This window comes from Bacteroides sp. HPS0048, from assembly GCF_964240755.1.
GTDB lineage: Bacteria > Bacteroidota > Bacteroidia > Bacteroidales > Bacteroidaceae > Bacteroides > Bacteroides nordii.
Genome location: NZ_CAXSVC010000008.1, coordinates 1 through 57671, shown reverse-complemented (window position 1 = coordinate 57671; position 57671 = coordinate 1). Strand labels below are relative to the sequence as shown.

Here is a 57671-nt window from a genome sequence, read left to right as displayed (position 1 = left end):
ACCAATAATTCGGGTGTATCCTGGTATCCGGATGTAGAAATGATGGAAGAAAATCTGGCCCGTGTAGTATACAATGGTGCTTATATCGGAACGAATACGGATGAAAATTTCCGTCGGGTATTAACCCATGAATTCGGGCATTTCCTGAACTTGGCTCATACTTTTGATGACAATGGTGGACGCTGGCCCGACGGCTGTAAAGCAAATAAGGCAGGACAACCTAATCCGGGTGACTGGGTAGATGACACGCCTAAAGCAGATGTGGCTCTGATGGGAGCAGCCGATCGGAATTGTGAGAATGAGTTGACGAACTGGACGAATTATATGAATTATTCCTATGTCCGTACGTCCATGTTCACAAAGGGGCAGGTAGACCGGATGCTCGATGCACTGGATCATCCGGCTCGTGTAGAGTTGTGGCAAAAAGAAACTGCCGATCAGGTCTTTTTTATAGAGGAAGCTACCAAACGCATCGCTCTGACCAGTCGTGGAGACATTCTGGAGGCACCTGCCAATGATGGAACTTTTGATGGTACATTTGAATTCACATTAATCAATGGAGTACTGGCTGATAAAGACTTTGTGTATGGTACTGATTTTGTCATTGATGGACTGCCGGAAGGACTGACTCCTAAGCTGCAGAAGAAAAGTAACACGGAACTTATTTTGTCTTTCCAGGGTAAGGCAGTAGTAAACGACCGGAACATAGAATTGGCTGTAATTTTCAAGAATGGAATGTTAGAGAGTGGTGAGTTATATGATTGTAAATTGCCGTTGATGTTAGAATGTCGTCCCGATTATGGTATTAAGTATGTAGATTGTGAGGATATCAATATTTCATCTGCCCATGGTTGGGAGGTTATTAAGTTGGATACAAAATATGAGAATTCTGTGTTTGGGTTGATGTGGAATACTAACCAGGGTAGTTATTACGGTAATCTGTATATCGAATCGTATGAGAAGAAGATGATGGGAGCCAGAACCAATCTGACTGTAGTCAACTATGGAGAAAAGATTGGTGATTCTTCTGATTGGACAACAGGTATTGGAGCTTATCCGAATTTGGGAACTTTAGTGTCTAAGGGGTATGCCGACTGGAAAGGAAAAATTGCATTTGTGGGTATTCAGTTTGAAGGAACTCTGGCTGGTGAGATATTATATGGCTGGCTGAGAATATCTGTAGCCGATGACGGTAATTCGTTTACCTTATTGGATTATGCCTTTAATGAAGCTCCGGGAAGTGCTATTATAGCCGGACAAAAGAGTGAGGATATGGGCAAATCGGAATTGATATTTGGTACTACTTCTGTGATGGAAAATGCAGAGTTGAATGACGGGACAATTACACAAACTATAAATATGGTTGTTATGGGAGATAATACATTCAACCGGACAGGTATCTTGACTGAGGGAACGGATTATACATTGACTGTACCCCAAGGTTTGGTTTCTCAATTGGAGGTTGTGTCAGAGAAGCAAGCTGTTTTATCTTTCAAAGGAAAGGCCGAAAGCCATGAAGCAAAGGATATGGATGTAACCGAATTAACATTGAAGCCAACCGTATTCAACCATTCGGATATTGAAAATTTATCAGCGCAATTGAGCTTTGATTTTCTGAATCCATATCAGGTTATAATTGGAGATCTCGGGATAGGTGCTGGAGAAGAATATGGAAACTGGACTTATTTTTATGCTCCCGAAGATTTGGATAACGGCTATGGTGCCTGGGAATTTGGTGTAAAACATTTGAAACTGGAAACCTACCTTAAACCAATGGTTTGTCTGGAAAATACAAGGAATATTGCACCTTTGACCGAAGGAACGGAGATTGGGGTTAAATCCAACTGGGTTACTCCCGGAGATTATCCCAATCAGCTGGATATTGCTACCAGCCAGTTTACCAGCTGGTATGGCCGTACTGCTTATGCTGGTTTTGCCTTTGAGTATTTAGGTAATACGTTGTATGGCTGGTTTGAAATAACAGTAAGTGCTGATGGAGGCTATTACGTAGTCAATCGGTTTGCTTACAATGAAAAGCCGGGTGAACCTATTTTTGCCGGTAAGACTGGTCCAAACGCTATTCATAATCCGGGCCTTCAGGCTGTCTCTTTGTCTCCCAATCCTGTAAGTGATCTGTTACATATAACAGCTCCGGAGCATACTCATATCTCTGTTTATGGTATCAACGGAACAAAAGTGTGGAGTGGCGTAATGACTACCGGACAAACAGATGTCTCAGTGTCGTATTGGGAAAAAGGTTTCTACTTTGTTCATTTGTCTAAGGACGGAGTGAATGTGGTACAAAAGATTATGGTAAAATAGAAAAGAAAAATAAAGAAAAGGCCAGCCGAGAATTAATCAGCTGGTTTTTTCTTTATTTTGAAGTATCTTGTTACAAGAACTATATTATCTCGATTCCCTGTTCTTTACAGAGTTGCAGTCCCAGGTCTTTTAATTTGAACTTCTGTATCTTTCCGCTACCTGTCATTGGAAATTCGTCGATAAAGAAGATGTATTTGGGGATTTTATAACGGGATATTTTATTTTTGCAGAAGTCTCTTACATCTGATTCGTGCATCTTTACTCCTTCGCGGAGAATGATAAAGGCTCCTACAGCTTCTCCGTATTTCTTAGAGGGAATTCCTGCCACCTGTACATCTTTTATACCGTCTAACTTATAGAGGAATTCTTCTATTTCGCGTGGATAGATGTTCTCTCCTCCACGGATAATCATGTCTTTAATACGCCCGGTGATGCGGTAGTTACCGTCTTCATCTTTAATACCAAGGTCGCCGGAGTGCAGGAAGTTATTTTTATCAATAACTTCGGCCGTAGCCTGAGGATTTTTATAATATCCTTTCATTGTGTTATAACCCCGGTTGCACATTTCACCTTGTACTCCTACCGGACATTCTTCTCCTGTTTCCGGATCAATTACTTTTACTTCGGTGAATTCAAAATCATGTCCCACTGTATTACAACGAACGTCAAACGAGTCATCAATTCGTGTAGCCGTCATACCGGGGGCTGCTTCTGTAAGTCCGTATACACTGGTTACCTTCATGTACATTTTCTCTTCCACCTGTTTCATTAGTTCTACCGGACAGAGAGAACCTGCCATAATTCCGGTACGGAGGCTGGACATATCGAACATGTCGAACATCGGGTGATTCAGTTCGGCAATGAACATAGTAGGAACTCCGTAAAGCGCCGTACAGCGTTCTTTATGAACAGATGCCAATACTACCAGTGGATCGAAACGTTCTACCATTACTTGTGTACAGCCATGGGTGAGGCAGTTCATTGTGGCCAGCACCACACCGAAACAGTGGAATAACGGCACACAGCAACATAATTTGTCATCTGCTGTGAATTTCATATGCTCACCGGTAAGGTAACCATTGTTGGCAATATTATAATGGGTAAGCATTACTCCTTTAGGAAATCCGGTGGTTCCTGATGTATACTGCATGTTTACTACATCATGGCAGTCTACCTGGCTTTTCAACTGATTCAGCTTTTCGTCCTCCACATTATTTCCCAGCAACAGAATTTCGGCAGTGTTATACATGCCCCTGTGTTTTTCCTGGCCTACATAAATCACATTTTTCATGTAGGGGAAACGTTCGCTTTTCAGATGTCCCCGTTCACAGGTTTTTAATTCAGGAAGCATGGTATAAGTCATCTGTACGAAGTCGCTGTCTTTCTCTCCATTGACGATACACAGCGTGTGCATATCGGAGTTCTGACAGAGATATTCCAATTCAGATTGCTTGTAATTGGTATTTACGGTTACGTAGACGGCACCTATCTTGGCACAAGCGTATAACAACGTAAGCCAGTCGGGTACATTGGCAGCCCAGATTCCTACGTGTGTGCCTCTTTCTACTCCGATGGCGATAAGACCTTTGGCCATATCGTCTACGCGACGGTCAAGTTGTTTCCATGTGAAACGCAGATTACGGTCGGAGTATACGATGTATTCTTTGTCGGGAGTTTCCTCAGCCCAATGCTCAAGCCATTGGCCGAGAGTTCGGTTGTATAATTGCATGATAAATGGTGATAAGTGTTGAGTGATAAGCGATTAGTGATTAGTGAGAAGAGATAAGTACGATGGATATGCAATACTTGTCACTTCTCACTAATCGCTAATCACTAAATAGGTGTATAGATTACGGCCAAAATTTTTGCTGCCTTTCCTTCATAAGCATGTACGTGGTGCGGGACAATGGAGTCATAGTAAATGCTGTCACCTTCTTCCAGCAAATAACTGGCTTTACCATAACTGATTTCCATGATACCTTCCATAACCATGATAAATTCTTCGCCTTCGTGAGAAGAGAGTACAAAGTCATTATCAGCAGTAGGAGCTACATCAATGATGAACGGTTCCATGTGGCGGTCGGCTTTGGACTTAGATAAAGAGTGATACTCCATATGCTTGCGCGAATGAATGGCATTGTTGGAGAAGCTGATGGAATCTTTGGCTTCTTCCTTACGGCATACCACAGGACCTGTTTCGTCCTGATCGTCAAGGAATGTCCCCAAGCGTACCCCCAATACACGTGCTATCTTGATCAGTGGTGCAAGTGACGGAAGGTCGATATTCCCTTCGATGCGTTCTACTTGTTCTACTGCCAGGCCGGAGCGCTGTGCTAATTCTTCTATCGTAATTGATTTATTTTCGCGGAGGGCTTTAATTTTTTCTCCGACAATCTTACTTGTATCCATATTGATAGTATTTATTGTCTATAAGGTTATAATTTAGAACTATTAAGTTGCAAAAATAGCAAATTCTTTATAGCATCGCAATTATAAGTGTAGAAAATGTCAATTTACTGCCTCCTCTTGCGGAGATAAACTTCAATCAATCGTTTGGTTACTGGCATATGCTTTCTGACTCGGTGAAGAGTATTGCACGACATGTACATGTCGTACAGTCCCAGATGTGCATGTCGTACAGTCCCAGATGCACATGTCATACTGCATGAGATGTACATGTCGTACAATGTTCTGTTACGACTTCTTTAAAGGCTGTCTACGGTATAGCGTACGAAGGGTTTAATGAAAGTTCGGGTAAGACAATAACTGAGGGAGGACTAAAAAAAGAAGTCGCTTCTTCTTTTCAGAGAAACGACTTCTTTTAATTTGTTTGTAACAAGCGGATTACTTACGCAATCCAAGAGTTTTGATGATAGCACGATATCTTTCGATATCTTTTGCTTTCAAATAGTCGAGTAAGCGACGACGCTTACCTACCAACATTGTCAAAGCTCTTTCAGTACTATAATCTTTTCTGTTGAGCTTCATATGCTCAGTCAGATGGGAGATACGGTATGAAAACAAAGCTATCTGAGCCTCAGCTGAGCCAGTATCAGAGTTAGACTTTCCGTATTTTCCGAAGATTTCTTGCTTTTTAGCAGCATCTAAATACATAATTCTTAGTTTTTTGTAATATATAAACTTTACTTTTGAGCGTGCAAAGATAGCCATTATCTTTATATCCCACAACGTTTTGCAGGAAAAAAAATCTCTATAGGTCTTTTTTCTAATCCAATTTTCGTACCTTTGCCGGCAAATATTAGGTATTATATGCAAAACATTAGGAACATTGCAATTATTGCCCATGTTGACCATGGGAAAACGACGTTAGTCGATAAGATGCTTTTGGCCGGAAATTTGTTCCGCGACAATCAGACAAACGGTGAACTAATTCTGGATAACAATGACCTGGAACGTGAACGAGGTATAACGATTCTCTCTAAAAACGTTTCTATCACTTATAACGGAACTAAGATTAACATTATTGATACTCCGGGGCACAGTGACTTCGGCGGCGAAGTAGAACGTGTGCTCAATATGGCCGACGGATGTATTCTGTTGGTAGATGCTTTTGAAGGCCCGATGCCTCAAACTCGTTTCGTATTGCAAAAAGCATTGGAGATCGGTTTGAAGCCTATTGTGGTTATTAATAAAGTAGACAAACCCAACTGTCGTCCGGATGAGGTACATGAAATGGTATTTGACCTGATGTTCAGCCTTGATGCTACAGAGGAGCAGCTTGATTTTCCAACTATCTATGGTTCGGCAAAGAATGGATGGATGAGTACCGATTGGCAGAAGCCTACAGATACTATTTTTCCGTTGTTGGATTGTATTATTGAGAATATCCCGGCTCCTACGCAATTGGACGGTACACCTCAGATGTTGATTACTTCATTGGACTATTCTTCTTATACAGGCCGTATCGCCGTAGGACGTGTACATCGTGGCGTGTTGAAGGAGGGTATGAATGTGTCATTGGCAAAAAGAGATGGCAGCTTTGTAAAATCAAAGATTAAAGAGGTGCATGTATTTGAAGGACTGGGTCGTGTGAAAACGACAGAAGTAGAGTCCGGAGATATTTGTGCTTTGGTAGGTATTGATGGTTTTGAGATCGGTGATACGATCTGTGATTATGAAAATCCGGAAGCATTGCCGCCAATCGCTATTGACGAACCTACTATGAGTATGTTGTTTACTATCAACGATTCTCCTTTTTATGGTAAAGACGGTAAGTTTGTAACTTCACGTCATATACATGATCGGTTGACGAAGGAACTCGATAAAAATCTTGCCCTTCGCATTCGTAAGAGTGAAGAGGATGGTAAGTGGGTTGTTTCCGGTCGTGGTGTTCTTCACTTGTCTGTACTTATCGAAACGATGCGCCGTGAAGGATACGAGTTACAGGTAGGACAGCCGCAGGTTATCTATAAAGAGATAGATGGTGTAAAGTGCGAGCCGATAGAAGAGTTGACCGTAAATGTCCCCGAAGAATATTCAAGTAAGATTATCGACATGGTAACCCGCCGTAAGGGTGAGATGACGATGATGGAAAGCAACGGTGAACGTGTAAATCTTGAATTTGATATGCCGTCACGTGGTATCATCGGTCTTCGTACCAATGTGTTGACTGCTTCTGCCGGTGAAGCTATTATGGCTCATCGCTTCAAAGAATATCAACCGTTCAAGGGTGAGATTGAACGTCGTACCAATGGTTCTATTATAGCCATGGAGGCCGGAACGGCATTTGCTTATGCAATTGACAAGTTACAAGATCGCGGAAAGTTCTTTATTTTCCCACAGGAGGAGGTGTATGCCGGACAGGTGGTAGGTGAACATTCTCACGAAAAAGATCTGGTGGTAAATGTAACTAAATCGAAAAAGCTGACCAATACCCGTGCTTCCGGTACGGATGATAAAGCGAGGCTGATTCCTCCTGTGCAATTCTCACTTGAGGAAGCTCTGGAGTATATCAAGGAAGATGAATATGTTGAAGTTACTCCGAAAGCAATGCGTATGCGTAAAGTTATTTTAGATGAAAATGAACGTAAACGTGCGAATAAAAATTAACGCTTTTGTAATATAGTAAGGAAAAGCCCGGCTGGAGTCATCTTGCCGGGCTTTATTTTGCTTGTAATTGCTCTTGGTATTACAATGCGGTAACATTGTGAAATTTTAAATATTGAGCGCTTGCTTAATTTTAAATATTGTATAACTTTGTGGAATAATAACTTAAAAACATTATGATATGAAAAAACTATTACTTTCGTTATTTATGGTGGTTGCAGCTGTGGTTACAAGTTTTGCAACAGAGACTGTATTTGATTTAACCAAACCGGAATTATTTGGTTATGCAGTACCTGCATCAGGACAAGGTACTAATCTTGCAGATGGTAATTTGACTGCAGGGAATATTGTAATTGCTTCAAAAAAAGTGGCTAATAATGATACTCGCTTTTGGGGAGTTGCTACGGGAGTTGAAGGAATTCGCGGATATGCAACATCTACTTTGACTTTTTCTACTACAAATGGTGAAGTAATTACTGGAATTAGATTTGAAGGTAAGGATATTACTGCTAAATTTCTGACATTTGACAGCGGAGTTTATACGAGCCCTACATGGGAGGGGGTTGCTAGTGAGGTAGTATTGACTTTTGCTGCTACTGGTAAGATTAGTTCTATTACAGTTACAACAGCTTCTGCAACAGGAGTTCAAATACCTAGATTCTCACTTGCTGAAGGTACTTATTATACACCGCAAGAGGTAGCTTTGTCTTGTGGTACGGCTGATGCTGTTATTTATTATACGACTGATAATACTGATCCTACTGCTTCTTCTACCGTTTATGTTGATCCTATTAAAGTTGAAACTACTACAACAATTAAGGCAATAGCGATTAAGGGTGGTGACAAGAGCGATATTGTTTCGGCTGTTTATACAATTTCGGAACCCATTGCTGTTGCTAACATAGGTGAGTTTGTTGGACAATCTAAGGATGCTGTTATTAAGTTTACAAATCCGGTGAATGTTATTTATCAGAATGGTTTGTATTTGTTCGTTCAGGATGCTACTGGAGCAATGCAGGTTTATGGTAATGTTGGCCAAACATATAAGAGTGGTGATGTGATTCCGGCAGGATTTATGGGTACAGTTGGTGAGTATGGCGGTCTTAAACAATTAACTCCTATGGCTGATACTTTTGTAGCAGGTACTTCTGGTGTAGCTATAACGCCGGATGTTGTTGCAACTGATGGAGTGGTTGAAGCTTTGGTTAACAAGTTGATAAAAGTAGCTAATGTTACTATTACTCTTGATGAAGGTAAAACAAAGAACTATACCATTACTGATGCCAAAGGTACTGCAGCAGTTTATGATCGTTTTACAGGTGTTGTAATACCAAAAGATGAAAAGAAATATGATGTTACTGCTATTGTAAACATATATAATGGAACTGTCCAGCTTTTCCCGACGGAAATTATTGAATCCCAAAACGTAGGTATTGCTGGTACAGAAAGTGATAACGCTATTGCAACCGTTTTTGCTGGTGATAAAGCTATCAAGATTGATGCAGCCGAAAGTGCTCAGGTTCTTGTTGTTAATACTGTCGGTCAGGTGGTGGCAAGCAAAACAATTGCTGCTGGTGCTAATACAGTTGAGGTACCTGCTGGTCTTTATCTTGTTAAAGTAAATAATGCTGTAACTAAGGTGATTATTAAGTAACTTTGATTATTAAGATATGAAAAAAGGAAAGCGTATGTACGACAATGAGTCGGTATACGCTTTCCTTTTATTTTTATCAGTTAATATCTTGTGTCATTAATTTCCTCCTTGCCAGGGAAGGTCAGTTGTCGGATCATTTTCCAGTTCACCTTCATCAGCTATTTTTATACTTAGATCGGCGTCTGTACCAAAGTTGTCAATGTCGCTGATAGCGATAACCGATTTATAATTACGTTTAAAAGAACGGTTATATTCCATTATTTTCCCCTGACTGACTCCATCCTTAAAAAGTTCCACTCTGAACATTACATTTTCTGAAATAATATTACCACTTGTGATTTTTCCGGTTAAAGTTCTGAAAGATATGTAGGTATAATCTGTCTCATTCTTTTCCGGTGTCAGGACCCATTTAGGAGAATCATCCAGTTGAACTTCCAGTTTGTAGTTCTTACGCAAGCCGTTTGCTACGAATTTTACAGCAAAGTAACGTCGGTATAGTTCTAATTCATTATTTGCAGTATGTGTTTCCAGGGAATCAATAAGTCCATGATATCGTAAAATAGACGGGCGAGAGATATCTTCTTGTGCTTTAGTTCCTATTTTACTGTTATCTGCATCAAAGAGGAATAGCTGTGTACCGTCAGGTTGATCTGCTATAAGAAACTTGTTTTCTACTGTACCATATACTTTCCCGTTGCGGTCAAGAGTGAAAGGGCGGGCTAATTTTCCATCTACTTCGAGGGAGTCTGTTGCATTTCTTACCATTGTGCAAGCTACACGATATTTGTAACCGTCTAACAGATTTAATTTCAGGTTACTAATGTTGTCAAATATCCCATATGCATAAGGTTTACTTTGGAGACGTCCACTTGTGTCTCTGATCCATTGAGAAACAGTAATACCATAAATGTCTTTTTTCTCATTTGTAGCACGTGAAAGCGGAGTTTCTGTGGTGCTACATTCACCTCCAATATTAAAAGTTACCTCTGAATAGGTTTCCGGTTCAGGAACTTTACTAATTTGTGACAGATCTTTTTCTTCGATGCAAGAACTTAATATTGCCACTGCTAAAGCGCTGATGGTAGCAAGTTTTTTAGAATAATTCATGATGATATATGTTTATTTTATTGTTTTAGATAATTTCCTGGTGTTCAGAATCAGTGGGGGTACCAGCTATTTCTCCTTCGCCCATAGTAAAATGACTTTCTCCTGTGGCCTGATCTATATTGATGAATTTGATAATATTTCGTTTGTTTCGTTTTAGCGTGATAAGAGGAGCATCTTGATAGATGGAGTGCCATTCTTTGTCTTTGGTTGAGTAATATCTCACTAAAATAGAACTTTGATCACTTGCATTGATTCCTCCGTTCCATCTGTCGGCTGTTTTGCTAAGTGCCAATAATCGTTCTTCCGTTTTTATCGTTCCATCTCCACCGGTTCCGAGAATGGTAAAGGGAGATGTTCCTGAAAGAGTTATTTCAATAATATCTCCTTGCGGAATATCTTTCGATTCGAATGTCAGTGTACAGTATGCCCGTAGCAATTCGATGTTCACATTGACATGTGAAGTTGTTGATTGGCTCAGATCGACAATGTTGCTTCCGTAATAACGATGGTTAGAAGGGTAAGAGCATATTTTGCCTTCTGTAACTTCTGTGTTGCCTGAATAAGTTCCCTGATAAAACTGATTATTTTTATCGAATGGAGCCAGAGAGACAATTAATCTATTAGTGACCGGAGCATAAATACTGCCATCTTGCGTCAGAGCAAAAGGACGTCCATATTTTATAACCCCATTGTCGATAATGTGATGAGGAAGTTCATTTTCTCCTAAATAGGTACAGTCAAAACGGTATTTATACCCATCGATGAGGCTGATACTTACTTGGCTTACATCATCGAACAGACCAGAAACGTATGGTTCGTAATTTTTTAATCCCTTACCTTGCCAAAATACATTAATAGTATACAACCCTTTCGGTTGTTCACTGCTACGGCTCATTGGTAATTCGCTTTGTTCAATAGAAGGTGCGATACAGAGAGATACTTGGGTGGTGCTCACCGGATCTGTAGGGTAGTCAGAAGCTTCATCACTGTTGCATGCTACAACGAAGAATGAAATTAGAAAAAAGGCAAAGGCAATGAATGGTGATTTCATTTTACTTTGGAGTTTAATATTGCAAAAGTGAGAGCCAAATTCTTGCTAAAAAAACATGAATAAGAGTCTGATTATTTGTTGTTAAGTTTGTCTTGCACAAAAGTAAGTGTTTTAACTGTAAGAAACAAAAAAAGCGACCCCCTTTTGGGAATCGCTTTTATTATTATAATCAGTATTTGAACTTTCGTTCGAAATGATTTGCTTTATCTTACAATTTCGGACCAGCAGCAACCAATGCTTTACCAGCTTCGTTACCTTCAAACTTAGCGAAGTTTTTGATGAAACGAGCAGACAGGTCTTTTGCTTTTTCTTCCCATTTGCAAGCACATTCGTAAGTGTCGCGTGGGTCAAGAATTTTAGGATCAACTCCCGGAAGTTCTGTAGGAACAACAAAATCGAAGAAAGGAATAACCTTAGTAGGAGCTTTGTCGATAGAACCGTCAAGGATAGCATCGATGATACCACGAGTATCTTTGATAGAAATACGTTTGCCAGAACCATTCCAACCTGTGTTAACCAAGTAAGCCTTAGCACCAGATTTTTCCATCTTCTTCACCAGTTCTTCAGCATATTTTGTTGGGTGCAATGACAAGAAAGCAGCACCGAAACAAGCAGAGAATGTAGGAGTCGGTTCAGTGATACCACGTTCTGTACCTGCCAATTTAGCTGTAAATCCAGACAAGAAGTAATATTTAGTTTGCTCAGCGTTCAGGATAGATACCGGAGGCAATACACCGAATGCGTCAGCTGACAAGAAGATAACTTGTTTTGCAGCCGGACCTTTAGATACCGGTTTAACAATGTTTTCGATGTGATAGATCGGGTAAGAAACACGAGTGTTTTCTGTAACTGACTTATCTGCGAAATCAATTTTACCGTTAGCATCAACAGTAACGTTTTCAAGAAGAGCATCACGTTTGATGGCATTGTAGATGTCCGGTTCGCTGTCTTTATCCAAGTTGATAACCTTAGCGTAGCAACCACCTTCGAAGTTGAATACACCTTCGTCGTCCCATCCGTGTTCGTCGTCACCAATCAACAGACGTTTCGGGTCAGTAGACAAAGTTGTTTTACCTGTACCAGACAGACCGAAGAAGATAGCTGTGCTTTTGCCTTCTTTGTCTGTGTTAGCAGAGCAGTGCATAGAAGCCATACCGTTCAATGGGAGCAAGTAGTTCATGTAAGAGAACATACCTTTCTTCATTTCACCACCGTACCAAGTGTTCAGGATAACCTGAATCTTTTCTGTAAGATTGAATACAACTGCAGTTTCTGAGTTCAGACCCAATTCTTTGTAGTTTTCAACTTTAGCTTTAGAAGCGTTCATGATAACGAAATCAGGTTCACCGAAGTTAGCCAGTTCTTCAGCTGTCGGACGGATGAACATGTTTGTTACGAAATGAGCCTGCCAAGCAACTTCCATGATGAAACGCAGTTTCAAACGAGAGTTAGGGTTGGCACCGCAGAATGCATCAACAACAAACAATCTTTTGTTAGAAAGTTCTTTTGTTGCCAATTCTTTAACGGCTTTCCAGCATTTTTCATCTACTGGTTTGTTATCGTTTTTGTATTCGTCAGAAGTCCACCATACTGTGTTTTCGCTGGTAGCATCTTTAACGAAGAATTTATCTTTAGGAGAACGACCTGTGTATACACCTGTCATTACGTTTACAGCACCCAGTTCTGTTTCCTGGCCTTTTTCAAAACCTTCCAAACCTGGTTTGGTTTCTTCAGCGAACAATACATCGTAAGACGGGTTGTGTAAAATCTCTGTTACACCTGTAATACCGTACTTGCTTAAATCTAAATTTGCCATTTTCTTTTGAATTAATTTAAATTGGTATTTTGTTTTATTATCTCATTCTGGCATTTGAGGGAAAGAATGTTTTTAAACATCTCCTTGTAAATCGGCTACAAAAGTAGTATTTTCTTTGGAAAGAAATAGCGTATTAGAGAAATTTTTCCCTAATCGAATCTCTTTTATATATTACTAACAATATCTGCTAACTGAATGTTGCAATTTGAAAGATTATCATTTACTTTGCATCGTATAAATTCTGAATAAATAAAGGCTAATAAAATGAAGATAATTGATTTTAGTGAAACAAATTCTATTCTGAATCAGTATGTATCAGAAATAAGGAATATAGAAGTTCAAAATGATCGTCTGCGTTTTCGTCGTAACATTGAGCGGATAGGTGAGATTATGGCTTATGAAATGAGTAAGACGTTCGCTTATTCTGTAAAGGAGATTCAGACTCCTTTGGGAATCTCACCGGTCAGTACGCCGGATAGTCAGTTAGTCATTAGTACTATTCTTCGTGCCGGGTTGCCATTTCACCAGGGCTTTCTGAGTTATTTTGACAATGCGGAAAATGCTTTCGTTTCGGCATATCGCAAGTATAAGGATACATTGAAATTTGATATACATATTGAGTATATTGCTTCACCGCGTATTGATGGAAAAACTTTGATAATTACTGATCCGATGCTTGCAACGGGAAGCAGTATGGAGCTTAGTTATCAGGCTATGCTTACTAAAGGGCATCCGGCAGAAATTCATGTGGCTTCTATTATTGCCAGCAGGCAGGCGGTGGAACATATTGCTTCGATATTTCCGGAAGATAAAACGACTATTTGGTGTGCAGCTATTGATCCGGAGATTAACGAGCATTCGTATATTGTTCCCGGATTAGGTGATGCCGGTGATCTGGCTTACGGTGAAAAAGAATAGGAAAGCTGTGAATCATTATTCTTCTCAATATATATGAAACAACTTTCTCAATGCATATGAAACAGTATTCTCAACGTATTGAGAATTTTTTCTCAAAGCTTTGAGAGTCTTTTCTCAAAGGATTGAAACAGATAGATTTTTTGAAGCCAATAAGAAGTATATAAAGCAGGGGAGCTTTGTATAGAACGCTGAAGGGGTGATAAGAAAAAAGAGGTCGCACTGTAACCGTCTTAGGTGGTAAGTGCAACCTCTTTCTGTTTGTATATAGTAATTATTTTACTTCCCAGGTGTCGTTGGTCATAAGTAGTTCGTTGAAATTATGATATTTCTTCTTACCTTTTACTTCCTCAATCTGCTCTGTTACAGCATCATTGTAAGTAGGAGCTTCCACATCGCGAATTACACCTAAAGCAATCGGGAACTCGGGACCTTCCATCAGTGCAAGTTTCAGTTGCAGTGTGTTGTCTGCGCAGTGGGCATCGTGTATCAGAATATCTTTCTCTGTGATACCATTTTCTCCCAGTTTTACTACTTTCAATCCGAAACCTTGCTGCATTAACCCAAACTCTTTGTTTTCACCAAAGATCATCGGTTTGCCATGCTCCAGATAGATTGCGTTTTTAGCGCGTCCTTCTTTGGTAGCAACGCTCTCATGGGTACCGTCGTTGAAGATAACGCAGTTTTGCAGTACTTCTACGACAGAGGCGCCTTTATGGTTGGCTGCTGCTTTCAGTACCTCTACAGAAGCGGCACCATCAACGGCTATACAACGGGCAAAGAAACGCCCACGTGCTCCAAAACAAAGCTCTGCAGGGTGGAAAGGATCTTCTACTGTTCCGTAAGGAGATGATTTACTGACAAATCCACGTTCCGAAGTCGGAGAATATTGCCCCTTCGTCAGTCCATAAATACGGTTGTTCAGCAGAATCATATTCAAGTCTATATTACGACGAACGGCGTGGATAAAATGATTACCACCGATAGCCAATCCGTCACCATCACCGGATATTTGCCAGATAGTCAAGTCGGGATTAGCCACTTTTGCGCCTGTAGCTACGGCAGCAGCACGTCCGTGGATGGTGTGGAAGCCGTAGGTATTTACGTAATAAGGCAGACGGGAGGAGCAACCGATACCGGAGATTACTGCGATATTGTGCGGAGCAACTCCCAAGTCGGCCATTGCTTTATGCAGAGAGTTCAGGAAAGCATGGTCACCACATCCCGGGCACCAACGGGGCTGACCTGATTTATAATCTTTTGCTGTATATACTGTTTCGCTCATCTCTTATTCCTCCAATAATTTAGTGAATGCATCTACAAGTTCTCTCGTTACGAAAGGCTGTCCCTTCACCTGGTTGAATTGGCTGACATTCAGCCCGGGTACTTTCATTCGCAGGTATCCGGCAAATTGCCCTAGGTTTTGTTCGGCTACTATAATCTTTTTGTATTTCTTCAATACGTCGGCTGTGTTCTTGGGTAACGGATTGATATACTGAAAATGAGCAAGGGCAACTTTCTTACCGTTCTTACGCATATGTTCTACAGCCGAATAGAGGTGTCCGTATGTTCCACCCCATCCCACTACCAATAAGTCAGCATCTGCGTCACCTTGTACTTCGAGTTCAGGAATGCTATCGGCAATCTTGTCTACTTTGGCTTGGCGTAACAACGTCATCTTCTGGTGATTCTCAGGTTCGGTAGAGATCACTCCTGTTTCGTTACTTTTCTCCAGTCCGCCGATACGGTGCATAAATCCTTCTGTTCCCGGAACAGCCCAGTAACGTGTACCGGTTTTCTCGTTGCGTTGGAACGGAGTCCATGTTTCTGCCATGTCCGGAGTGACGTATGGAGGATTAATAGCTGGGTATTCTTCCAGATTGGGTAACTTCCAAGCAGCAGAACCATTGGCGATGAAAGCATCAGTCAGCAATACTACCGGAGTCATGTGTTCCAGGGCTATCTTGGCTGCCATATAAGCTGCATCGAAGCAGTTGGTAGGTGAAGTAGCAGCAATAACAGGCATCGGGCTTTCGCCATTGCGACCGTAAAGTGCCTGTAACAGGTCGGTTTGTTCCGATTTAGTAGGAAGACCTGTTGAAGGACCGCCGCGTTGTACATTGACTATTACCAGCGGAAGTTCGGCAATGACAGCGAGGTTCATCGCTTCGCTTTTTAAGCATATACCCGGTCCGGAAGTAGTAGTAACAGCGAGGTCGCCTGCAAAAGCAGCTCCTACGGCTGAAGCACATCCGGCAATTTCGTCTTCGCACTGTACTGTTTTTACACCCAGTGATTTATGTTTTGAAAGTTCGTGTAGAATGTCTGTAGCCGGAGTAATAGGATAAGAACCCAGGTAGAGCTCCAGTCCTGCTTTCTCAGCAGCGGCAATCAGGCCATATGAAGTGGCTTTGTTACCATTAATATCGGTATAGAGTCCTTTTGCTTTCGGACTTTTACTTTCTATTTTATAAGTAGAGGTAGAAGCATGGGTATTGGCGCCGTAATTATAACCGTCGTTCAATACTTTTATATTTGCTGTGGCAATCTCGGGCTTTTTAGCAAACTTCTGGCGAAGCATGTTTTCTGCAGCTTCGAGGTTACGGTTGAAGAGCCAGCAAACCAATCCTAATGCAAACATATTTTTGCAACGGAGTATAGCCTTGTTGTCCAGTCCGGAATCTTTCAGACTCTCTTTACACATAGATGAAATAGGTACTTCAAGTACTTCTTGCTTAACACCTAATTCCTCAAATGGGTTATCTGTTGTGAATTTTGCTTTTTCCAGATCTTTTGCTCCAAAAGAATCGGAATCGGTGATGATCAATCCTTGCGGTTTACAGAACTTAATCTGTGTTTTCAGTGCTGCGGGGTTCATTGCAACCAACACGTTGCAGCGGTCGCCCGGAGTAAATATCTTACTTGCTCCAATATGTACCTGGAAGCCGGATACACCCGTTAATGACCCTTGCGGGGCACGGATATCTGCCGGATAGTCAGGGAATGTACAGATGTCATTTCCTACTGTTGCCGACACGTTCGAGAAGATGTTGCCGGCCAATTGCATACCGTCGCCGGAATCGCCGGAGAAGCGCACTACCACTTGCTCCAATTCTTTAACCATCATTTCGTCTGCCATAATTTTACTTACTATATTTAATTTTAGGATCGACTTTCTTCGTTTTGCATAAATATAACCCCTTTTTAAGTGGTTTGTGTATATTCATTTATTGTGCAGAAGGTTTCGCAAAGGTCGTAAAGTTAAACGACTTAGCAAAATCTTTTTCTGTTTATCTGTAGCCTCCTGTCAAAAGAATTATGTTATAGGTCTATTTTGGTATTTGGAGTAAGCAAAATGCGCTGTTTTATGTCTTGTTTGTATTTTAAATGGTTGCATATTGTTATTGCTATTTTATGCTAAAAATGACGAAATGTTGCAGTTTTTATGCAAAATGTAATCTATCTGTTAGTTTTTAGGGTGTATTATCTTGCAATGATGAGAATATTCTTGTTCTTTACTGACTCTATTTTATAGTATATTTTATGACTGGCTTATTATTGTTCGGGCACTCTATAAATCTGTATGTTCTGTCTTGTTAAATCAAGAGAATACGTTATCTTTGCAACCGAAATCTAAAAGGAGGTCCTGTAGTTCAACGGATAGAATAGAAGTTTCCTAAACTTTAGATAGGGGTTCGATTCCCCTCGGGACTACTTTCAGAATATGTAATCTATTGTGTGCAGATAGATAGGTTACAGCTTTTCTTTTAAAATATTCCTTCATTGCACCTCTGATTGTTTCCCAGCCCTTGTCTGGCAACTCCTTTTTTATAAATGTCTTTAGATCATCCAGATACATTCTATATATACAAGGGGATTTACTTGATACTTCTTACATAGTGAGGTATCTGTACCACTACTTCTCCTATTATATCTGTGGTACGTATCATCCGTATCGTTCCAAAGCTACATGGGTAACGCTAATGTTGTGTCCTGCCATAAATAAGTTGCAGACGTTTTGGGAATACAAGCGACGATATGGAAACTGATACAGATGAATCAGCATATGCTTAGTTACAGCTTTAAACTTATTACCGGGAAAATATTCGCTGTTTTGTGGATCCTTCCGGTGTAAATCGATACCCCGAGTTGGTAAAGGAAGTATCTTTGTGTGTTATATTCCTATTTATCTATGATAGGGACAAAAAAAGAGAAAGCTTATCTGAAGCTTTCTCTTTTTTTATATAATCAGGCTGTTGTTATTCTACAGCAACAGTAGCAGCCTCTGCTGTTTCTTTCTTTTTGCTCATCATTGCATATGCAATAGGCGAAGCAACAAACAGAGAAGACAGTGTACCGATAATAACACCCAGGATCATTGCGAATGCGAAGCTACGGATAGAGTCACCACCTAGGATGAAGATACACAGCAACACGATCAATGTACTCAATGAAGTATTGATTGTACGGGCCAATGTTGTATTTAGTGATTCGTTGAACAGCTGACGTTTGTTACGCTTCGGATATAAACCGAAGAACTCACGCACACGGTCAAAGATTACCACCTTATCATTGATAGAGTAACCGATAGCTGTCAGGATAGCACCAATAAATGTCTGGTCAATTTCCAGTGAGAACGGTACCAATCCCCATAATAGAGAGTAGGCACCAATAATCATTATTGTATCACAAGTCAGTGCCACTACAGAACCTACACTATAAGCAATATTGCGGAAACGAAGCAGGATATACAGACCGATAGCAATCAGAGCCAGAACTACAGACCAGATAGCAGATGTCTTGATATCGTCTGCAATACTCGGACCTACCTTTTGTGAACTGACAATACTACCACCTGTATGGTTGTCACGGTCAATGAAAGTGGCTAATGAAATGTTTTGAGTTAACAATGGTTTCAGTGTTTCGTACAGATATGCCTCGATCTCAGAATCTACATTATTACCTTCTTCTTCGATGCGGTAGTTAGTGCTGATACGAACGGTTTTCTTGTCAGTACCGATAGAGATTACACTTACGTTGGCATCACCGAATTTACTTGCAATCAATTCACGTACCTGTTCCGGTTCTACTTGTTGTTCAAACTGTACTTTGAAGTTACGTCCACCGGTGAAGTCGATACTCTGACTTAAACCACGGGTTACGAATGAAGCAATACATACCAGAATGATAACACCTGTGATTATGAAGTAACGTTTATTGTTCTTCATGAAGTCGAAATGAGTATTTACCAGCAGATTTTTAGAGATTGCAGAGGTAAATGTCAGATTCAACAACTTGTCTTTATTCATGAAGTGTTCGTAAACGATACGAGTCATGAATACTGCTGTAAAGAATGAGCAGAGGATACCGATTATCAAGGTAGTGGCAAAACCACGGATAGGACCTGTACCAAAGTTAAACAGGATAATACCGGTGATGATTGAAGTTAAGTTGGAGTCGAAAATTGCAGAGAATGCATTTGAGTAACCATCGGCCAATGCTTTCTTTACACCTTTACCACTGCGCAACTCTTCTTTCGTACGTTCATAGATAAGTACGTTTGCATCTACTGCCATACCGAGTGAAAGCACCATACCGGCAATACCCGACATTGTCAGTGCTGCCTGGAAGGATGAAAGAATACCCAGCGTGAAGAAGAAATTGAGGAACAATGCACCATTAGCAATCATACCCGGGATAAATCCGTACATAGCACACATGTAAATCATTAGCAGGATAAGTGCCACAACGAATGAGAATACACCTGCGTTGATAGATTCCTGACCTAATGACGGACCTACGATATCTTCTTGTACAATGTGTGCAGGAGCAGGCATCTTACCTGACTTCAAAACGTTTGCTAAGTCTTTTGATTGTTCCGGAGTAAAGTTACCTGTGATGATTGAGTTACCACCTGTGATTTCTGTACTTACGTTTGGAGCAGAGTATACATAATTATCGAGTACGATAGCAATGGAACGTCCAATATTTTGTTTGGTCAATTGTGCCCAACGGCGTGCACCGTCAGAGTTCATAGACATGCTTACAGACGGTTTACCGTGTTGATCGTAATCGTCTTTTGCATCTGTTACTACATCACCCTCAAGTGGAGCTTTACCATTACGTTCAGTAGATTTGATAGCATACAATTCGAAAATTTGTCCTTTCGGAGCAAAGTCAGCTGCGGCAACACCCCATTTTAAGCGCAAGTCTTTGGGAAGTTCAGCCATTACTTCTTTCATGGAGAGATATCTGTTTATCTCAGCAGTGTCTTTGTGATTGGCGTAACCAATGATAGGCCCCTGACCGCTTGTATTCAACTGCAAAATAGCCAACAATGGATGCTCTTTCTTGATTTGTTCCATGTTGTTGGAAGCTTCTTGCTTGTCACCTTTCAGTGTGGCCTTAATACTATCGGTAGCGCTAATGACTTTTGCAGGTGCAACTTCTGCTACTACTTCTTCTGTAACAGTTGTAGTAGTATCGGTTACTGCAGAAGAGCTTGCCAGGACACTACGTATTCTGCCGTCTACAGATTCCATAACGGGCAACACTTCTTTGGCTGTGTATGTTTCCCAAAATTCCAGGTTGGCAGAACCTTGAAGAAGCTTTCTCACACGTTCCGGTTCTTTGATACCCGGAAGTTCTACCATGATACGTCCCATCTTGTCTTCGAGGCTTTGGATATTGGGTTGAACCACACCAAAACGGTCGATACGGGTACGGAGTACATTATAAGAGTTCTCTACGGCAGCTTTTACCTCAGAACGTAATACTTTCTCTACTTCAGCATCAGATGATTTCTGGTTAACTTTGTCTTTCAACTGTTGTGTCGCGAAAAGTTCAGAAAGTTTAGCGTTCGGTGCTATTCTGTGATATTCCTTAACGAATAGGGTGATCACATCGTCCTGGCTGTTGACAGCTTGTTTGGCAGCGGTTGCCAATGCCTGATTGAAGTTTTCATCAGGTTTGTTATCAGCCAGTGCTTTAATAACATCAGGTACAGATACTTCAAGGATGACGTTCATACCACCTTTGAGGTCCAGACCTAAACTAATTTCCATTTCACGACATTGTTTCAGCGTGTAATTCCACTTCCATATTTTCCAGACTGGCTCATTAGCGAGAGAGTCCAGGTATTCTTGTTCTACTTTAGCATTGCCATTCGCTACTTCTTTTGCCTTATTAGTATAGTGGCGGGTAACGAAGGAAAAAGAGAGGTAGAACACGCATACCAGCGTGAGAAGTACCGCAAAAACTTTTACAAATCCTTTGTTTTGCATTTTACTTTTAATTTATTATGATTACTTTTTAATTTAATTCTGTCGCATATAAGGCTGCAAATATAGTTTTTTTTTCACATTCAGTGGTAATTAGGGGTCAAATATTTGAGGTTTAGGGCACATTTTGCTCCTAATGTAGAGATTTATATCCGGGAAAATAAAATATCCCCGGAGGATTCTGAATTACCTCAGGGGATATTAAAGTTTACTTGAAGTTAAAAAAGCTCAGCATTCTGCTTCTTATTTTTAACCTTAGATTATTTTTCATTACTTCATGCCTCTGTTTTTCAACATCGGTTCCAGCTGTGGCTCTGCTCCGCGGAAATTTTTGTAGAGCACCATCGGATCTTCACTGTTTCCTTTCTCAAGTACGTTGTGACGGAACAGATTGGCTGTTGTTTTATCAAAGATACCATTCTCTTTGAAAGCTTCAAAGGCGTCATTATCCAATACGTTGGCCCAGAGGTAACTGTAGTAACCGGCAGCATATCCACCAATGATGTGGTTGAAATACGTTGTACGATAACGTGGTGCTATTTCAGGAATAAGCCCGAGCTTATCCATTGCTTCTTTTTCATAAGAAATTACATCTAAATTCTTTACGTTTGTCAGGTTGTGAAGATTCATGTCCAGGATAGCAGCTGCGAGTAATTCTGTTGTCATAAATCCCTGGTTGAAAGTCTTCTGTTTCAGAATTTTGTCGATAATTGAATCAGGAATGACTTCACCCGTCTGGTAATGTTTGGCATACATCTTCAGCACTTCCGGTTCGGTAGCCCAATGTTCATTGATTTGCGAAGGAAGTTCTACAAAATCGCGTACAACGTTGGTACCTGAGATACCTTGGTAGTTGCATTTGGTCAATAGGCCATGAAGTCCGTGTCCGAATTCATGAAAGAGTGTTTCCACTTCGTCCATGGTAAGCAATGATGGAGTATTGCCTACAGGTTTAGTGAAGCTGGCAACATTACAAACCAGTGGACGGATGTCTCCTTTTTGTTCGCGATAATTACTCATCCATGCACCACCGCTCTTTCCGGGACGGGGATAATAGTCAACATAGAAGATGCCTAATTGAGAGCCATCTGCATCTTTCACCTCAAATACTTCCACATCGGGATGGTATACAGGAATATTTGATAATTTGGTCAAAGTGATACCATACAGTTTATTAGCTACTGCGAAAGCACCTTCACGTACATTCTCCAGTTTGAAATAAGGTTTGGTTTCTTCTTCATCTAAATTGTATTTCTCTTTGCGGAGTTTTTCGGTATAATACCACCAGTCCCAAGGTGCTAACTTTTCACCTTTACCTTCTTTATCCATGAGCTTTTGCAATTCAGCAGCTTCTGCTTTGGCCTTAGGGAGCGAATAACTCCATAAGTTATTGAGGAAGTCCATAACAGTGGCTGAATTTTTAGCCATTGTATTATCCAGAACAAAGTTTGAATAACAGTCAAAACCGAGTAAATTGGCTTTTTCAAGACGGAGACTAACTATTTTGGTAATTATCTCTTTGTTGTCGTTTTTATCATTGTTATTGCCACGGTTAATATAGGCCTGGTATATTTTCTCACGAAGTGGGCGGTTCTCCGAATATTGGAGAAAAGGCAGACGGCTGGCATTATGTAATGTAAACAACCATTTTCCTTCTTGTCCGGCAGCTTTTGCCTCTTCGGCTGCACTTTGGCGGAACCATTCGGGTAAGCCGGCAAGATCTTCTTCCTTATCTACGAATAATTGGAAAGTATTATTCTCATTCAGGATATTATTGCTGAATGTGATGCCAAGAGTGGAAAGTTCCTTATTAACTTCGCGTAAGCGTGCTTGTTTTTCAGCAGAAAGATTGGCTCCTGAACGTACAAAGCTTTTATAGGTTTTGTCCAGCAGGCGTTCTTGCTCCGTAGTGAGATGCAAGTCGTTCTTTTGTTGATATACGTTATTTACTTTGGTGAATAGCTCTTGGTTGAGGGAAATGTTATCACTGTGTTCAGAGAGTACCGGAGCCATTCTTATAGATAATTCGGTCAGTTCATCTGTTGTTTCTGCATCGGTCATATTGAAGAAGATGGCACTGACACGATCCAGAATAGGCGAACTGTTATCCAGCGCTACAATTGTGTTTTCAAATGTAGGTGCTTCCGGATTTTCGATAATGGTTTTGATATTCTGATTTTGCTCTTCTATTCCTTTTAGGAAAGCGGGTTCGTAATATTCCAGTTTGATTTTATCGAAAGCCGGAACACCATACTCGGTTTGAAACTCGGTAAAGAACGGATTATTATCCGTTTTTGTAGCACAGGAGTACATCATACAACTTGCAGCTAAAATAATTACTGTTTTCTTTATTTCCATAGGTATTGTTATTGGGTATTGTCATTCGTTTTATTGGTCATTGATTTATCGTTTGGTGATATAACACCAGATGGGATAGTGGTCAGAATCTTTGATAGAGCGATCCACTGTGCAGTTATAGGCTTTTAGGTTCTTGCTTATAAGAATATTGTCTATCCTGAAATAGAATTTATTCTGATTGTAAGAGATACCCAATCCTTGTCCGGATTCGGTGAAGGCATCGTCTAGATTTTCTGCAATAACCCGGTGCGTGTAGGAGATGGCGGTGTCATTAAAGTCGCCACATACAATGATATACGGATGGCGGGATTTGGCAATTTCGGCTGCAATGACGTCCGCCTGTTTAGAACGGATGGCAGATGCTTCTGCCAGTTTTCCAACCAGATGGCGGGTACCGCTTTTCACTTTATGGGCATTGGGGTCTTTCAGCATTTCTTCATATACAACTTTGTCTTCCTTGGTCAGTTTGTTCGATTCCAGATGGTTGTTTATGAGAGTAATTGTATCTTCGTTGACTTTCAATTCATAAATTGCAGAACCGTTATAACTGCTTTCATATTGCAACTCTCGTGCAGAGAGGATAGGATATTTTGAATATATGGCTATCCGGTTATTACTGATTTCTTTACCTACGCGTTGAATATGCCGGTAAGGATAGGCTTTCATACCTTTTTCCACCTCTTTTGCATTCAGGTGTATCTTGGCTGTTGAAGAAACATTGTGCTCTTGCAGGCAAACGATATCGGCATTACTGGCACGGATATATTCGAGTACAGGGTTTTTGCCATTCTCTTTCTCCATGTTTCCGAAAGACATGATATTGTAGGAAAGAATTTTAATGCTTCCTTCGGGAATATCTGATGTATGGATATTAATAGGGAAATACGTCCGGATTTGAGGATAGCAGAAGGCAAAGCCGAGAATGGGCAAAAGCGCAAACTTGTAACGCACCAGCAGCCAAAAGATGAGAAAACAGAGGTTGATGATCAGAAAAATGGGAAAAGTGAGTCCCATACATGATTCTACCGGATGTACCACAGGGTGAATATGCGGACTATAAGCTGTCAATAAAAGAATCCCGACAAAGAATGCGTTGACAGCTAAAATCAGATAAGTGAAAACTTTTCCGACGTGTTTCATGCTTTATTTTTTGCTTGCATCAAAAAGACTTTTTTTCTCTGCGGTAGTGAGGCTCTCGTATCCGGATTTCTTTAATTTATCGAGTATACGGTCTACTTCATCCGACTGAGCTTTTTTGCGGGCATTGTAATCGTAATCTTGTTCACGGCTGTAATTGCCATAGTGAACCTTCATCTTAGGCTTACGCTTCCAGGTCTTTTTATCGAACAAAGAAGAAACGCCATCCAATATTCTGTTAATCCAGGCTGTAATATCTGTACCTTTGCTAAGGCTGGCAGCAAACCCAAGTCCGGCCAATGCTCCGCCCAGATGAGCGATATGTCCGCCTGCATTATTGGAAGTGATAAACAGTAAGTCTGTGAGTACTACGATCAGAGCTAAATATTTTAAGCGGATAGTACCGAAAAGAAAAAGGCGTACCGGATAGTTAGGCTCCCGATAAGCAGTTGCCACTACAATCGCAAGTACGGAGGCAGAAGCTCCTACTAAAGTTGATATCTCTACCATTGGGTAGAAGTAGGGGAAAATGTTGTAGGAAATCATGTATAGCAATCCACCACAGATTCCTCCCAAAATATACAGTCCGCGCAAGTGCTTTCCCGAGAAAAAGTAGAGGAACAATTGTCCGAACCAATAGAGCCAAAGCATATTGAACAGGATATGCATGAAACCTGCATGCATAAACATATACGTAAACAATGACCAGGGCTGGAAGATAAACCGGGTGAAAGAAGCCGGAAGTGCCAGTAGTTCGAATATACCATCTGCACTTCTATTAAAAAGTAACAGAAAGATATTAATCAATGTAGTTGCTACAAAAACTCCTACGTTGATGTATATCAGTTGGATAAAGACGTTTCCTCTTCGGAAAGCTTCTTTTAAATCAGCTATAATATGTGCCATGATCGTTATTCTTTTTTCTCCAGTACATAATCAGAATAAATCCGAATATCATTCCTCCCAAATGGGCAAAATGTGCTACGTTATCATTGGGGTTATTGGCGAATCCTGAGTACAGTTCAATTAGAGCATATCCGATAACAAAGTATTTGGCTTTGATGGGGAACGGAAGTGGGAAGATAAACAATTGCTGATTTGGAAATAGCATTCCGAATGCAAGCAGAATAGCATATACGGCTCCCGAAGCCCCTACGGTATTCATCATGTTCAGATACTCACTCATCGGTATGGTTCCGCTAATGGTTTGAACCATAGTATATCCGGATAATACGGTCTTATATTCAACAAATTGTACAATCTCCTGTATAAGTCCTGCTCCGATACCACAAGCAATATAGTAAAAGAGAAAACGTTTGGGACCCCACACTTGTTCGAGGATACGACCGAACATCCACACGGCAAACATGTTAAAAAAGAGATGCGTGAATCCTCCGTGCATAAACATGTAGGTGATTAACTGTGCAGGGTTAAAACTGTCGGCCATGAAGAAATGCAGACCCATATAATCTGCGAGATCTATACCATAACTTTGAGCTACGATGGTTCCTAAATAAAGCAGTACATTGATAATTATCAGGTTTTTAGTAACTGTAGGCATCATATGTTTGAATTTCTTTTTATGCTAAATAATTGAGTAATGGTCGCAAAAGTACGAATAAATTCTGTTTTAAAGCAGAAAAAGTGGTCGCTATTAGTTCTTTTTCAGCAATTTGCTGTGTTTTTTGGATGTTTTTATTTGATATATTGTTTTGTTACTCTATATTTGTGAGGAATTTACGTCTATCTTTTGTGTAACATATATATTAATTAATCATTTACGAATTATGAATAAGGCTGAACTTATTAATGCTATCGCAGCAGAGTCGGGCTTGAGCAAAGCAGATTCTAAAAAAGCACTTGAGGCTTTTGTGTCTTCAGTAACGAATGCTCTGAAGGGTGGTGACAAAGTTTCTTTGGTTGGTTTTGGAACTTTCGCAGTATCCGAAAGAGCTGAAAGAACCGGTATTAATCCATCAACGAAACAGGCTATCACTATCCCGGCAAAGAAAGTTGCTAAGTTTAAAGCAGGTGCAGAATTGTCTGAAGCTGTTGAATAAGCTATATAGTTGAAAGATTTACAAAAAAGGAGACGTGCTAACGCCTCCTTTTTTGTATCTTTGCGCGCAGAAAAAAAATGTAACTATGAATATAGAGAATAAACTTGTGGATTCCGTAATAAACGGACTGAAAGCCCTTTACGGTCAGGAGGTACCTGCCGCGCAGGTGCAGTTGCAGAAAACTAAAAAAGAATTTGAAGGACATCTGACCCTGGTTGTGTTCCCTTTTCTGCGTATGTCGAAGAAAGGACCGGAGCAGACGGCACAGGAAATCGGTGAGTATTTGCAGGCCAATGAGCCGGCAGTAGCTGCTTTTAATGTGATTAAAGGTTTCCTGAACTTGACTATTGCCTCTTCTGCATGGATTGAACTGTTGAATGTGATCCATGCCGATGAACAATACGGAATCACTGCCGTAGATGATAATTCTCCGTTGGTAATGATTGAGTACTCTTCCCCTAACACCAATAAACCACTTCACTTGGGTCATGTACGTAATAACCTGTTGGGTAATGCACTTGCCAATATTGTGATGGCAAACGGCAATAAGGTGGTAAAAACCAATATTGTGAATGATCGTGGTATTCATATCTGCAAGTCTATGCTGGCATGGAAACTTTATGGTAACGGTGAGACTCCTGAGTCGTCCGGAAAAAAAGGAGACCATCTGGTAGGTGACTATTACGTCTCTTTTGATAAGCATTATAAGGCTGAAGTAGCTGAGCTCATGAAGGGTGGTATGACAAAAGAAGAGGCCGAAGCTGCTTCTCCGTTGATGAATGAAGCCCGTGAAATGTTAGTGAAGTGGGAAGCCGGTGATCCGGAGGTGCGTGCCTTGTGGACAATGATGAACAATTGGGTATATGCCGGATTCGATGAAACTTACCGTAAGATGGGAGTTAGTTTTGATAAGATATACTATGAATCCAATACATATCTCGAAGGAAAAGAAAAGGTCATGGAAGGACTGGAGAAAGGCTTTTTCTACAAGAAGGAAGATGGTTCGGTGTGGGCTGACCTGACGGGGGAAGGACTTGACCATAAACTCTTGCTTCGTGCGGATGGTACCTCTGTTTATATGACCCAGGATATTGGTACAGCCAAATTGCGTTTTGCCGATTATCCTATTGATAAGATGATTTATGTGGTAGGTAACGAACAGAATTATCACTTCCAGGTACTTTCTATTTTGCTTGATAAGTTAGGATTTGAGTGGGGTAAGAGCCTTGTGCATTTCTCTTATGGTATGGTGGAATTGCCCGAAGGCAAAATGAAATCCCGTGAAGGAACCGTTGTAGATGCAGATGATCTGATGGAGGAGATGATTGCTACAGCGAAAGAAACCTCTCAGGAACTTGGAAAACTGGACGGACTGACCAGGGAAGAAGCAGATGATATCGCCCGTATTGTAGGCTTGGGTGCATTGAAATATTTTATCCTTAAAGTGGATGCACGTAAGAATATGACTTTCAATCCGAAGGAGTCTATCGACTTTAACGGGAATACAGGTCCGTTCATTCAGTATACATATGCACGTATTCAGTCGGTACTCCGCAAGGCTGCCGAAAGTGGTATTGTTATACCTGCGCAACTTCCTACCGGCATCGAATTAAGTGAGAAAGAAGAAGGACTTATCCAAATGGTAGCCGACTTTGCTGCTGTTGTAACACAGGCCGGAACGGATTACAGTCCATCTGTTATTGCCAATTATACATATGATTTGGTGAAAGAATATAACCAGTTCTATCACGACTTTAGTATCTTGCGTGAAGAGAACGAGGCGGTAAAAGTATTCCGTGTCGCTTTATCTGCCAATGTGGCTAAGGTTGTTCGTCTTGGTATGGGATTGTTAGGAATTGAGGTCCCTGCAAGAATGTAAGGATTTTAGCGGACAAAACAGAGCGTGCGGGAGTTCTTTAGTATATGATTCAACTAAAGAACTCCCGCACGCTCTGTTTTATCTGTTCCACTCGTTATTCCGGGAAAGAGATGCTGATCTTACTTTTTCTTATGTAAATACCAGTCTGCATTTTCAGTTCCATGGCTTTGAACCCACCGTGTGAATTCCGGATAGAGCATGTCTATACGTGTTCCTTCTTCCTCTTTCTTATAGTCGAAGTCTTTAATATTGGGGATATTTATGGCATAGGGCATGTTTTCTTTTCCTATGTAATACATCTGTTGTGCCGGATCAGAGATGTCATTTTTAGTGCCAAAATAGCTTGTATCCATTCGTTTGGTGGGTGCATAATTGGGCAGATGTAATTCTTTACCTCTTTCTTCGTGTGCATCGATAATAATGAACGGATTATAAGGAGGCAGTAAGAAGGTTGAACCGGACTGCGGACTTGCAAATGTAGTTTTCACAATGAACTTACTATGCTGTTTGGTTGCCTTTTTCATGTCGTCAGCAAGTATAATTATTGCATTATCGTTGTCAACTCTTTCTTCAAGACCTTTACTGTCAAACTGGAACAAAGGGCTCGAAGTAAATTCGTAGTTCTCAGATGTTATCTGTACGGAGCTTACTTTGTCAGGAGTAACGGATAGTTGGTATCCGAATCCATTAAACTTATCATATCCTGCACCATCCCAATAAGGAAGTATCTGATCTTCTGTTGCAATGATTTGATTCTTATCGTTTTTGTACACTTTTGATTCGTAGTAAATCACTACATCATTCATGTCATAATCTCCTTCTTTGGGCCATAGGTCTTCAAAGGAAAGCATTCCAAAATATGTCGTGTAGTTATCCTCTTCTGAAGGACCGGGATTTTCCGGTTTTTCCAGATCCGGTATATTATTCCCGCCAATAGCTCCCGATACGTCTGTATGAAGATACAATACAACATCCGTGTAGTTAGAGATATTTGCTATAGGTCTGTCTTCCATACCAATAATCACTGAACTGTAATCTTTATTGAAAATAGCGATAGTATGCTGTGCATTTTCATCCCCACTTCTTGTGTTCAGTTTGTCGGTTGAATAGTAATTATGGTTTCCGCCGGAGCTTCCTACATTACCGTCTTTAAACGAGCTGGAAGAAACTCCCCAACCGATAGTAACTCCTTCCGGGAATTCATCTTCGAATTTTCCGTCTTTTTCATTCCAGTACCGCAATTGTACTGTACTGCCACAGGAGATCCCGGCGGATACCGGATAGGCTATTATTTTCTGGATATCATTAACGGATGCAGGTTCCTGTCCGGTAGGGTAAGTATAATAAATAATTGTATTGCTTACTGCCGGTGCATACTTACCTATCATAACCAGATTCACTTTTGTTTTTTTGATGATAGGTATTCCTCTTTCATTATCCGGATCGAAGTATTCGGGGTGAGTACCTCGCATACCTTTTGAATAGTCTTTGATTTTTGTAGCCTCGGTGATATAATATAACTCATTCTCGGGGAAATTAAAGCGGTTAGGTGTCAGGTAAGCCGGATAGCCGAATATGTCCCAATCGCCTATTACTTTCATGTCCGCAGGGTAAGTATACGGCATGCTTCTGGTTACAGTCGCTCTTGTTTGTGATTTTGCTGTATGGACGTCAGCAAAGATCCCATTTGCTGTAATCTCTGTTTCAATAAAAGGAACACCTGCATAAGGAGAGTAGATATATGCTTTCTTCAGGTAAGACGGGAGTACGGTTTGTCCTTCCAGCTTTCCTTGTTCATCTGTGATACCGCGATAAAGGGGTTCAATGTCTTTTTTAATAATGACTCCATCGGTATCTTCAAAAGGATTTTCACCGTAGACTTCTATTAAGACCGGATAATCTTCCAATCCTAGATCTATGTTTATCGGACAATCAAGGGTGGTTTGAAAGTCGAAATAATCACCTTTTACCGGTTTGGGTACGGATTGTGATAAATCAACATCTTTAACGCAGGAAGATAAACTGATTAGCAGTGATATACTGGCAATCTGTAATGTTTGTGTGAGACTTTTTTTCATATACTAAAATGTTCGTATGTTTGCGCTGCAAATATACGAACAAAAAGAATATAAACAACTGAATATTAGGAAAAAAGTATATCCAAGCTAAAAGGGCATTCCGGAATCCCAGAATGCCCTTTTAGCTTGGATATACTTTTTATTTCTTCTTTGTCGCCCGTCCTTTTTTCGGAGTAGTGGCGGCCTTCTCACTTTGTAGTTTTATAATATCAAGACAAGTTTGAAGATTCAGATCCTGTGGGACTACATCTTTCGGGATCTTATAATTACTGCCCTTGTAAGCAATGTAAGGGCCGTATCTTCCGTTCAGAATTTGTAATTCCGGTTCTTCTGCAAATTCTTTGATATGCTTTTGGGCCTCTGTTGCACGTTTCTCCTGGATCAGTTCGATTGCTTCTTCAAGCGTTATAGCCATCGGATCAAGTGTTTTCGGCAGAGATATATACTTGTTGTCATGACGAACATAAGGGCCGAAACGGCCTGTACCTATACTTACCTCTTTGTCTTCATATTCTCCTACTACCCGCGGAAGTTTGAATAATTCCAGCGCTTCTTTCAGGGTAATCGTTTCCATTGACAACCCTTTCTCCAAACGGGCAAAACGCGGCTTTTCTTCGGAATCTGTACTCCCGATCTGTATAACCGGTCCGAATCGTCCGATCTTTACGGATACAACCTTACCCGTTCCCGGCTCTTCACCTAAGATACGTTCGCCTACTTTATGTTCGCTCTTTGTGGCTAAAGTTGACTCTACAGATGGATGAAATCCTTTGTAGAAGTGTTTCATGATAGCAGTCCATTTCTTCTCTCCGTCTGCCACTTCATCAAACTCTTTCTCAATATTGGCTGTGAAGTTATAATCCAGAATATTAGAGAAGTATTCGTTCAAAAAGTCGTTTACTACAGTTCCGATATCCGTAGGAATCAGTTTCGATTTTTCTGCTCCTACTATTTCAGTATGTATGGCATCAGTTATCTTTTTGTCTTTGAGTGTCAGTATATTAAATGACCGCTCTTCTCCCGGTTTATCGCCTTTCTCCACATATTCACGTTGCTGGATGGTAGAGATAGTAGGTGCATATGTTGAAGGACGCCCAATTCCAAGTTCTTCCAGCTTGCGTACCAGGCTGGCTTCGGTATAGCGTGACGGACGCTGGGTGAAGCGCTCTGTTGCTACAATATCTTTATGGTCAAGCACCTGCCCTTTTTTCAATGGGGGAAGCAGATGGCTTTCATCTTCCTGTTCGGTATCATCATCATAAGACTCTTTATATACACGCAGGAAGCCATCAAAGGTTACTACCTCTCCGATTGCTGTGAAAGCATCATTGCTGGTACTGATACCGATAGTAGCTGTTGTTTTTTCCAGTTCGGCTTCGGCCATCTGTGAAGCAATGGTACGCTTCCATATCAGGTCATACAACCTTTTCTCTTGTGAAGAAGCTTCCACGGTAGCATTTTCCATATAGGTAGGACGGATCGCTTCGTGCGCTTCCTGTGCTCCTTTGGTTTTTGTAGTGAAGTGGCGCGGGTGCACATACCTTTCGCCCATCATGTTGATGATAGCCTGTTTGCTTCCTTCGGTTGCATATTCCGAAAGGTTTACCGAGTCGGTACGCATATAAGTAATGAATCCGGCTTCGTATAGCTTTTGTGCCAGCATCATGGTTTGTGCTACCGTATAGCCTAATTTACGCGCTGCTTCCTGTTGCAGGGTAGAAGTGGTAAATGGTGCCGCCGGACTTTTCTTTATCGGACGTTTGGTAATATCTTCAATGGTGAAGGTAGCCTCTTTACAGGTTTCAAGAAATGCCTTCGCCTCTTCTTTGGTTTTGAGGCGATGGGCCAGTTCGGCTTTCATTTCTACCAGTTTGCCGTCAGTGTCCGGCACAAGGAATATGGCTGTAACACGGTAGGAAGCTTCGCTTTTGAATGCTTGTATTTCACGTTCGCGTTCTACGATCAGGCGGACAGCCACCGACTGTACACGTCCGGCAGAAAGAGCAGGTTTAACTTTTTTCCACAATACGGGAGAAAGCTCAAAACCTACGATACGGTCGAGGATACGTCGGGCCTGTTGTGCATTTACCAGGTTGATGTCGATTTCACGCGGATTTTCGATTGCTTTTAATATGGCAGTCTTGGTGATTTCATGAAAGACAATTCGTTTTGTTTGTTCCGGCTTTAGCTTTAGCACTTCATAAAGATGCCAGGCGATAGCTTCTCCCTCGCGGTCCTCATCGGATGCGAGCCATACGACATCTGCCTTTTGGGCTTCTGCTTGCAATTTCGCTACCAGTTCTTTTTTATCTGCAGGTATTTCATAATTCGGCTTGAAATCTTTTTGGATATCAATACTAAATTCTTTCTTCTTCAAGTCCCGGATATGTCCGTAACTGGAAAGTACTTTAAAATCTTTCCCAAGAAACTTTTCAATCGTTTTTGCTTTGGCTGGAGACTCGACAATTACAAGGTTTTTCTGCATAGTTTTTACTTTAATAAGGATGCCGGGGGGATGTCTTTCTAAGTTACAACCTCTTTACATCATAAAATTCGGAGGCAAAAGTAGAAAAAAACATTTTCCTTACCTTATAATATAGAGAGAATCTGTTTCTTTTTTGCAAAAAAAGACTTTTTTTAGGACTCGGAAGAGGTGGGGTGTGTGAAGATATGTTTTAACCAAATCTGCTTTTCTTACCGGGATTGTTTGCTTCCCCCGTAAAGAAAGGTTATCTTTGTCGTAATCGCCCATTGTTTTACATGTACATGTAAAGCTGCTCCACATGCACATGTCGTACTGTCTGAGATGTACATGTCGTACTGCTTTAGATGTACATGTAAAACAACGAAGAACTACGAGAAAAGCATCGGATGTTTAAACCCTAATCAATAAACACTTATAAGAAAATGTCAATACCCTATTTAGTAAGAAAGAAAGTGAGCGTCATAGGCGGCAATAAGAAAGTGCGGTGGTATGCCGTACAGAAAAAGCTGCAGGAGCGCGGTGGTAAAACGGAGGAAGATGTAGCGCGCATCGTAGCGGAACGGGCCGGATTCCGTGAAGGTGAAGTACAAGGTATCCTGACGGATGTCTCTTTGGTGCTGGGAGAACTTCTGGCAGAAGGATATTCGGTGAGTCTGAAAGGAATCGGTACATTTCAGGTGGCTCTTACCAGTCCGGGAGCAGAACGTCCGGAAGATGTAACTCCGGCGACAGTGGAAGTGTCGCGCGTTTATTTTATAGCAGATCGTTGGTTAACACGGCAAATCAGGAAAATGAAGTTTATTCGTATACCGTTGTCGAGTTATTTCCCGAAATCGATGCTGAGCAAAGAGGTGATAAAGGAAGAGAAAGCGCAAGGCGATTTGCCGGGAGAGAGATTGGAGGATTAGCTGATTGAAGTACCGGATTTTACTCGCGGAACCTGGGATTAAAAGGTGTATTAAAAGTCTGAGAAAGCTTATCAATATGTAACTTTAGAAACGCAGATTAACGCTAATTACCGCAGATTAAATGTAATCTCTGCGTGAATTAGCGTTAATCTGTGTTTTAACGATAGCGAATTTTACTTTTGGCACCTCCTCTTATATACCTGTTGCGTTGGTCCGAAGTTACAGGAGATGCCAGTGGTATTCAGAATCGGAAACTCAGACCGCCCAGGAAGTTAATTCCTTCAGTGGGATAGAGCAGATAACGCTGGAATTTCTTGTTTAACAGGTTATCCGCCTTTGCATAGACAGAGACTCCTTTAAACAAGTGATAAGTGGCTCCTATATTAAGATCGCTGACGGCGGGGAAGAATGTTTTGCTAAATCCGTAATATCTTTCAGCCCGCCAGATATATTGATAACCTATATTTAACCACAGAGCCGGAATGGGATGTATCTCTGCTTTAAAATTTAGCTCTGTCTCTGGTTTCATCCACAGAGCGGGATTATAATTCGGGGAAGATACATTATCTGTATAAGCATCACTGGCTTTCCAATGGCGGTAGATACCTTCACCTGAGAGTGTAAACAAGTCCTTGTAGGTATAACTGGCACTGAGTCCGGCATAGATATTATTCGTTGAAGTTTGTCTCAGATCAATGAAATTGCCGCCTGTTCCGCCTATCCAGCTATTTTCTATCTGATACAGATCGTCTTTGAGATTCTGATATCCGGCAAAGAGATTAAACCATAAACCTGTTACAGGGCTGGCTTTGAATCCTAAAGTGGCATTGAGTTGCTCATAGGTATCCCTCATTTCGTTAGAAGGGTCGCTATAGGGATTATAAGTCTCCAACCGGCGCAGGTCATTGAGTTGTCTGCCACCTGTAGCATTGGCGTAGACCACATAGCTATCCGAGAAGACATATTGTATGGTTACATCCGGAGAGACACGAAATGATTTGCCATTACCGAAAGAGAAATCAACATTGGCTCCTAAGTGCAGTCGCCAATCATCGTTGTTGAGTTCGTAGTACGGGTTTAAGTCTACGACGGTACGGCTTTTGAAAATGCTCTTTATCTCTTCATTATAAAAGTCTCTTTTATTATTGTAGATGAGGTTGTTCATTTTGAAAGCAATACTTATTTGTTGCTCGTCGCTGATGTTGCCGCTGACAATGGCTTTGGTACGTATTTGCGTCTCATTCACACCACCGAAGAATTGGTTGTGTTGCCGGTCATAAAGCATCAGGTTGGTTTCTGCATTAAACTGTAACGGCATTGTTTCGTCTGTAGACTTCACTCCGAAATGCAGATCGCCTGAAGTGAACTTCTGTTTCTTGAAAGAAAAACCATAAGGCTCATAGTTGAAATTACTTAATCCGAAGTGTCCTGCTACACTCAGGTCTATCTTGCCAAATTGATGCAGATAATCGATAGCAGCACGCGTACGGTAGTAATGTGCATCCCATTTCCGGGCATCACCGTAGGGCATGTCCAACGTACCGTTCATGCCGTCCATGCTGAAGTTTACATTCAGCTTATCCCGGCTGGAAAGGTGAAAAAGATAATTACCCAATAAGTCCAGGTTACCATAGTTACCATATCCGGCGCGTACATATCCCGGTTTACTTGTCGGTTGTACCTCTTTTCCGGTATAAGCCTGCATTGTTCCCACAGGGATATTGGAGGCAGGGGTAGAACTTATCGCATATTCAACCTCTTTCTTGTTTACTACAGGCTCTTCTACTTTGGGCAAAACGTTTACTTTAGAGGCATCCAGAATGATAGGATTGTATTCCTGTTCAACCACGACAGTGCGGTTCATGGTCGTATCTTTGGATTGGGGTTGCACCTGAGCCAGTGAAGGGAGTGCGACGAGCGCCATTCCCAGGAAGATATAATGATTACGTTTCATACTTCGTTACTTATTAAGTTTTTCAAGTCTGCTTTCAATCATGCCTTCAATGTCATCGTTAGCGTGATAGTTCTGTTGCAAGCTCAACAGATATTGCCGTGCATCCAGCTTTTTGTCCATAGCCATGTATACATCCGACAGAAGGACGAAGCTACGTGCCAACCAATATGCGTGGGGAGTACTCCGTTCGATGTAGTCGAGTAACTCTTTCTCGGCTGCGGCATACTCTCCGGCAGTATAGTATTGCTGGGCTACCAGATACTTCGCTTCTGCTCCGTAAAGGTTACGGGTATCTTTGGCTAGTGTCTGAAGATCGGCCAATGCTTTCTTGTCAGCTTTTTGGTTCATATAAGATTTAGCACGATAATAAAGTGCTTCATTTGCCAATTCAGGAGTCAATTTGGCCTCTGCCAGCAAGGCTGTTGCAGCATGAATGGTTTCTGCATCGTCTTTGATGAGGTGTGCACAGCGTAACATTCCTGTTTCTGCCAGCAGACGGCGGTCTGCTGTGGTTGCTTTCTCTTTCAGTATTTTGTAGGATGCTAATGCATCTGCAAATTGTTGCAGGTTGAACTGAACTTCCGCACGCATTATTAATGCTTCTTCAGAGAATGGATTATCCGGATATTCCAGTAATTTGCCGGAGTGAAGCAGAATCATATCATAGTTCTTTTGCTCTTTTCCGATGAGGCAAAGGTAATAATGAGCATTCAGGCTAAAGGAACCTTCGGGGAAAGTTTGCAGGTATTTGTTGAAACTGTTTTTCGCTTCTTCTATGCGTCCGCGTCCATAAATTTTCTCAGCAGCGATGTAAGTTAAAGAATCCTGTTCGCTGGCATCAAAACGTATATTGCCCGGCATGGAAGCTGCAAGTGCGGCAAACTCATCAATGCGGTTCATATCAACGTAAAGAGACTTTAGATCGAGCATTGCCAAACGGGCTTCGTCACTTCCCGGATATTTGTTGATTACCAGTTTGTAAGCATCGATTGCCTGATCGTAGTTTCCATCCTGATAATACAGCAAACCGATTTCGGCAGCAGCTTTGCGGCTGATAGGACTTTCGGGGTATCTGCTCAACAATTCTTTAAAAGAGGCAATGGCCTGGTTGTTGTTATTCATTAATACATACGAACGTCCTTTTTCATAAAGGGCATTTATAACGTAAGGTGATGTGGGGTATTTGCCTGCCAGACGGTTCAGCAGAGTGATTTTGCCGGAATAATCTTTTTGCAGTCCTGATACCAGGGCAAGTTGGTAGAATGAATAGTCTCCGGAAGAGGCATTCATACTTTCGGCTTGTGCATAATAATGTTTGGCTTCGTCGAAATTACGTTCGTTGAGGAAGCAGTCACCGATACGATTGTAAGCATCGGCCAGTGCTGTTCTGTTTTCCCCCTTTTCCAGTTGTATGTATTTGAGGAACCAGTTGCGTGCCTGTGCATAATCTTTCTGGTGGAAAGCGGTATATCCCAAATTATAGTTTGCCAGTGCATACATTTCGTTATTAGTCTGTTCCGTCAGTTGCAGGTATTCTCTGAAATTACGGGCAGCCTCCGTCATGCGGTTCAGGCGGTAGTAAGATTCTCCGCGCCAGTAGAGGGCATCGGCCTTGGTCTGGCGGTTGTATTGGCCAATGGCAACAGACTGGTTAAAGTAGCCGATTGCCTGCTCAAAAGAGGCATTGGCAAATGCTTGTGTACCGAGTTGGAACAGTATTTTTTGTTTCGCTTCCATGATGCGGGTACCCGGATGGGCAATGCGTTCAATGGATTTCAGTGCCGCTTCGTAGCTGCGGGTGTTCAAATATACCTCAACGAGATAGTTGCTTACCATTTCGGTATATTGGGAGTTGGGGAATTCGTTCAGGAATTTCTCGAAAACGGTTACCGACTCTCCGAATGCAGAGTAGGACGTTTCGTGAATGCACAAGGCATAGTTATAGGCAGCCTGTTCTTTTATTTTCATATCGGCATTGGAGGCGGCAGCCTGTTCAAAAGCCATACGGGCTTTGTTCTTTTCGGCCAGTTGCAGGTAGGAAAGTCCCATATGCAAGTACGCATTTTGCGTCAATGCGTCGTTGGCGCCTGTTACTTCTCCCAACGTCTCAGCTGCTTTTGAATATACGCCCGTTTGGAAATAAGAGAGTCCTAACATGTAGAGTGCATCCCGGCGGGGCGAAGCGTCTCTTTCAAGATAACTCTCAAATGCGTTGATTGCTTCGTGGTATTTGCGGAAATGATAAGAAGCATCTCCCAGGATGCGGTACATTTCGGCAGCATGTTCATTCTGCGGATATGCCGATAAGTAGTTTTGTGCTACGATCTCGGCTTTATCATAGTTTTTCCTGATTGCGTAAATCTCCGCAATGTAATAGGGCACCAGTGCTTTGTACTTAGGATTATCCTGTAAAGGAAGGAAACCTTTCAATGCTTCGTCATAGCGTTTCTGCGTATAGCGTATGTAAGAGAGATAGTAAGCACAGTCACTGTCGTATTTCTTACTGCTGGCTTTCAGGGTTTCAAACCAGATGGCAGCTTCTTTTACATTCCCCGTTTTCAGATAACAGGTAGCCAGCAAATAGGTCATGTCATCCCGCTCTTCATTACCCAGCAAGTCCAGTTGGGCGGAGTTGAACAGTGCCAGTGCTTCGTCATATTTTTCTTCATAGAAATAGCCGGCAGCAAGTAAAGCATAAATACGGTTGGCATAAGGAGTATCGGGATATTGCTCCAGATAATTGCGCAACAGGGTGATACTGTTCTTATCTTTCAGTTCATATGCCGAACATACCAGCATATATTCTGCTGCTTCGCGCAATGAGGCATTAGGTTCCTGTCTGATAAAAGCTTTTAATGGCGGAGTAGCTGCTGCATAATTTTTTTGCAAAAACAGGTTTCTTCCTTCTTTATATAGATTGGCAGGCGAGGTAATTTTTTCGCTTGTTTGTGCCGACGTGATGATAGGCGTACAGCATATCAGGGCACATATAAATCGTGAAATTCTTCTTTTCATAATTTAGTGTTTTGGCAAAAGTACTTGTTTTTGGGGACTTTATAGCAAACAGCTCTTTAGTTTTACAGGTTTTAACGTCCATCGAAGGGAAAATGTTTTAATAAAAGGATGAATTTCTGCCTGGTATGTAGATTTGAACTTTGTGTGATAGTGGGAAAAATTGCTATATGAATCAGCTAAATTGCTATTTCCTGCTTGGATGGAATGCCGTAATTTTGCATCATAGAAAGACAATGATAATTAAACCCTAAATAATATGAAAGTAATTGATTTGACAAAAGAGAGTTTTACAGAGAGAGTATCTGATTTCCGGCAATATCCTGATAGCTGGGAGTTCAAAGGAGATAAACCTTGTATCGTCGATTTCCATGCCCCTTGGTGTATTTATTGCAAGAGGTTATCACCGGTTCTTGATGAATTGGCTGTTGAATATGCCGGTAAGATTGACTTCTATAAGGTGGATGTGGATAACGAGCCTCTTTTAGAGTCTGCTTTTTCCATCCGTACTATCCCGAATTTATTGTTTTGCCCGATGGAAGGGAAACCCTGGATGAAGCTGGGGACAGTTGGAAAACCCCAGCTAAAGAAAATGCTTGATGACCTGTTGGCAGGTGTTACAGAGTAGATAGGAAAATTCCAAGACCTTTGCGGATAGAGTCGAGCCCGAAGTCTTCGGGACGGATCTCTGCAACGGGAATAAAGAAGGCATCAGCAGCATCGTCCATTGCGGCAATGTGACTGGTGTCTTCTACTTTACAGAGGAAAAACATATCCAGTGTATGTACCGGGAAGCCTGAATATACATAAATATTGGGAAGAGTAAATCGATAGATTGCCTCTTTCACTTTTAATCCGGTTTCTTCTAACACCTCACGTGCTACACCTTCTTCTGCTGTTTCGTCCATATCAATGAATCCTCCCGGCAGGTCGAGCGTACCTTTTGCCGGGTCTTTGGCGCGGCGGCATACCAGCAATTCATTCTTCTTATTCAGAATCAGGGCAACTGTTGCCGATGATGGATTAAAGTAGTATACGAACCCGCAATTGGTGCATTGTTTAGATTTCTCATTGTGTATGTTGAAATGCTCCGAACCGCACTTCGGACAGTATTTGAACTGAGACAGAGGATGTTCCATGTTTCTTCTTCTTTATAGTTTCCTGCAAAAGTACAAAAAAGACAGATAGTATAATGGATTTTGTCTATCAGAGTATAGAATTATTCGATTGGACTTTTTTTGTTTCTCCGGTAGGTATCCCCCTATCTTTGCATCAGAAACAAAAACAAGTTTAATCAATAAATAATAAGTTTAGTATGGAATCAATTCTTAATTCTCAGCTTCCTGAATTCAGTGTTCAGGCTTTTCATAACGGTAGTTTCAAAACAGTGACCAATAATGACGTTAAAGGTAAATGGGCGATTTTCTTCTTTTATCCTGCCGACTTTACTTTTGTATGTCCTACAGAACTCGTAGACGTAGCCGAAAAATACGATCAGCTTCAGTCAATGGATGTAGAGGTATACTCTGTAAGTTGTGACTCACATTTCGTTCATAAAGCATGGCATGATGCTTCAGACAGTATCCGTAAAATCAAGTATCCGATGTTGGCAGATCCGACAGGTGCTTTGGCCCGTGCTTTCGGCGTATATATTGAATCAGAAGGTATGGCTTATCGTGGTACTTTCCTGGTAAATCCGGAAGGTTTGATTAAAGTAGCCGAATTGCATGACAATAACATCGGTCGTGATGCAAGTGAACTACTTCGCAAGGTAGAGGCTGCTCAGTTTGTAGCTACTCACGACGGAGAGGTTTGTCCGGCAAAATGGAAGAAAGGAGAAGCTACGCTGAAACCAAGTATCGACTTGGTAGGAAAAATCTAAATTGGAATTTAGAAGTTAGGAGTCAGGAGTTGGAATCTGTTCAGGTGTTTTCTGATTCATGTATTCCAACTTCTGACTCTCATATTCTATAATTCCAACTCCTGACTTCTAACTTCCAATTCTATATTCTAACTCCTATATTCTATCTCCTAATTATGTTAGACCCTACATTAAAAGAACAACTGAAAAGTATATTTGCCGGATTAGAGGCAGAGTTTACTTTTGATATATACGTATCGTCCGGACACGAAAGCCGTGGCGAGTTACTCGATCTGCTGGCTGATGTAGCCGATTGCTCTCCCCATATCTCTTGTCGGGTGAATGAGGGAGAAAGGTTGGAGTTTACTCTGTTGAAGAATGGAAATGAGACCGGTATTACCTTCCGGGGTATTCCTAACGGGCATGAGTTTACTTCTTTGCTACTTGCCATTCTTAATCTTGACGGTAAGGGAAAGAATTTTCCCGATGAACAGGTTTGTAACCGTGTGAAAGCCCTGAAAGGCCCGATACACCTTACTACCTATGTTTCGCTTACTTGTACCAACTGTCCCGATGTGGTGCAGGCTCTCAATGCTATGACTACGCTGAACAATTCTATCTCACATGAGATGGTGGACGGTGGTCTTTATCAGGACGAAGTAGAAGCTCTTAAAATTCAGGGGGTACCTTCTGTATTTGCCGATGGAAAACTACTGCACGTAGGGCGTGGCGATTTTGGAGAGTTACTTACCAAACTGGAGGCCCAATATGGTATCAATGAAAGCGAAATAGGCACTACCGTAAAGAACTATGATGTTATTGTTGCCGGTGGAGGTCCTGCCGGAGTTTCTGCTGCTATCTATTCGGCACGTAAAGGATTGCGGGTGGCAATTATCGCCGAACGTATTGGCGGACAAGTAAAGGAGACGGTAGGAATTGAAAACCTGATATCTGTCTCACATACGACTGGAAGTGAGCTGGCAGATAATTTGAAAACACATCTGTTACAGTATCCGGTAGATTTATTGGAACATCGTCACATTGAAACTGTAGAAATCAACGGAAAAGAGAAACTTGTGACGACTTCCGTTGGTGAGAAATTTGTAGCTCCTGCCTTGATTATTGCTACTGGTGCCAGTTGGCGAAAGCTGAATGTTCCCGGTGAAACAGACTATATCGGAAGAGGCGTCGCTTTCTGCCCTCATTGTGACGGTCCGTTTTATAAAGGTAAGCACGTAGCCGTTGTCGGTGGTGGAAATTCTGGAATAGAAGCGGCTATCGATCTGGCCGGTATCTGTTCGAAGGTTACAGTCTTTGAATTTATGGACGAGCTCAAAGCCGATCTTGTTTTGCAGGAGAAAGCAAAAAGCTTGCCTAATGTGGAAATATTTGTTGGTTCACAGACGACGGAGGTAATAGGTAATGGTGATAAATTAACTTCTCTCCGCATTAAAGACCGTAAAACAGATGAAGAGCGTATAATAGAACTGGATGGCGTTTTTGTTCAGATAGGTCTGGCTGCCAACAGTGCTGCTTTCCGTGGAGTTGTGGAGATGAACCGTTTTGGTGAAATTGGTATTGATTCATATTGTCGCACAAACGTTCCGGGCATCTATGCTGCCGGAGATGTATCGACTGTACCTTATAAACAAATTATTATCGCCATGGGTGAAGGTGCCAAGGCCGCTTTGTCTGCTTTCGAAGACCGGGTAAGAGGAATTATTTGAGACATTCTTTTTTCTTGTGTTACCTCATTTTAAACAATACCTATTGATAGGGTATTCCGATGTGAATATCCCTATTGATAGGTATTTTTTTGCTTCCTTTACTGAAGTATCTTTGCAGCTCAACATCAGGCGTAAAGATAAGAACGAATATGAGACAACAATATGCTGTAACAAGAGCATCTTTTCTAATACTATTTTTGATATCCTCCCTTTGTATATTTTCGCAGAATACTCCAGTCAAACGTATTGATTTTAATGGAACCCTCATTGATGCGGAAACAGGAGCTCCCATTGAATTTGCTACTATACAGATACCGGATCATGCACTTTGGGCAATTAGCGATATGGATGGTAAATTTAAAATTCCGGGAATGAAGCCGGGAGTTTATACGTGTGAGATCTCTGTGCTGGGTTATCAAAAGACAATTAAGAAAATAGAGATAAAGCCGGAGATGAAGCTGACTGTTATTAAACTCTCTCCCATGACTTTGGCTTTAAATGAAGTAGTCGTTACTGCTCAGGAACAGCGGATGGGATCGGCTTCCAGAATAGATCAAAGCGCCATTCAACATATCCAACCCAAAAGTGTGGAAGATATGTTGCAACTCCTTCCTGGTAATCTGACTAAAAATCCGGATTTGAATAATGTGGGGCAGGCTTATATTCGTGAAGTATCTTCCAATGATAATAATGCTTTGGGTACATCGGTGATGGTGGATGGTGCTCCACTTTCGAATGATGCAAATATGCAGGTGCTTTCTACCAGTAAGTCCGGTACGAGTCTGAATGCTCAGTCGGTGAGTGGAAAAGGACTTGACCTGCGTACCATTTCTCCGGATAACATTGAATCTATGGAAGTAATCCGGGGCATTCCCTCTGTAGAGTATGGAAATCTTACGTCAGGTGCGGTCATTATCAAAACTCGTTCGGGGGTTACTCCGCTCGAAGTAAAACTGAAAGCAGATCCTTTCTCTAAAATGGCATATGCCGGAAAAGGTTTCCTTATCAGTGAGAAAATGGGAGCAATGAATATTTCCGCTGATTACTCACAGTCGTATGCAGATATACGTAAGCGCTATAACGGATTTGATCGGATTACGGCCAATCTGGGATATTCCAATACTTTTATGAAAAGTTCCCGGCCTTTGACTTTCAACATGAGACTGGCCTATTATCAGAACATAAATAGTGAAAAAACAGATCCTCAACTGAAGCAGGATGAGAAGATAAAAAATGAAAATATGGGGGTGCGCTTCAATCTTGAAGGTAACTGGCGCCTGAATACTTCCTGGATTTCTTCTTTAGGATATAGTTTCATGGTAAATTATAGCCATCAGCAGGATTATCGTCGTGAACAGATCATCTTGCAATCGGGTATTACTCCGGTGGCTAATTCGTATGTGAGTGGCGAATACCAAACCTATTTCCTTAGCTCATCTTATTATTCCGACTATACGGTGGACGGTAAACCTTTGGATGTGTTCGGACAGTTGAAAGCCAATAAACTTTTCCAGTTCTCATCCGATTGTTTTATGACCCTGAAAGCAGGCATCGAATGGAAATATAATGTGAACCGGGGTGATGGGATGATGTTTGATCCTAAGCTTCCTCCGGTGGTAAACGATATTCAGTCTATTCGTCCCCGGTCGTTCAAATCAGTTCCGGCTATCAATACACTTTCTTTCTTCATAGAAGACAAAGCCCAGTTACCCATTCGGAAAACAACATTGACCTTACAGGGAGGTGTACGCCTCAGTAATCTGTTTATAGATAAGAGTGCCGGAAGAAAGGATATGTTTATGGTAGAACCTCGTATTAATATGGAATATAATATCCTGAACGGTGATAATAATAAAGTGTTTGATGACTTGAGCATTGTAGGTGGGTTTGGTATTGCTGCCAAAGCACCTACTCTTCTCTACCTGTATCCTGATAAGGCTTATTTTGACGAATCAAGTTTCAATCTAATGTTTGCCGATGATATGAGCAAGTCCACTTCTATTATGACTACCAAAGTCATAGATAATACCTCTAACCCTGATCTGAAACCAGCTTATAGCCAGAAGATGGAAATAGGTTTGGCAGGACGTATCAGAAAGGTAATTGGAAATGTTACTTTCTTCTATGAAAAACATACCAATGAGTATTCTTTCAAAGGAGTACCTGTGACGATGCCTTTTCGGCGTTATTCGGTTCCGGGATATGTGGATAATGTGAATTATACCAACGGTATGCTTTATTATGAAAAAGACGGAATAAGAAACCCGGCTACAATTGTAAATGATACTACCTTGTATTCTTACAATATGCCGGTAAACAATACCCGTACCATCAAGCGGGGGGTAGAGTATAGCATCAACTTCGGACAGATTCCTCTTTTGAAAACGTCTGTGGTGGTAGACGGTGCCTGGCTCTATGTAAAGCGTCATTCTACATTGCCTACCTATTCGAAGATAGGATCCTCGTATGAGGGAAAACTTTATCCTTATATGGCTGTGATGCCCGGAGGAGGTGGTTCTATAGAACAACGTTTCAATACGAACGTTCGCTTTATCACGCATATTCCTAAATTGAAAATGATTTTCTCCACTACGGCACAGATTGTATGGAAAGAGAGTTATCAGCGTATTTACGAAGATGAAAGTGGAAATAATCTGTTCTACAAGGCTGTTGATCCATTGAGTGGTAACAATGAAGAGAAATACTTTGTCAACCCTATAGGCTTCATCGACAAGCAGGGAAACTTCAATGAGTGGAAAGCCGAATATCAGGATATATACAAATATCGCCTGATGATGACTCAGTATGGACACAGTAATTACTTTGGGGTAGAGAATTACCCGACTACTATATTACTGAATTTTCGTTTGACAAAAGAATTGGGAAAGATGCTGGAACTCTCGTTTACAGCAAATAATTTCCTTAAAATATCAAAGAGCTATAAGTACCGGACCGCTGCAGGTTACAAAGACCTGACTATTCCGATCTACTTTGGAGCAGAAGTAAAAATCAAAATCTAAGATGTAATAACTAAAAAAGAAAACTAAAGATGAAAAAGTTGTTTTGTTTATTGCCTTTGTTGGCAATGTTGTTTTTGGTATCGTGTTCAGATGATGAGAATGATAACATCGCAAAGAAATACACAGTGGATGTAACTGTGACTCTTCCCACGGATATCAGTATGGCGGATGTAACAGAATTGGTAATAACAGCCGTTAATACTCAAACATCCGAAGAATCGGTAGCTAATCCGGTAGATGGTAAAGCTTCGTTTACCTTGAATGCCGGTGAATATGATTTCCGCGCATCAGGTAGTGCTAAAGATTACAATCTGAACGGGTTGGTAAGCAAAGTTTCTGTTTATAGCGATCAATCTGTAAGTTTACCTTTGGCAATTGCCTCTGGTAGTGGATTGATTTTTAAAGAAGTCTATTTTACAGGAGTGAAAGACTGGTATTTCAAAGATGCCTTCTATGAAATCTATAATAACTCGGATGAAGTGCAGTATCTTGATGGAGTTATCTTAGGTATTGTAGACAACGGTCTTCCGGTAAATGTATATGTTCCTTCTCCTTCTATCTGGGTAGATGAAAACGGAGAATTATTAGATCGTTATCCGATGGCAAGCTTTACCGTTGCTTTCCCGGGAACAGGTAAGGAACATCCTCTTCAACCCGGTGAAAGTGTGGTGGTTGCAACGAATCCTATCAAACACAATGAACGTCAATTGACAGGTGATGATGTAGCTTCTCCGGTAGATTTGAGCACAGCTGACTGGGATATTTATTGTGGTCCGTTCTCTATTTCCGACACAGATATCAATGGAATTCCTAATATGGATTGTCTCTATCTGAATGCTTCCTATGGTATGGATTTCATGCCTTCTGTAGACGGACAAGCACTGATTTTGGCTAAACTCCCGGCAGGTATGACGAATGTAACATTTGTGGCTGATCCGGAGAATATGATGGTGGCTCCCGGTAAGAGCGACAAAGCACAGCTGATGATTCCACGTGAATATGTAATTGATGGTATTGATATTGTGCCGGCTATAGAAAGCGATCGGTATAAACACCTGAAATCTACTGAAGATGTGGGTATGGCATGGGTAGACGGTTCTTCTAACGGCTCTTTGGCGAGCAGCGCATACTCCGGTAAGAGCCTCCGTCGTAAAGTAATTGCTATTAATAACGGTCGGGTGGTGTATAAAGACACAAACAACTCCAGCGAAGATTTCATTCTGGGTGGACAAACTCCTACTCCGGGAACACATCCGACAGGAGTAGATAAATAAAGAAAAAACGAGTCATGTTTGTAAAGCTGAAATTCTCTTTAATAATAGGTTTGTTTCTTTCCTGCCTTTGCCATGCGCAAGGCGGGAAAGATTCGCTACGCTTGTATCAGGATGTGCTCTATCTGGGCAATATACAATACGGCAGTAATAATCCGACAGCAATTTCCGATTCACCTCTGCGTAGTGTGACGGATATCAACATTAACTTCCTTCGTTCTTCGGGTGACTTCCGGTTGGTAGATCAGTCCTCGCGTGAACACTGGTGGAGTGGAAGCTTGTTTGGTATACAGCGGATTGGCAAAATAACTTTTGAAGGAGATGTCAGCTATGAGAATGGTAAACAGACGGACCGGAAATGGAACAGTACGCTGTTTATAGCTGATGATAACCCGTTTATTGTAGCCGACTCACTTACGGGTGATTACAATGTGGAGAAGTTCAGACTTAATGGAGGTTTCTCTTATGAGATTAATGCACATTGGAGAGCCGGGCTAAGAGCGATATATGAGGTTGGAAGCAGTGCGGATCAGACAGATCCTCGCCCCGATATCAAAGGAATGCGCTTTTTGCTCAATCCGGGTGTGGATTATCAATGGGGTAACTTCAGAATTGGTGCTTCTGCCGGTGTACGCTGGCTGGGTGAATCGGTGAATTATACTTTGGTAAAAACTTACGAGCCCCATCAATTATTTTTGTTCCGGGGTATGGGAAATTATGAAAGTCAGCAGGCGATTGGCTTCCAACGGAGATACACCGGAACTGCTTATCAGGGTAATTTGCAGTTAGGTTGGAATAATGCGGCTCATCTGGCTGATTTTCTTGAGTTAGGTTACGAGAAATCTACAGAAGAAGCAATAGATGGTAGCAGCAGTAATAAATATAAAGGAGGAAAGTATGCACGTACAAGATTCTCTTTAACGAACCGTTTTCGGATTTCCGGAGAGAGAACAATGCATAATGTCACTCTTGAGGCTTCGCATAATAAAGTAGAAGGAACGTGGTATATCCAGACACAGTCCAGTGATGCAGATGGCAATACCGTATGGGAAGTAAAAGATGCTTCCGTATGCCATATCGAGAAACGGACGGATGCTTCACTTACCTACCGTATGGACCGGATGCGGCAAATGCTGCCACATTTCACCTGGGAGGTGAAGGCCGGAGTCCGTCAGTCTGATATAAAAAATTATCCGGAGGTTTATTTACAGAAATATATGGCTGCTTATGCTGTACTGAATGCCTGTAAGAACCTTCCTATTAAGAAAAGTCTGCTTAGCATCTATCTTAACGGGATGTATAATCACAGGCTTTCTTCCAGCTTTTCAGCTGATGGACTGAAGCTGAAAACAGTTTATAGCCTTCCTGCTTTTGAAACCTCTGCAGCTGCCTACTGTCAAGGGAATATAGGTGCAAAGGCACAGGTTCCTCTTGCTATTTCCGGTTTTCACTCGTGGCTGGGAGTATATGCGGAGTATACATTGAAACATTACACGGGAGATTATGTACCTCTGGACGGTACAAACCGTAATCAATTAAATGTGGGTGTGAATTTGACTTTTTAATGAATTAAAGTAATAGACGAAAAATGATAAAAAGAATAGTTAGCTTACTGATTATTACCGGAACAATAACCTCTGTTGCATTGGCTGCAAAACTTCAACGGGGTTTCGCTATTGTAGTTGATCCGGTGAGCTATAAGGAAGCTTGTACGGATATAGATAATTATGCTAAGGCTGTAGAGAATGACGGACTAAAGACCTACATCATTGTAGACCGTTGGGGAGTCCCTGATTCGATTCGCTTTCAGCTTCAACAGTTGTATCTTCAAAAGGAATGCCCTATTGAAGGAGCTGTTTTTGTAGGGGATATTCCGGTACCTATGATACGTGATGCACAACACCTGACTTCTGCTTTTAAAATGAATCAGGAAACCTTTCCCCGTACCGAATCATCGGTGCCTTCTGACCGTTTCTATGACGACTTCGATCTGAAGTTCAATTTTCTGGATAAAGATGAGCAGTATCCATTGTATTACTACTACTCTCTGTCTCCGGATTCTCCGCAATTTCTGTCTCCTGAAATCTATTCGGGACGTATAAAAATGTCGGCTGATGATGCTTCTAAATATGATAAGTTACGTGCTTATCTACAAAAGGTAGTGGCTTTAAAGCAAAATACTAACCCTGCCGATCAGTTACTTTACTTCAGTGGGCAGGGGTATGTATCCGAATCTATGATGGCCCGGATTGATGAGAAGTTAGCTTTAGTTGAAAACTTTCCCTGGACACGGATACAGCAAAATGGCATTGAGTATATTGATCACAAACGGGATGCTGCTGTGAAGTATCGCCTGATGTCCGAACTTCAGCGCAATGATCTTGATATCGCTATTCTCCATCATCACGGAGATGTGGAAATAGAATATATGAATGATCTGCCCGAACCGCAGACTACTAAAGATCAGGTGGAGGGCATCAAGCTTTATTTGCGTGAAACAATGCGTCATGCCCGTGAGAAGGGAAAGAATACTGATTCGATACAGTTGGTATTAAGTAAGCGTTTCGATGATCTGCCGGCTTCCTGGTTTGAAGGTAGTTTTGATCCGGAAATCACCCAAAAAGATTCTCTTTTTCTGCGTAGTCTCGATTTGTATATTGAAGACTTTGACAACTATACTCCCAATGCCCGTTTTATCGTGCTGGATGCTTGTTTCAACGGTTCTTTCCATAAAGATAAATATATAGCCGGTGCCTATATTTCGGGTAAGGGCAATACAATGGCTGTACTTGCAAACAGTGTAAACGTGCTACAGGAGAAGTGGACAGATCGTTATTTGGGACTTGTTGGTCTGGGTATGAGAGTTGGGCGTATGGCGATGGAAAATCCTTATCTGGAAGGGCATTTGATTGGTGATCCTACTTTTCATTTTGCTGTTCCCGTTGCTCTGGGATTTGATATCAATGAGGTGCTTTCAACTAAAAATGCTGCCTGGTGGAAGAAACAACTGAATAGTTCTTATCCTGCTTTGCAGGCTATGGCATTGAGGCAGCTTTCGGATGGCGGACAGATGAACTCCAAACAACTGTTGGATAAGTTTATGAGTAGCCCGTCTGATATCGTGCGTATGGAATGTCTGGTATTACTTTCTGAATATGACGATGATAACTTTATCCGTTGTCTTGATTTAGCTGTATCCGATAGTTATGAAATGATCCAGCGTTTTGCTATCAATATGATTGCTCGTAATGGAGATGATCGTTTGGTTCCTGCATTGATTCGTGCTGCCATTCGTAATAATACAGCGGAGCGTATTGAATTTAATGTAAAACAGGCACTTGCACTTCTCCCGGAAAAAGCATTGACGGCTGAGTTTCAGAAACAGTTTAATCCGTCATTGTATGTAGAGAGCGAAAAGGCAGAGCAAGGCATTAAACGTGCTATTGAAGTAAATTCTAACCGTTGGCTGAAAGATATTAGTTCTATTTATGCAGATGATAGTCTGACGGTGAATCAACGGTTGGGGCGTATCCGCTATTTACGCAATTATAATGTGCACAGCCAGATTCCTCAGTTATTGGAGTATCTCCAGAAAACGGATAATGAACCGGTTCAGGTTTCATTGCTTGAAGCACTGGGATGGTTCAGGATGTCATGTCGCCACAATGAAATAAGCCAGGTGGCACAGGCTATGAGTCAGGATAGCCGTTATTCACAAGTTGTGCGTGATGAGGCACTTAAAACTTATAATCGGATAATGAATCATCGTAAATGAATAATTCACGAAAGTATATAATTTTAATAGCTTACCTGCTTGCTATCGGTCTGTCATCGGTAGCACAGCAGGTACGCCCTGTTTATCCGGTGAAGCCTTTGACGCAGGAGGATATCTCCCGCAGGCAAAGAATACCGGAGTGGGGGACGAATACACGTTCTGCCTCTTCTGCTGTACTCCCGGAGGGTGTAGATAATTCAACCTTGAAATATTTCCCTCCTGTATTTTCTCAGTTGGGTAATTCCTGCTCACAAGCCTCTGGTGTGCGCTATGTTTATACTTATGAGTTGAACCGTTTGCTTGATCGTGCTGCTGATAGCCCTGAACACATATTCAATTATCATTTTACCTGGAATTATCTGAATGAAGGAAATGACCAGGGCTCTCATCCTGAACTGGGTTATAACATGATGAAGGTAGCTGGTGCTGTAACATTGAGTGATATGAATGATGAGAGTGCTGTCACCTCTTCTACTACCTGGATGACTGGTTATGATAAATATCTTCGCGCTATGAATTATCGGGTGAAAAGTTACTCAAAGTTTACTCTAAAGACGCGGGAAGGTATAGATCGCCTTCGCCAGTATCTTTATAATCGTGGCGAAGAGGGAGAACCGGGTGGTGTGGTTACTTTTTCGTGCAAGAGCTCTGACTGGAAAGAGGTTACTTATAAGGGGACATCTGTCACTGGATTGACACATATGATCACCCGTCCCGGTACGGACGGAGCACATGCTCTTACCATTGCCGGGTATGATGATACGGTAGCCTATGATTTAAATGGTGATGGAGAGATTACTGAAGACGAGCGTGGAGCTTTTATTGTAGTAAATTCCTGGGGAACCTGGTGGGGAAGTGAAGGTAAGTGCTATTATCCTTATAAATATTTTCTACTCCCTGCTGCTGAGGGTGGTCTTGCCGATTTGGATGCAGAGGCACTTATGGTAGAACCGGAGATTCATACTCCGCTTGTTGTTTTTCGGGTGAAGTTGACTTATACATCCCGTAATGATCTCTATTTTCGTTTGGGTGTAGCCGAAGGAGATGCCGCTTCTCCTTCCGTCATATTAGATTATCCGTTAATGTTGACACAGGGCGGTGACTATTATATGCAGGGAAACGGTACACTTGAATCTTTCAAGACTATTGAAGTAGGGCTTAACTTTACAGATAAATTAGCTGATTTTCAGTCTTTCCGCTCTCCCAAATATTTTCTGATTGTCAGGCAAATTGGCAACGGGAAATTAGGGGAAGGGAAAATAAACAGTTTTTCTGTGAATGACTATCGCACTGGAACAGAATATGCGTGTACAGAGAAAGATCTGCCTATCAAAGGAGAGTTAAAGCTTTCTACCTCTTCTACTATAGAAAGCGGACTTTCAGCCAGTCCTGTGGAGTGGCTGGTTCCTGATACTAATACTCCTCAGTCTCACCCGTTTGTGGTTCGTAAAGCAAACGGACAAACAGTTAAATTACAGTTCCAGGGATACGACCGGAAGAATGGAAAGCTGACCATTCGTTATGCTCCTCTGCCTTGATAACTGTAAAAAAAAAGAGTTATGAAACCGATTATCTTTATTTTAATATGTATAGGTCTGTTTACTTCTTGTGCTTCGGAGAAATCTGTTATACAAGAGGAAGACCGTTTGGTTACCTTATCCGGATTGAGTGATACGCAGTGGACTTATATCTCTTTGTCTACTGGTGAGGTAGTAGGTACTTCGCCACTGAATTCTACAGAAGATGATGCTCACTGGCGCCTCCGTACTGATTGGGATATGGCTGTTTGTGGAAAGTATATTCGTACGAATAGCGGTACTTCGGGTGTAGGGCAGGGAGGTATTCAGTCAATTCTTACCCCTTATGAAGAACTTACGACTCTTCCTGCTGAAGAGTTTAAGGTGGATGTGTATACCAATAAATAGATTCTTTATATAAAGAAAGTACGTATTTCACTACTACTTAAATACGTATTTAACGCTATGTTAAATACGTTAGTTTGCAGTATAAAAGTACGTACTTTTTTAATGCTTGATAATCAGCATCTTCTGATAGAAGAAACACAGTCTCATTTCAGATCTTCTTTGATGACTTTATCCATTTCTTTGATCCGTTCTTTCTTGCTTTTAGTAACGTTTTCTTTGGTGTCATGAAATACATTTTCGGTTTCTGATACTTCATTACTCCAATCTTCAAACTTATCAGTCGCCGGACGTCCGTCAGGATCAATGTTCTCTTCGGCAATAGGATTGTTTCTGTTAATAATACCATTCATAATCGTTCTGTTTTAATTGTTTATAGGAGTAAAACAGCTACAGGCAGCGAATGTTCCGATTTTTATACTTTTTGTAAAATATAGTATTTAATTATCATTGGAACAGAACTGTATCACGCTCTTCTGGATATTAAAAAGAGGAAAAATATGGCGTATAATAGCTTGTATCTCATGGAAAATTGCCAACTTTACTGACAATTTATAGCAGTAATTTATAAAAAACAGACTATGAGAACAGTGTTTCGTTGTATAGTAGTATTGGTTGTATTTGCAGTATCTTTTCTGCCGACCATGGTAAATGCCCGCCTTTTACCTCCTTCGCCCGGAGAAGTAAATGAATTTGAAATGTTGATGGATAAGATACGGGCAGATTTTGCCGGCAATCCTTCTATTGATGAATATCTGACTAAGTACAATGCTGTTGATGGTTCATTCACAGATATAGATTATAGTCGTACGGATCGTACAAACTGGGAACCGTTGATTCACATTGACCGTGTCTATGATTTTGTTTTTGCCTATACAAATCCGAAGAATAAACACTATCGGCAGGAAGCATTGTATAGTAAGATTGTGGCTGCACTTGAATATTGGTACCGGCGCAATCCGAATTGTAGTAACTGGTGGTACAATCAGATAGCCGAACCACAACGGATAGGGGTTCTTTTGATTCAGATGCGCACGGGGAAAAAGCATATTCCGGCCGATCTTGAACATAGAACATTGGAACGGATGAAAGCTGAAGGTGGTGATCCGGCCAAATGGACTGGGGCCAATATGACTGATATTGCCTTACATTGGATTTACCGGGCTTGTCTGACATCCGATGAGGAAATGTTGAAGAAGGCTATTGGCTATTCGTATAGTACTGTTGTATATACTACTAAAGAGGGATTTCAATATGATAATTGTTACTTTCAGCATGGAGTACAGTTGTATATAGGTGGTTATGGTGATGAGATACTGAAAGGAGTGACTCAGGTGGCTATGTATACAAGAGGTACCCAGTATGCTTTACCAGCAGATAAATTGGCGCTTTTGAGTAAGTTCATGCGGGGTACTTATTACCAGACGATTCGTGGTAAATATATGTCATATGATGTGTTGGGACGCGGAGTAAGCCGTCCCGGTATTCTGGATAAAAGTGCAATGGCTGAATTTGCTAAGCGAATGATTGTTCTGGATCCGGAATATGCGGCTGAATATGCAGCGATTGTAGATCGCCTTGCCGGAAAGAAACCAGCGGATTATGCTGTGAAGCCATGTCATACGCATTATTTTATCGGAGATTATACGTTGCATGTACGTCCGGGGTATGCATTTGATGTTCGTATGGCTTCTTCTCGTACTATGCGGTGTGAGTATGGTAATGGAGAGAATCTGAAAACTTATTTTCTTTCGGATGGTTGTACCAATATAGTAGTAAAGGGAGATGAGTATTTTAATATTTTCCCGGTGTGGGACTGGGCAAAAATACCCGGAGTGACGGCACCGCAAATGACAACTATTCCTAAAGCTGCCAGTGACTGGCAGACGAGAGGAACTTCCACTTTTGCCGGTGGTGTATCAGACAGTATCTATGGTGTAACGGCCTATGCTTATCAGGACAATTATGCAGGAGTAAATACCACTGCAAAAAAGGCATGGTTCTTTTTTGATGATGAGATTGTATGTCTGGGGGCAGGAATTACCTCTACTGCAACAGAGAGTATCAGTACAACGGTGAATCAATGTTTGCTCAATGACAAGGTTCCGGTTAGCATATCCGATAATAATCAGGTTTCTACAGTAGGAGCAGGAAATTATTTCTATAAAAATAAGCTGAATTGGGTATTACACAATGAAGTGGGTTATGTATTCCCTATGGGGGGGAATGTTTTTCTAAGTAATAAAACCCAGTCCGGCAACTGGTATGATATCAATACAGCTGCCCCGAAGATGGAGCAGGATACAGATGTATTTACGTTGGGTTTTGATCATGGACTGTCACCCCGGGATGCGACTTATGCTTATATTGTGGTTCCTAATAAAAAGACGGCAGAAGACATGGCTGCTTATCCGGCAAGTAATATAGAGATTCTTGCCAATAGCGATTCGATGCAGGTGGTCAGAAACAAGAAACTGGATGTTTGGGAGATGGTGTTTTATCGGGCTGCAACGTTCAGCCATGGTAAGATCACTGTAAGGGTGGATAAAGGTTGTGCACTACTCTTTAAGGATATAGAGAATTCTGCTTCCTGTTTTCATATTGCAGATCCTGCACAGGCGCAATCCGTTATTCGTGTGGATGTTTGTATCCCTTCTGTAGCTAAGGATACAAAGACGATCGTATGTGATTTTTCTGATACAGGTATTTATGCGGGAATGTCGAAGGTGTATTCTTTGGAAAAATCGGAAGATTAATTTAAAAATGATATGTTAGATTTAAAACAATTGACTGCCGATGTATGCTGTATAGCAAATGCTATCGGTAGTTTTCTGAGAGAGGAACGGAAGAATTTTCGTTCTGAATATGTTGTCGAGAAGTGTACGCACGATTATGTTTCTTATGTAGATAAGGAATCGGAGAAAAAATTGGTTACAGCACTTTCGGCTTTGCTTCCCGAGGCGGGATTTATTGCTGAAGAAGGGTCGGCTACTTACAATGATGAACCCTATTGCTGGGTAATTGATCCACTGGATGGGACTACCAACTATATCCATGATAATGCCCCCTATTGTGTTAGTATTGCGCTGCGTAATCGGGATGAATTATTGCTTGGTGTCGTTTATGAAGTTTGTCGTGACGAGTGCTTTTATGCCTGGAAAGGAGGGAAGGCCTGGTTGAATGGCGTACAGTTGCAAGTTTCGGAAGTCCGGGATATAACCAATTCTTTTCTTATCATAGAACTGCCTTACAATGACAAAGCGTACAAACAGACGGCGCTACATCTGTTAGATAATCTTTATGGCAGAGTAGGTGGTATTCGTATGAATGGTTCTGCCGCTGCTGCTATTTGCTATGTAGCTGCCGGACGCTTTGAAGGTTGGCTGGAAGCATTTATTGGTAAATGGGATTATGCTGCAGCTGCATTGATCGTATTGGAAGCAGGTGGAGAGGTGACCGATTTTTATGGGAATAAACATTTTATAGAAGGACACCATATTATTGCAACGAACGGAAGTATCCATTCACTCCTGCAGAGTCTGGTAAAAGAACTTCCACCGGAGGGGCTTTTTAATCATTAAGTGCCATGGGAGACTGGTTTAGCTCTTTTCTTTCTCTTTTTTTTCCACGTTGTTGTTTGGTATGTGGTGGTCCGTTGGCAAAAGGGGAGGAGTGTTTATGTACCCGCTGTAACATAGGATTACCCCGTACGGGATACCATCGGATTAAAAACAATCTGGTAGAGCAGTTGTTTTTGGGAAAAATTCCTCTGGAAAGAGCTACGGCTTATTTCTTTTATCAACGGGGAAGTGATTTTTGTCATATTATTCATCAATTGAAGTATGGCGGTCAAAAAGAAATAGGAGAAGCGATGGGGCGTTATATGGCAGCAGAATTACTCTCTTCCGGCTTTTTTGAAGGAGTAGATGTGATTGTTCCTGTACCACTTCATAAGAAAAAGCAAAAATTACGTGGCTATAATCAAAGTGAATGGATAGCTCGCGGAATTTCTGCCATAACTTCCATACCGGTAGAAACCTCCGGTGTGGTACGTGAGAAGAATACCGAAACACAAACCCGTAAGTCTTTGTTTGAACGTTGGGAAAATGTGGACGGTATTTTTCATCTTGTTACTCCGGAGTTTTTCGTGGGAAAGCATATACTCATTATTGATGATGTACTTACCACGGGAGCTACTACCGTAGCCTGTGCTTCTGCTTTTGAGAAAGCGGATAGGGTACGTATAAGCGTACTAACATTAGCTATGGCTGAATAACTTGTTTAAAATGATTCGATGATCAGTTCTGAAGCTAACAACCCTTTTATGGCTTTCCCGAATGTCCGGAAATGTGTAGATACAGCATGTACATCTATTGCATCTTGGTCTTTGTATTCTTCGTAGAAAATGAATGCTACCGGATTAGTCGGATTTTGATAAAGATTGTAACTGATATTACCTTCTTCATTTCTTGTTTCCTGTATTAACGGTTCAGCTTTACTGATAAATTCCTGTTCTTTGCCAGGGAGCACCTCAACACGTGCTACAATTGTTTTCTTTTCCATTTTACCTTCATGTTAATTGGTATTGCGCAAAAGTAGCTAATAGAATTGGAAAATGACTTGGCTTATGTCAAAAAATCATTCACTGTCCAGAAGTTCTCCGTATAACCGGGCTAACCGTTTTCTCAGGTGAAGCACTGCTTTAATCCAAACATACTTGTAAAAAGTTTAGGGTTACTAAATTTGTTGTCGAGGTATACCATCTGTTTTGGTAGACGAATGTGGAGAAGGAATATTTTAAAAGGAAGTATTTTTTTTATGTCTTGTGATATTCAATATGTCCGGAAATGGTGGTTATAGCACACTGATGAGGCAAGATTGGACGGGTGTTATAAATAATAGGGGAGTTTGTGCGACTATGATAAAGGTGACATTGGCTCAGTCTGAAACCTTGGGGGATTGCGTTAAAATTCTTATTTTTGCATCATGAAAACATCCTCTTCCCAAACGAT

Annotated in this window: 40 protein-coding genes and 1 tRNA gene (1 of these 41 running past the window's edge); 20 read left to right on the top strand and 21 right to left on the bottom strand. The window is 41.3% G+C overall.

Going from position 1 to position 57671, the window contains the following annotated elements:
• Positions 1-2322: the 3' portion of a M43 family zinc metalloprotease gene (locus ACESQI_RS08670; protein ID WP_373125790.1), read on the top strand. Its footprint begins 561 nt before the window's first position; only the last 2322 of its 2883 coding nucleotides appear in the window; the start codon falls outside the window, past its left edge; the stop codon is at positions 2320-2322.
• 79 nt (positions 2323-2401) lie between these two features.
• On the opposite strand, the gene ACESQI_RS08665 is transcribed toward ACESQI_RS08670, so the two are convergent.
• The 3 genes from ACESQI_RS08665 to rpsO all read right to left on the bottom strand — a co-directional run bounded on the left by ACESQI_RS08665 (position 2402) and on the right by rpsO (position 5436).
• Complete coding sequence (locus tag ACESQI_RS08665) at positions 2402-4051, bottom strand: AMP-binding protein (RefSeq protein WP_002558244.1); 1650 nt, start codon at positions 4049-4051, stop codon at positions 2402-2404.
• 104 nt (positions 4052-4155) lie between these two features.
• Positions 4156-4731: a helix-turn-helix domain-containing protein gene (locus tag ACESQI_RS08660; RefSeq protein WP_002558243.1), complete on the bottom strand. Its 576-nt coding sequence runs from the start codon at positions 4729-4731 to the stop codon at positions 4156-4158.
• A gap of 435 nt (positions 4732-5166) precedes the next feature.
• Entirely contained in the window at positions 5167-5436 is a 270-nt protein-coding gene (gene rpsO, locus ACESQI_RS08655; protein ID WP_002558242.1) for a 30S ribosomal protein S15, read from the bottom strand.
• A 156-nt stretch (positions 5437-5592) separates the two neighbouring features.
• Here rpsO and typA point away from each other — a divergent pair, with 156 nt between their 5' ends.
• Both typA and ACESQI_RS08645 read left to right on the top strand, forming a co-directional pair.
• Entirely contained in the window at positions 5593-7392 is a 1800-nt protein-coding gene (gene typA / locus ACESQI_RS08650; protein ID WP_002558241.1) for a translational GTPase TypA, read from the top strand.
• A gap of 178 nt (positions 7393-7570) precedes the next feature.
• Positions 7571-9043 carry a chitobiase/beta-hexosaminidase C-terminal domain-containing protein gene (locus tag ACESQI_RS08645; RefSeq protein ID WP_002558240.1) on the top strand — a complete coding sequence of 491 codons (1473 nt, stop codon included), beginning with the start codon at positions 7571-7573 and terminating at the stop codon, positions 9041-9043.
• 96 nt (positions 9044-9139) lie between these two features.
• Here the strand turns inward: ACESQI_RS08645 and ACESQI_RS08640 are convergent, their stop codons facing one another.
• The 3 genes from ACESQI_RS08640 to pckA form a co-directional block, all read right to left on the bottom strand.
• Positions 9140-10150, bottom strand: coding sequence for a hypothetical protein (locus ACESQI_RS08640; RefSeq protein WP_007487558.1), 1011 nt, complete (start codon positions 10148-10150; stop codon positions 9140-9142).
• A gap of 25 nt (positions 10151-10175) precedes the next feature.
• Positions 10176-11201 (bottom strand): hypothetical protein, encoded by a 1026-nt coding sequence (locus ACESQI_RS08635; protein ID WP_007487557.1) that lies wholly within the window; start codon positions 11199-11201, stop codon positions 10176-10178.
• Positions 11202-11409: 208 nt separating this feature from the next.
• Positions 11410-13017: a phosphoenolpyruvate carboxykinase (ATP) gene (gene pckA / locus ACESQI_RS08630; protein ID WP_007487555.1), complete on the bottom strand. Its 1608-nt coding sequence runs from the start codon at positions 13015-13017 to the stop codon at positions 11410-11412.
• 264 nt (positions 13018-13281) lie between these two features.
• On the opposite strand from pckA, the gene upp reads away from it, so the two are divergent.
• Positions 13282-13935, top strand: coding sequence for a uracil phosphoribosyltransferase (gene upp, locus ACESQI_RS08625; protein ID WP_002558236.1), 654 nt, complete (start codon positions 13282-13284; stop codon positions 13933-13935).
• 271 nt (positions 13936-14206) lie between these two features.
• On the opposite strand, the gene ACESQI_RS08620 is transcribed toward upp, so the two are convergent.
• Both ACESQI_RS08620 and ACESQI_RS08615 read right to left on the bottom strand, forming a co-directional pair.
• Positions 14207-15217, bottom strand: coding sequence for a 2-oxoacid:ferredoxin oxidoreductase subunit beta (locus tag ACESQI_RS08620; protein WP_122202064.1), 1011 nt, complete (start codon positions 15215-15217; stop codon positions 14207-14209).
• Positions 15218-15220: 3 nt separating this feature from the next.
• Entirely contained in the window at positions 15221-17071 is a 1851-nt protein-coding gene (locus ACESQI_RS08615) for a 2-oxoacid:acceptor oxidoreductase subunit alpha (protein ID WP_044166816.1), read from the bottom strand.
• Positions 17072-17574: 503 nt separating this feature from the next.
• On the opposite strand from ACESQI_RS08615, the gene ACESQI_RS08610 reads away from it, so the two are divergent.
• Positions 17575-17646, top strand: a tRNA-Arg gene (locus tag ACESQI_RS08610).
• 232 nt (positions 17647-17878) lie between these two features.
• On the opposite strand, the gene ACESQI_RS08605 is transcribed toward ACESQI_RS08610, so the two are convergent.
• The 6 genes from ACESQI_RS08605 to ACESQI_RS08580 form a co-directional block, all read right to left on the bottom strand.
• A complete protein-coding gene (locus ACESQI_RS08605; protein ID WP_223382440.1) occupies positions 17879-18073 on the bottom strand; it encodes an FAD-dependent oxidoreductase in 195 nt (64 codons plus the stop codon).
• Between the two features lie 118 nt (positions 18074-18191).
• Positions 18192-21215, bottom strand: coding sequence for a protein translocase subunit SecDF (secDF, locus tag ACESQI_RS08600; RefSeq protein ID WP_007487551.1), 3024 nt, complete (start codon positions 21213-21215; stop codon positions 18192-18194).
• A 267-nt stretch (positions 21216-21482) separates the two neighbouring features.
• Positions 21483-23570 carry a M3 family metallopeptidase gene (locus ACESQI_RS08595; RefSeq protein WP_373125786.1) on the bottom strand — a complete coding sequence of 696 codons (2088 nt, stop codon included), beginning with the start codon at positions 23568-23570 and terminating at the stop codon, positions 21483-21485.
• Positions 23571-23615: 45 nt separating this feature from the next.
• The gene (locus ACESQI_RS08590) at positions 23616-24710 is read right to left on the bottom strand and encodes an endonuclease/exonuclease/phosphatase family protein (RefSeq protein WP_025867051.1); all 1095 of its coding nucleotides are present in this window, start codon (positions 24708-24710) and stop codon (positions 23616-23618) included.
• 3 nt (positions 24711-24713) lie between these two features.
• Positions 24714-25613 carry a rhomboid family intramembrane serine protease gene (locus tag ACESQI_RS08585; RefSeq protein ID WP_007487548.1) on the bottom strand — a complete coding sequence of 300 codons (900 nt, stop codon included), beginning with the start codon at positions 25611-25613 and terminating at the stop codon, positions 24714-24716.
• On the bottom strand, positions 25594-26268 hold the full coding sequence (locus tag ACESQI_RS08580) for a rhomboid family intramembrane serine protease (RefSeq protein ID WP_025867050.1): 675 nt from the start codon (positions 26266-26268) through the stop codon (positions 25594-25596). Before ACESQI_RS08580 ends, ACESQI_RS08585 begins: the two co-directional genes overlap by 20 nt.
• A gap of 226 nt (positions 26269-26494) precedes the next feature.
• Between ACESQI_RS08580 and ACESQI_RS08575 the strand changes: the two genes are divergently transcribed.
• Together ACESQI_RS08575 and argS are read left to right on the top strand one after the other, a co-directional pair.
• Complete coding sequence (locus ACESQI_RS08575; protein ID WP_002558221.1) at positions 26495-26767, top strand: HU family DNA-binding protein; 273 nt, start codon at positions 26495-26497, stop codon at positions 26765-26767.
• An 85-nt stretch (positions 26768-26852) separates the two neighbouring features.
• A complete protein-coding gene (gene argS / locus ACESQI_RS08570) occupies positions 26853-28646 on the top strand; it encodes an arginine--tRNA ligase (protein ID WP_044166815.1) in 1794 nt (597 codons plus the stop codon).
• Between the two features lie 119 nt (positions 28647-28765).
• On the opposite strand, the gene ACESQI_RS08565 is transcribed toward argS, so the two are convergent.
• Together ACESQI_RS08565 and topA are read right to left on the bottom strand one after the other, a co-directional pair.
• Complete coding sequence (locus ACESQI_RS08565; RefSeq protein ID WP_278512693.1) at positions 28766-30724, bottom strand: LruC domain-containing protein; 1959 nt, start codon at positions 30722-30724, stop codon at positions 28766-28768.
• 139 nt (positions 30725-30863) lie between these two features.
• Positions 30864-33209 (bottom strand): type I DNA topoisomerase, encoded by a 2346-nt coding sequence (gene topA, locus ACESQI_RS08560; protein WP_002558218.1) that lies wholly within the window; start codon positions 33207-33209, stop codon positions 30864-30866.
• Positions 33210-33631: 422 nt separating this feature from the next.
• Here topA and ACESQI_RS08555 point away from each other — a divergent pair, with 422 nt between their 5' ends.
• The gene (locus tag ACESQI_RS08555; protein WP_195660404.1) at positions 33632-34117 is read left to right on the top strand and encodes an HU family DNA-binding protein; all 486 of its coding nucleotides are present in this window, start codon (positions 33632-33634) and stop codon (positions 34115-34117) included.
• Between the two features lie 241 nt (positions 34118-34358).
• Here the strand turns inward: ACESQI_RS08555 and ACESQI_RS08550 are convergent, their stop codons facing one another.
• Both ACESQI_RS08550 and ACESQI_RS08545 read right to left on the bottom strand, forming a co-directional pair.
• Positions 34359-36071, bottom strand: coding sequence for a TonB-dependent receptor (locus ACESQI_RS08550; RefSeq protein ID WP_195660403.1), 1713 nt, complete (start codon positions 36069-36071; stop codon positions 34359-34361).
• 6 nt (positions 36072-36077) lie between these two features.
• Positions 36078-39086 (bottom strand): tetratricopeptide repeat protein, encoded by a 3009-nt coding sequence (locus ACESQI_RS08545; protein ID WP_373125781.1) that lies wholly within the window; start codon positions 39084-39086, stop codon positions 36078-36080.
• Positions 39087-39342: 256 nt separating this feature from the next.
• Between ACESQI_RS08545 and ACESQI_RS08540 the strand changes: the two genes are divergently transcribed.
• Positions 39343-39711: a co-chaperone YbbN gene (locus tag ACESQI_RS08540; RefSeq protein ID WP_002558214.1), complete on the top strand. Its 369-nt coding sequence runs from the start codon at positions 39343-39345 to the stop codon at positions 39709-39711.
• On the opposite strand, the gene ACESQI_RS08535 is transcribed toward ACESQI_RS08540, so the two are convergent.
• Positions 39701-40222 carry an NUDIX domain-containing protein gene (locus ACESQI_RS08535; RefSeq protein WP_195660401.1) on the bottom strand — a complete coding sequence of 174 codons (522 nt, stop codon included), beginning with the start codon at positions 40220-40222 and terminating at the stop codon, positions 39701-39703. The two genes, ACESQI_RS08540 and ACESQI_RS08535, sit on opposite strands and share 11 nt — an antisense overlap.
• Before the next feature lie 176 nt (positions 40223-40398).
• Between ACESQI_RS08535 and ahpC the strand changes: the two genes are divergently transcribed.
• From ahpC to ACESQI_RS08495, 8 genes are all read left to right on the top strand, one after another.
• Positions 40399-40965 carry an alkyl hydroperoxide reductase subunit C gene (gene ahpC, locus ACESQI_RS08530; RefSeq protein WP_373125779.1) on the top strand — a complete coding sequence of 189 codons (567 nt, stop codon included), beginning with the start codon at positions 40399-40401 and terminating at the stop codon, positions 40963-40965.
• 155 nt (positions 40966-41120) lie between these two features.
• Complete coding sequence (gene ahpF / locus ACESQI_RS08525) at positions 41121-42671, top strand: alkyl hydroperoxide reductase subunit F (protein WP_320907883.1); 1551 nt, start codon at positions 41121-41123, stop codon at positions 42669-42671.
• Positions 42672-42820: 149 nt separating this feature from the next.
• On the top strand, positions 42821-45691 hold the full coding sequence (locus ACESQI_RS08520; RefSeq protein WP_195349210.1) for a TonB-dependent receptor: 2871 nt from the start codon (positions 42821-42823) through the stop codon (positions 45689-45691).
• Between the two features lie 29 nt (positions 45692-45720).
• The gene (locus tag ACESQI_RS08515; protein ID WP_195350603.1) at positions 45721-46965 is read left to right on the top strand and encodes a DUF4876 domain-containing protein; all 1245 of its coding nucleotides are present in this window, start codon (positions 45721-45723) and stop codon (positions 46963-46965) included.
• A 14-nt stretch (positions 46966-46979) separates the two neighbouring features.
• Positions 46980-48527 carry a DUF6850 family outer membrane beta-barrel protein gene (locus tag ACESQI_RS08510; RefSeq protein ID WP_195660399.1) on the top strand — a complete coding sequence of 516 codons (1548 nt, stop codon included), beginning with the start codon at positions 46980-46982 and terminating at the stop codon, positions 48525-48527.
• A 23-nt stretch (positions 48528-48550) separates the two neighbouring features.
• Entirely contained in the window at positions 48551-50737 is a 2187-nt protein-coding gene (locus ACESQI_RS08505) for a HEAT repeat domain-containing protein (protein WP_373125776.1), read from the top strand.
• The gene (locus tag ACESQI_RS08500; RefSeq protein WP_195349203.1) at positions 50734-52275 is read left to right on the top strand and encodes a hypothetical protein; all 1542 of its coding nucleotides are present in this window, start codon (positions 50734-50736) and stop codon (positions 52273-52275) included. Before ACESQI_RS08505 ends, ACESQI_RS08500 begins: the two co-directional genes overlap by 4 nt.
• 21 nt (positions 52276-52296) lie before the next feature.
• Entirely contained in the window at positions 52297-52662 is a 366-nt protein-coding gene (locus ACESQI_RS08495) for an HmuY family protein (RefSeq protein ID WP_025867044.1), read from the top strand.
• Positions 52663-52805: 143 nt separating this feature from the next.
• Here the strand turns inward: ACESQI_RS08495 and ACESQI_RS08490 are convergent, their stop codons facing one another.
• The gene (locus ACESQI_RS08490) at positions 52806-53012 is read right to left on the bottom strand and encodes a hypothetical protein (protein WP_373125774.1); all 207 of its coding nucleotides are present in this window, start codon (positions 53010-53012) and stop codon (positions 52806-52808) included.
• A 228-nt stretch (positions 53013-53240) separates the two neighbouring features.
• Here ACESQI_RS08490 and ACESQI_RS08485 point away from each other — a divergent pair, with 228 nt between their 5' ends.
• The 3 genes from ACESQI_RS08485 to ACESQI_RS08475 are packed head-to-tail and all read left to right on the top strand — an operon-like array spanning position 53241 to position 56935.
• The gene (locus tag ACESQI_RS08485; protein WP_373125772.1) at positions 53241-55415 is read left to right on the top strand and encodes a polysaccharide lyase 8 family protein; all 2175 of its coding nucleotides are present in this window, start codon (positions 53241-53243) and stop codon (positions 55413-55415) included.
• 12 nt (positions 55416-55427) lie between these two features.
• Positions 55428-56240: an inositol monophosphatase family protein gene (locus ACESQI_RS08480; RefSeq protein WP_195448932.1), complete on the top strand. Its 813-nt coding sequence runs from the start codon at positions 55428-55430 to the stop codon at positions 56238-56240.
• 5 nt (positions 56241-56245) lie between these two features.
• Positions 56246-56935 (top strand): ComF family protein, encoded by a 690-nt coding sequence (locus tag ACESQI_RS08475; RefSeq protein WP_025867042.1) that lies wholly within the window; start codon positions 56246-56248, stop codon positions 56933-56935.
• A 5-nt stretch (positions 56936-56940) separates the two neighbouring features.
• Here the strand turns inward: ACESQI_RS08475 and ACESQI_RS08470 are convergent, their stop codons facing one another.
• Positions 56941-57222 (bottom strand): putative quinol monooxygenase, encoded by a 282-nt coding sequence (locus ACESQI_RS08470; protein WP_195349199.1) that lies wholly within the window; start codon positions 57220-57222, stop codon positions 56941-56943.
• Between the last annotated feature and the right edge of the window lie 449 nt (positions 57223-57671).

What these genes read in the sequence shown, in the direction of transcription:
- ahpC (WP_373125779.1), top strand. Translation starts at nt 40,399, where the DNA reads ATGGAATCAATTCTTAATTCTCAGCTTCCTGAATTCAGTGTTCAGGCT.
- ahpF (WP_320907883.1), top strand. Translation starts at nt 41,121, where the DNA reads ATGTTAGACCCTACATTAAAAGAACAACTGAAAAGTATATTTGCCGGA.
- ACESQI_RS08660 (WP_002558243.1), bottom strand. Translation starts at nt 4,731, where the DNA reads ATGGATACAAGTAAGATTGTCGGAGAAAAAATTAAAGCCCTCCGCGAA.
- ACESQI_RS08515 (WP_195350603.1), top strand. Translation starts at nt 45,721, where the DNA reads ATGAAAAAGTTGTTTTGTTTATTGCCTTTGTTGGCAATGTTGTTTTTG.
- ACESQI_RS08485 (WP_373125772.1), top strand. Translation starts at nt 53,241, where the DNA reads ATGAGAACAGTGTTTCGTTGTATAGTAGTATTGGTTGTATTTGCAGTA.
- rpsO (WP_002558242.1), bottom strand. Translation starts at nt 5,436, where the DNA reads ATGTATTTAGATGCTGCTAAAAAGCAAGAAATCTTCGGAAAATACGGA.
- ACESQI_RS08595 (WP_373125786.1), bottom strand. Translation starts at nt 23,570, where the DNA reads ATGGAAATAAAGAAAACAGTAATTATTTTAGCTGCAAGTTGTATGATG.
- ACESQI_RS08620 (WP_122202064.1), bottom strand. Translation starts at nt 15,217, where the DNA reads ATGAGCGAAACAGTATATACAGCAAAAGATTATAAATCAGGTCAGCCC.
- ACESQI_RS08520 (WP_195349210.1), top strand. Translation starts at nt 42,821, where the DNA reads ATGAGACAACAATATGCTGTAACAAGAGCATCTTTTCTAATACTATTT.
- ACESQI_RS08510 (WP_195660399.1), top strand. Translation starts at nt 46,980, where the DNA reads ATGTTTGTAAAGCTGAAATTCTCTTTAATAATAGGTTTGTTTCTTTCC.
- ACESQI_RS08575 (WP_002558221.1), top strand. Translation starts at nt 26,495, where the DNA reads ATGAATAAGGCTGAACTTATTAATGCTATCGCAGCAGAGTCGGGCTTG.
- ACESQI_RS08505 (WP_373125776.1), top strand. Translation starts at nt 48,551, where the DNA reads ATGATAAAAAGAATAGTTAGCTTACTGATTATTACCGGAACAATAACC.
- ACESQI_RS08500 (WP_195349203.1), top strand. Translation starts at nt 50,734, where the DNA reads ATGAATAATTCACGAAAGTATATAATTTTAATAGCTTACCTGCTTGCT.
- ACESQI_RS08535 (WP_195660401.1), bottom strand. Translation starts at nt 40,222, where the DNA reads ATGGAACATCCTCTGTCTCAGTTCAAATACTGTCCGAAGTGCGGTTCG.
- ACESQI_RS08495 (WP_025867044.1), top strand. Translation starts at nt 52,297, where the DNA reads ATGAAACCGATTATCTTTATTTTAATATGTATAGGTCTGTTTACTTCT.
- topA (WP_002558218.1), bottom strand. Translation starts at nt 33,209, where the DNA reads ATGCAGAAAAACCTTGTAATTGTCGAGTCTCCAGCCAAAGCAAAAACG.
- ACESQI_RS08645 (WP_002558240.1), top strand. Translation starts at nt 7,571, where the DNA reads ATGAAAAAACTATTACTTTCGTTATTTATGGTGGTTGCAGCTGTGGTT.
- secDF (WP_007487551.1), bottom strand. Translation starts at nt 21,215, where the DNA reads ATGCAAAACAAAGGATTTGTAAAAGTTTTTGCGGTACTTCTCACGCTG.
- ACESQI_RS08665 (WP_002558244.1), bottom strand. Translation starts at nt 4,051, where the DNA reads ATGCAATTATACAACCGAACTCTCGGCCAATGGCTTGAGCATTGGGCT.
- ACESQI_RS08580 (WP_025867050.1), bottom strand. Translation starts at nt 26,268, where the DNA reads ATGCCTACAGTTACTAAAAACCTGATAATTATCAATGTACTGCTTTAT.
- ACESQI_RS08550 (WP_195660403.1), bottom strand. Translation starts at nt 36,071, where the DNA reads ATGAAACGTAATCATTATATCTTCCTGGGAATGGCGCTCGTCGCACTC.
- ACESQI_RS08490 (WP_373125774.1), bottom strand. Translation starts at nt 53,012, where the DNA reads ATGAATGGTATTATTAACAGAAACAATCCTATTGCCGAAGAGAACATT.
- ACESQI_RS08640 (WP_007487558.1), bottom strand. Translation starts at nt 10,150, where the DNA reads ATGAATTATTCTAAAAAACTTGCTACCATCAGCGCTTTAGCAGTGGCA.
- ACESQI_RS08615 (WP_044166816.1), bottom strand. Translation starts at nt 17,071, where the DNA reads ATGGCAGACGAAATGATGGTTAAAGAATTGGAGCAAGTGGTAGTGCGC.
- ACESQI_RS08540 (WP_002558214.1), top strand. Translation starts at nt 39,343, where the DNA reads ATGAAAGTAATTGATTTGACAAAAGAGAGTTTTACAGAGAGAGTATCT.
- ACESQI_RS08470 (WP_195349199.1), bottom strand. Translation starts at nt 57,222, where the DNA reads ATGGAAAAGAAAACAATTGTAGCACGTGTTGAGGTGCTCCCTGGCAAA.
- ACESQI_RS08590 (WP_025867051.1), bottom strand. Translation starts at nt 24,710, where the DNA reads ATGAAACACGTCGGAAAAGTTTTCACTTATCTGATTTTAGCTGTCAAC.
- upp (WP_002558236.1), top strand. Translation starts at nt 13,282, where the DNA reads ATGAAGATAATTGATTTTAGTGAAACAAATTCTATTCTGAATCAGTAT.
- typA (WP_002558241.1), top strand. Translation starts at nt 5,593, where the DNA reads ATGCAAAACATTAGGAACATTGCAATTATTGCCCATGTTGACCATGGG.
- ACESQI_RS08585 (WP_007487548.1), bottom strand. Translation starts at nt 25,613, where the DNA reads ATGGCACATATTATAGCTGATTTAAAAGAAGCTTTCCGAAGAGGAAAC.
- ACESQI_RS08545 (WP_373125781.1), bottom strand. Translation starts at nt 39,086, where the DNA reads ATGAAAAGAAGAATTTCACGATTTATATGTGCCCTGATATGCTGTACG.
- ACESQI_RS08565 (WP_278512693.1), bottom strand. Translation starts at nt 30,724, where the DNA reads ATGAAAAAAAGTCTCACACAAACATTACAGATTGCCAGTATATCACTG.
- ACESQI_RS08555 (WP_195660404.1), top strand. Translation starts at nt 33,632, where the DNA reads ATGTCAATACCCTATTTAGTAAGAAAGAAAGTGAGCGTCATAGGCGGC.
- ACESQI_RS08480 (WP_195448932.1), top strand. Translation starts at nt 55,428, where the DNA reads ATGTTAGATTTAAAACAATTGACTGCCGATGTATGCTGTATAGCAAAT.
- ACESQI_RS08475 (WP_025867042.1), top strand. Translation starts at nt 56,246, where the DNA reads ATGGGAGACTGGTTTAGCTCTTTTCTTTCTCTTTTTTTTCCACGTTGT.
- pckA (WP_007487555.1), bottom strand. Translation starts at nt 13,017, where the DNA reads ATGGCAAATTTAGATTTAAGCAAGTACGGTATTACAGGTGTAACAGAG.
- argS (WP_044166815.1), top strand. Translation starts at nt 26,853, where the DNA reads ATGAATATAGAGAATAAACTTGTGGATTCCGTAATAAACGGACTGAAA.
- ACESQI_RS08635 (WP_007487557.1), bottom strand. Translation starts at nt 11,201, where the DNA reads ATGAAATCACCATTCATTGCCTTTGCCTTTTTTCTAATTTCATTCTTC.